Source organism: Herbidospora mongoliensis (assembly GCF_001570545.1).
Classification (GTDB): Bacteria; Actinomycetota; Actinomycetes; order Streptosporangiales; family Streptosporangiaceae; genus Herbidospora; species Herbidospora mongoliensis.
In genome coordinates this window covers 288356-346026 of the sequence record NZ_BBXD01000011.1, presented here as the reverse complement: position 1 = coordinate 346026, position 57671 = coordinate 288356, and the positions used below count along the sequence as shown (strand labels likewise).

Genomic DNA, 57671 nt, shown 5'->3' with positions numbered 1-57671 from the left:
GCGACCAACAACTACACGCCGGAGCAGGCCAGCGACCTCTACATCACCGACGGGTCGATCGACGACTGGATGTGGGGCGCGTACAAGATCTTCTCCTACACCTTCGAGATGTACCCGGTGGCCTCCAACCCCGGCTTCTACCCGCCCGACGAGGCGATCGTGCCGCAGACCACCCGCAACCGCGAGGCGACGCTGCTGCTGCTGGAGAACGCCGACTGCGTCTACAAGGTCATCGGCAAGCAGTCGCAGTACTGCGGCGGCCCGCCGGCCACCACCGTCTACAGCGACACCTTCGAGACCGCCACAGGCTGGACCGCCAACCCGCTGGGCACCGACACCGCGACCATCGGCCAGTTCACCCGGGCCAACCCCGACGCGACCACCTCCAGCGGCGCCAAGCAGCTCGGCACCACCGTCAGCGGCTCGTTCGACCTCGTCACCGGTCCGCTCGCGGGCTCGGCGGCGGGCGACTACGACCTCGACGGCGGCGTCACCTCGATCCGCTCCCCGCAGATCACCCTGCCGAGCACCGGCACCCTGAGCCTGTCGTTCTCCTGGTACCTGGCGCACGGGTCGAACTCCTCCAACACCGACTACCTGCGCGTCTCGGTGAACGGCACCCAGGTCTTCCAGCAGCTCGGCGCGGCCTCCAACCGCAACGGCGCCTGGGCCTCGGCCTCGGTCAACCTGGCCGCCTTCGCGGGCCAGACCGTGCAGATCACGGTCAGCGCCGCCGACGCCGGCACCGCCTCACTCGTCGAGGCCGCCGTGGATGACGTGAAGATCACCCAGCAGTGATGGACTACCAACCCTTACCGGTGTAAACGTGGCATGTGTGATTAACGACCGGTCGCGGGGCCCTGAACGGGAGCTCGCCGTCCTGCTCCGCACCGGGCCGTTCGAACGCGCGCTCCGGGCCGCCATCGCGGCCCGGGGCCTGTCCCTGGAACGCCTCCACGCGCGGCTCGCCGAGCGCGGGGCCCATGTCAGCCTGGCCAGCCTGAGCAACTGGCAGCGCGGCCGCTCCCGTCCGGAGCGGTCGCGGTCGCTGGCCGCGGTGCGGGAGCTGGAGTCGATCCTCGGTCTGCCCGCCGACTCCCTCGTCACGCTGCTGGGGCCGCGGCGGCCCCGGGGCCGCTGGCTGGGGCACGATCCCGGCGCGATCCGTCAGCAACTCCGTGAGCTGGTGGACGCTCTGGACGACGACGAACTGCCGACTGTACTAGCAGTCGTCCGCGCCCTCAGGGCATCAGACCGGAAATGATATACCGCCGGATTTAGCCGGAAATTTCCTGGAAGCTCAGGGCAGGCGGGTGACTCCGCCCTATCTGACCTGGCGTTTCGTCATGCCCATTTTCTGGGCCTTTCGTATACGTGCGCCATCCAGGAAAGGACCCCCGATGCACCGAATCCCCCGAGTCGCGGCGCTGCTCGCTGCCACCGCGCTCGCGGGCGCGTCGCTGGCCGTGCCTGCTCAGGCCCGCCCGGCCACCGTCATGGGGACCGACAGCCCCGACGCGATCCCCGGCAGTTACATCGTCGTGCTGAAGCAGACGACCGACGTCCGCGCCCAGTCCCGCGACCTCGCCGCCGAGAACGGCGGCCAGGTGACGAACGTCTACAACCGGGCCATCAAGGGCTTCTCCGTCGAGGCCACCGCCAAGGAGGCGCGCGCCTACGCCGCCGACCCCGACGTCGCCTACGTCGAGCAGGACGCCGTGGTGACGATCGACGCCGAGCAGGCCAACCCGCCGTCGTGGGGCCTGGACCGCATCGACCAGCGCGCCCTTCCGCTGAACGCCCGCTACACCTACGCCGGGACGGGGGCGGGCGTGACGGCGTACATCATCGACACCGGCATCCTGTCCACCCACCAGGACTTCGGCGGCCGGGCCTCGTCCGGCAAGGACTTCGTCCAGAACGACAACGACGCGTCCGACTGCAACGGCCACGGCACCCACGTCGCGGGCACCGTCGGCGGCACCACTTACGGCGTGGCGAAGGAAGTGAAGCTGGTCGCGGTGCGGGTGCTCGACTGCGCCGGCCGGGGCAGCAACTCCGGCGTCATCGCCGGCATCGACTGGGTGACCGCCAACGCGGCCAAGCCCGCCGTCGCCAACATGTCGCTCGGCGGCTCGGCCTCCACCGCCGTCGACACGGCGGTCAAGAACTCGATCAAGTCAGGCGTGACCTACGGCCTGGCCGCCGGCAACGAGAGCGCCAACGCCTGCTCCTCGTCGCCCTCCCGCGTGCCGGAAGGCATCACGGTCGGCGCGACCGCCAAGAACGACGCACGGGCGTCGTACTCCAACTACGGCACCTGCCTCGACATCTTCGCGCCCGGCACCGACATCACCTCGGCCTGGTACAACTCGTCGACCGCCAAGAGCACCATCAGCGGAACGAGCATGGCGACCCCCCATGTCGTGGGGGCGGCCGCCCTCCTCCTCTCCGGTACGCCCACCGCGACCCCCGCGCAGATCAGGGACACCCTGGTCCGCAACGGCGTGACGGGCGCCGTGACGAGCCCCGGCAGCGGCTCCCCGAACGTCCTGCTGAACACGTCCGGCGGCGGCTCGTCGCCTTCGCCTTCCCCGACCGCTTCGCCGAGCCCGAGCCCGAGCCCGAGCGTGACGCCGAGCCCGACCGTCTCGCCGCGTCCGAGCGTGACTCCGACTCCCACTGCCTCGCCCACCGTCTCGCCGACGGTTTCGCCCACCCCTCGCCCCTCGGCCTCCCCGACGCCGACCGCGCCCGTGAAGAAGTGCGTGACCGCGACGAACAACGCCCACGTCTCCGCAGGCAGGGCCTACGTGGAGTTCTTCTTCCTCGTGTACGCGGAGGGCTCCAACGACTACCTCGGCCTCACCGGCAGCACCCAGCGCAGCCTCCAGGAAACCCGTTCGGGCTACTGGGACCTGGTCTCCCGCTGCGCGTGACCACCTGATCTGAAAAGGTCCGGCTCCGGCGTGGGGGCCGGACCTTTTCATGTCGTTCGCTGTGCCTCAGTCGTTACGGCGGGAGCCGGGGGCGGCCGGTTGGCGCCGGATACGGCGTGGTGCGGGAGCGGGCGGCGGTGCCGGGGTAGGCGGAGCCGTAACGGAAGAAAAGGTTCTTAGATCCTGAATTCCAGGTCTGGGACGATCTCCGCCACATCCATCTGGGCCTTCTGCAAACGCCCCGAATAGTCCCAGTTCATCGCCTGCCAGCGGGTGAACTGGTCGAGCACCCACACGCCCGACTGGCGGCTGCCGTTGCCCGACTTCCCGTTGCCGCCGAACGGCAGGTGCGCCTCCGCGCCGGACGTCGAGTTGTTGACGCTGACCATCCCCGCCGACACCCCCGCCCGGAACCGGAACGCCGCCTGCGGGTCGCGGGTGTAGATCGACGACGAGAGGCCGTAGCCGGGCAGGTTGGCCAGTTCGATCGCCTCGTCGAGGGTCGAGAAGGTCGTCACGCCGACGATCGGGCCGAACGTCTCCTCCAGGAACAGCCGGTCGGTCGGCCGCACGCCGTCGACGATCACCGGGTGGTAGAAGAGTCCCTCGGTCGGATCGCCGCCGAGGAACTTGCCGCACGGGTTCGCCTCGGTGATCCGGCCGGTCGGGCCGTGGACCGTGTGGTGGTCGTCGATCCAGGTCAGGAACTCCTCGTAGCGGTCGGCGAACTTCTGGTCGAGGAGCGGGCCCATCACCACGTCGAGGTTGGGGTCGCCGATGTGGGCCGTCACGGCCGCGGCGGTGAAGCGCGCCAGGAAGTCGGTGTGGATGGACTCGTGCACGATCACCGTGCCGAGCGAGGTGCAGCGCTGGCCGGCGGTGCCGAACCCGGCGAACAGGGCGCCCTCGGTGGCGAGCGTCAGATCGGCGTCCGGCATGATCACCATCGGGTTCTTGCCGCCGAGTTCCAGGCACGGCGACTGCAGATGCCGCCCGCACAGCTCGCCGATCTTGCGCCCGACCTCCGAGGAGCCGGTGAACCCGACCTTGTGGACGGTGCCCTCGCCGAGGGCGGTCTCCAGCCCCGCGTAGGTCTGCTCGCCGTCGGCGAAGACGATGTTGAACATCCCGTCGGGCAGCCCGGCGGCCGAGAAGATCCGGTGCAGCGCGGCGGCCGACCCCGCCGCGTACTCAGCCGGCTTCCACACCACGGAGTTGCCGCACAGCAGCGCCGGCACCAGATACCAGGACGGCACCGCGACGGGGAAGTTCCCGGCCGTGATGATCGCCGCGACCCCGACCGGTGTGCGGAAGGTGAAGAGGTTCTTGTCCGGCATCTCCGACGGGACGGTCTGCCCATAGAGCCGCCGCCCCTCGCCGAGGAAGAAGTCGCAGGTGTCGACGATCTCCCGCACCTCACCCAGCGCCTCGGCATACGGCTTGCCGATCTCCTCGGTGACCAGCCGCGCCAGCGACTCGGCGTTGGCCTCCACGAGCCGCCCGATCGACGCGATCACCCGCCCCCGCACCGGCGCCGGCACCCGGGCCCACTCCTTCTGCGCCCCGGCCGCGCTCCGGCACGCCGCCGCGAACGTCGCCGCATCGGCCAGCGCCACCTCGGCGACGACCTGGGTGAGCCGGGCGGGGTTCTTGGACAGATAAGGCGTTCCGGACGCCTCGTCCTTGCCCCCGATGACGGAAACGATCTGCCGGGTCACAAGCGACCTCCTCGTCGTGCTGGTGCTGTTCACCCTATTCCGGGCGGCAGGATGGGCGGGTGTACGTCATCCCCGAGGTCGTCCCCGCCGGCACCATGCGCGACCAGCACCAGCCGACGCTGCGGACCGGAGACCTGCTGCTGCGCCCCTTCCGCGAGTCGGGCGACGAGCCCATAGTCATGGCGGCCTTCGCCGACCCCGACATCCGCCTCTGGAACCTGGAACACGAAGCCGACCACGCCAGAGCCGCCCACACGATCGCCAGATGGCGCGCCCGCTGGACGCTGGAGACCGGCGCGTCGTGGATCGTCGAACGCGAGGGCCTCGTCGTGGGCCGCGTCGCCCTCCGCGCCGTCGATCTCGAACTGGGCGTGGCCGAAACCGCCTACTGGACGCTGCCCGAAGGCCGAGGCAAGGGCGCGACCGTCGCGGCGGTGTCGGAGATGACCCGCTGGGCCCTCGACGACCTGGGCCTGCACCGCGTCGAACTCCGCCACGCCGTCGCCAACACGGCGTCGTGCCGCGTGGCCGAGCGAACGGGCTACGCCCTGGAGGGCACCCTCCGCAGCGCCACCCTGCACGCGGACGGCTGGCACGACATGCACATCCACGGGCAGGTCTCTACTCGTCCAGCCTGAAGTCCGCGAACTCGAACCCGGGTGAGACGACGCAGCTGACCAGCACGCCTTCGTCGCCCGCGGGCCGGGCCGCCTGCCAGACGCCCGGCGGGATCAGCACCTGCGGCTGCTGTCCCCGCTGGACGTCCGGCCCCAGGACGACGCTCTCCCCGGTCTCCGGGCGATCACCGTCGCCGCCGAACGTGAGGACCAGCGGCCCGCCCCGGTGCCAGAACCAGAGTTCGGCGGACGCGACGACGTGCCAGGCCGACTCCTCACCGGGTTCGAGGAGGAAGTAGATCGCGGTGGCACTGTGCCGCGGGCCGTCGTAGCCCTCCGGCGAGAACATCACCGGCGACCGCCAGGTCTCCTTGAACCAGCCCCCTTCGGGATGCGGCTCCAGCCCGAGTTCCTCGGCCAGCGGCGGCTTCTGCTGCATCACGGCTCCCCCCACCGGGCACTCTGCCCGGAGATCTCGATGGGCTCCTGCGGCCCCCGGCGAAGCCGGCGGAAGCCGATGGCACCCGGTTGGAGGGTATCGATCTTCCCAGTTGTGTCGGGCTGCCACAGCGCGCAGGTGGTCGTGGCGTTGGGAGGGTTGGCGGGAGCCGTAACGAAAAATGACACGAGCGGACCTCGGCCTTGGCGTGGGGAGCGCTCACGACGGTGGAACACAGGCTGATTGAGGCGCGTGCGTCGTCGTGTGGTTCAGTCGGCGGCGGTCACGCCTTCTTGGTGGGCGATGGCGGCGGCCTGGGTTCTGGTGGTCGCGCCCAGTTTGGCCAGGATGTTCGACACGTGGACGCTCGCCGTCTTCTGGCTGATGAAGAGGCGTTCGCCGATCTCGCGGTTGGATCGACCGGCCGCCACCTGGGCCAGAACCTCGCGTTCGCGGCCGGTGAGGGCGTCGAGGATGCTCGCCGGGACGGGCTCGGCCGGGTCGCGGAGGGTGAAGCGGGCCCGGCGGCCCAGCACGTCGAGGGCGTGGCGCAGCGGGGTGGCGCCCAACTGGTCGGCGACGGCGACGGCGGTCTCCCACTCCGTGCGGGCGCGGGCGCGGTCGCCCTGTTCCAGCAGGACCTCCGCGAGGCGCCGGCGGGTGCGGGCCTGCTCATAGGGGAAACCGCCCGCGAACGCGGCCAGCGCCTGCTCCCAGATCTCGGGGGTGGCGGTGCCGTTCAGGCGGTGCCACTCGGCCTCGGCGCGGGCCGCCCAGCCGCGGCCTTCGGGGCCGAGTCCGTTGCGGAGGCCGGTGGGGCCGTGGGTGGCGGCGTAGCGGGCGCGTTCGACGAACTCGGTGCCGCGCGCCCTGGCCGGGTCGCCGGGCGGCAGGTCGGCGAGGGCGGCCAGGCCGGTGGCGGAGATGCGGATCAGGCCGGAGTCGTTGGACTGCTGGACCGCCACGACCGCGTCGACGTGCGTCAGCGCGGTCGCCGGGTCGCCCTGCCAGAGGGCGAGTTCGGCGGCCATGCCCCGGGTCATGTAGGTCACCAGGTCGTCGGCGCCCCAGAACGGCTCCAGCCAGCGCAGCCGGTCGGCCGCCACCGGGTGGCCCCTGCCGACCTCGACGAACAGGGCGAACGACGACAGGATCGCCTCGGGCGGGGTGCCGACCCGGACGCCGAACATGGCGGCCTTCTTCTCGGCCATGTCCCAGTCGCCGTCGGCGAAGTAGATCAGGTAGCGCAGGAACCGCAGGTCGGTGCCGAACGTGCTCCACATCAGGCCGTTCTCGCGGGCGACCTGCAACCCCAGCTCGGCCGACTTCGCCGCCGCTTCGAGGTCGCCCCGCTCGTATTGCATCCGGCTGTGGGTGAAGCGGGCCCGCAGGTGGATCGACAGCGAGCCGGACGTCTTGCTCGCCGCCATGGACAGCAGTTCCTCGGCCCGGTCGAGGTCGCCGAGCGCCTCCGAGTGGATGCCCAGCGAGACCAGCGCCGCCGTCTCGGCGTCGATCGAGCCGGTGCGCCGGGCCACCGCGAGGGCGCGGGTGGCGGCCTCCTGGGCGTCGGCGATGCGGTCGACGATCCACAGGGTGCGGGCGTGGGTGGCCAGGGCGCGGGCCAGCACCGGCGTCTCGGGGCCGGTGTCGACGGCGGTCACCGCCGCCTGCGCCGCTTCGGCCATGCCGTGGAAGTCGTCGCCGTCGGCCTGGTACCAGGCCAGGCGTTCGTTGGTCTCGGCCACCAGCTGAGGTTCGGTGACGAGCTGGCGGAGCCGCCGCAGATGGGCGATGGCCCGGTGGTTGTCGCCGCTGTCGGCCGCCGCGGCGGCGCTGTCGAGGATGAGCCGGGTGCGGGTCGTGTCGGTGAGCGTGTCGGCGTCGGGGACCTGCTCCCACACCTCCAGCGCCCGGTCGAAATGACGGTGGGCCTCGGCGGGGGCGCCCATGCCGACCGCGCGGCGGCCCGCCTCCAGCGAGGTGATCAACGCGCCGCGCACGTCGTGGGCGGCCGAATAGTGGTGGGCCAGCTCGGCCGCCCGCCCGCCCGAGGCGGTCAGCAGCGCCGCGAACGTCATGTGCAGGCGGGTTCGCTCGCCCGGCAGCAGGTCGTCGTAGACGGCCTCCTGGAGGAGGGCGTGGCGGAAGTCGTAGCCGATGTGCTGATCGACGGTGAGCAGGCCGCGCGACACGATCTCGCGCAGTGCATCTTCCAGCGGGCCGTCGGCCAGCCCGGCCGCCGCGCGCAGCACGTCGTGATCGACCCGCCGCCCGGCCACCGCCGCCACCCGGAGCACCTGCTGGGCCGTGTCGGACAGCCCCTCCACCCGGGCCATCAGCAGGTCGGCGAGGGTCGCGGGCAGCCGGTCACCACTCGCGGCCGCCTCGAACAGTTCCTCGGCGAAGAACGGATTGCCGCCGGCCCGCCCGACCACGCCGCCGATCAGCCCGGCGTTCCCGCCGCCGAGAGTGCTCAGGTGGCTGGCCATCGCGTCGTCGTCGAGCGGCGGCAGTTCGACCGGCACGACCAGCGGCAGCCGCTGCAACTCCGCGAGCACCGGCCGCAGCGGATGGCGGCGGTGCAGATCGTCGGTTCGGTAGGTGCCCAGGAGGACCACCCGCTCCCGCTGCAACATGCGGGTCAGGAAGACCAGCAGGTCACGGGTCGAATGGTCGGCCCAGTGGAGATCTTCGAAGACCATCATGATCGGCGCCTGATCGGCCAGTTCGCCCAGCAGGCTCAACGTGGCCCCGAAGAGCCGCTGCTGCGCCAGCGCCCCGCTGAGCGCGTCGGGCCCGCCCGTGTCGACCCCGGGCAGCAGACGCCGCAGGACGGGACGCGATTCGAGGGCCGAGGCGACCTCCGGACTGCGGAGCGCGTCGGCGAGCGGCAGATAGGGCATCGCGTCGCCCAGTTCGGCGCACTGCCCGACGAGAACGGTGAACCCGCGCTCCCGCGCGATCGCCGACAGCTCGCGGACGATCCGGGTCTTCCCGATGCCCGCGTCGCCCCCGACGAGCGCCACCCCGGCCATCCGGCCGGTCGCGGCGTCGAGCACCCGGGACAGCCGATTGAGCTGGAGCGCCCGCCCAACCAGCCCGGTTTGTGTCTTTCGGCCCACCACGCTGCGAGTATGGCACGTCACCCCGACATAACCCGGAGGCTGCTTCTGTCAGGCGGATTCACGGCGCGCGTTTTGTCGCCCGGCTTGGCTAGGGTGCGGCGCGTGACCGAACGATGGAGTCGAGACCAGGTGCTGGCGCTCGCGCCCGACGCCGCCTCGCAGAAGGCGGCCAACGGGGTGAGCGCGCCCAGGAAGTGGTCTGCCATGGGGGTGTCCGGGTCGGCGCTGTGGGGAGAGTGCGCGGGATCCGGGTCGAAGCCCTACCAGGCGTGCGTCGACCTGTCCGAGCCCGCCTACCGCTGCAGCTGCCCCAGCCGGAAGTTCCCGTGCAAACACGCGCTGGGCCTGCTTCTCCTGTGGTCCGCCGACGGCGTGCCGCCCGCCGACGCGCCGGCCGCCTGGGCGGCCGAATGGCTCGACGCGCGGGCCGAGAAGGCCGCGAAGGCCGAGGAGAAGAAGGCGGAGAAGGCCGACAAGCCCGCCGAGAAGCCCTCGGAGAAGGACGAAGGCCGGGCCAGACAGCGCGAGGAGCGCGTCGCGGCCGGTCTTTCCGAGCTCGAACGCTGGCTGTCCGACCAGGTGGCGAGCGGCCTGTCCGACGCGCGTCAGACGGGCCTGGCCGAGTGGAGCGACCTGGCCAAACGCCTCGTCGACGCCCAAGCGCCCGGTCTGGCCGGCACCTTCACCGGCCTCACCCGCGTCTTCCGCGACGAGAGCTGGCCGGGCCGCCTGCTGGGCGAATACGCCATGGTCCACCTACTGGCCGTGGCCCACCGGAGGGCGGCCGAACTGCCCGGCGATCTCCGCGAGACGGTGCGCCAGCGGGTCGGCTACCAGGTGGCCAAGGAGACGGTGCTGGCTCTGCCGCCGATCCGCGACGAATGGCAGGTCATCGCCCTGCGCGACGAGGAGCGCGACCGGCTGCTGTCCCGCCGGGTCTGGCTGCACGGCAGGGCGACCGGCCGGGTGGCCCTCGTGCTGTCGTTCGCGCCGCCGGGCCAGGCGCTCGACGCGTCCCTGGTCCTGGGCACCCGGGTCGACGCCGACGTCTCCTACTACCCGGGCGCCGCGCCCCTGCGGGCCCTCATCGCCGACCGCTACGGCACCGCCGTCCCGGCGAAGACACCGGCCTCGGGGGTGAACGTCGAGGGCGTGCCGCAGATGATCGCCGACGTGCTGACCCGCGACCCGTGGACCGAATCGTGGCCTTTAGTCATCACCGGTGCCCGGGTCGGCCGCGACGGCAAGGAATGGTGCCTGCTGGGCGATTCCGGCCAGGGGTTGCGGCTGCATCCTTCGGCCGGGGATCCCTGGAAGTTGATCGCGGTCTCGGGCGGCCACCCGGTGACGGTCAGTGTGGAATGGACCCCTGACGGCCTGCGCCCTCTCACGACGTGGGACGAAAACGACGAGGTGGTGGTCCTGTGAGCTCGTCTGATCGGCTTGATCGGCGTCATGGGTGGAATGAGCTGGTCTCCACCGCTCTCGTCGGGACCGAGCGCCGGGGCACCGACTCGCCCTTCGACCTGCTGGAGCAGGCCGCCGCCCAGGTGGTCGCGCGGCGGGCGGGGGAGCAGCCCGGTGGTGGAAGTCCGCTCGCGGAGGCACCCGCCGACACCACCCCGCTGGCCCCGGGGCCGGCCGCCGACCGGCTGGCGAGGCTGCTGGGCGGGGAGTTCGTCCGGGTGCTGCCGGAATGGCTGGAGCTCGCGGCCCGGAAACCGCTGCGGGTTCCGGCGCGGTTGTTGCCGCAGCTGCTCGCCGCCGGGGCGCGGGACAAGTCCATCCGGGCCGATCTCGCCGCTGTGGCAGGGGCCCGGGGTCGCTGGCTCGCGGGGTTCAATCCCGAGTGGAGTTACCTGCTTCAGGAGAGTTCCGGCAAAGACGTGCTCGCTCCCGAGGGTCTCGACCACGGTCCCTGGGAGTTCGGCACCCGCGGCGACCGCCAGGCCTTCCTCGCCGCGCTGCGCCAGGCTTCCCCCGGCGACGCCCGTGAGCTCCTCAACGTCTCCTGGGCCAAGGAGACCCCCGACGACCGGGCCGCTTTCATCGGCGTGCTGGCCGAAGGGCTGACCATGGCCGACGAGCCCTTCCTGGAGCAGGCCCTCGACGACCGGCGCCGGGAGGTCCGGCAGGCCGCCGCCGACCTGCTCACCAAGCTGCCCGACTCACGACTCGGCAGGCGGATGGCCGGGCGGGCCGCCGGGCTGCTCACCCGCGACGGCTCCCGGCTCGCCGCGGTCGCGCCGGCGGCCTGTGACTCCGTCATGGAGCGCGACGGAGTCAGGTCCCGGCCGCCGGCGGGCACCGGGCCGCGAAGCTGGTGGCTGCAGCAGGTCATCGCGCACACACCGCTCCGGTTCTGGCCCGGCCACCTGGGCGCCGACCCCGCCGAACTCGTCCGGATGACGATCGGCGACTGGGCCAGGGAGATCCACATGGGCTGGATCCGGGCCGCCATCCTGCAGGACGACCCCGTCTGGGCCCGCGCCCTGTTCGACGCCGAACCGCTGACCGACCTGCTGGCCGTCCTGCCGCCCGACGAGCGGTCGTGGCGGGCGGCAGAGATCGTCCGGACCGGGAACGTCGACGGTCAGCTGATCATGATGCTCGGCGGGGTGCCCGGACCGTGGAGCGGGCCGCTGGCGGCCGCCGTCCTCCAGCGGGTCGCCGACATCGCCTCCAGCCAGCCGTGGAACGCCGGGGAGCTGGCCCGTCTCGCGGGCGAACGGCTCGACCCGACCGGCCACTACGACCTCGACCAACTGCCCGACATCGGCGAACTGCGGACCGCCACCGCCCTGCTCCGCTTCCGTTCCGACATGATCAAGGAGTTCTCGTGACGACCCCCACCGTGCTGCGGCCTCACGCGGAAGACCAGTACGCCGACGAGCTGGCCGTCCTGGCCAAGCACGACGAGCGGCCCCGCCCGCCCGGCTGGCGACTGTCGCCGTGGGCGGTGACCACCTACATCCTGGGCGACGCCGACCACCCCGGCGGGGTGATCACCCCGAAGTACATCGGCCCTCGCCGCATCGTCGAGGTCGCCGTCGCGACCCTGGCCACCGACCGGGCGCTGCTGCTGCTCGGCGTGCCCGGCACCGCCAAGACCTGGCTGTCGGAGCACCTCGCCGCCGCGATCTCGGGCGACTCGACCCTCCTGGTCCAGGGCACCGCCGGGACCGCGGAAGAGGCCGTCCGGTACGGCTGGAACTACGCCCGCCTGCTCGCCGAGGGCCCCTCACGGGAGGCGCTGACGCCCAGCCCTGTGATGCGGGCCATGGCAGAGGGCCGGTTGGCCCGGGTCGAGGAGCTGACCCGCATGCCCTCCGACGTCCAAGACGCCCTGATCACCGTCCTGTCCGAGAAGACACTGCCGATCCACGAGCTCAACGAGGAGACGCAGGCGGCCAAGGGCTTCAACGTGATCGCCACCGCCAACGACCGCGACCGGGGCGTCAACGAGCTGTCGAGCGCGCTGCGGCGACGGTTCAACACGGTGGTGCTGCCCGTCCCGGCCACGGCCGAGGAGGAGGTGGAGATCGTCTCCCGCCGGGTCGCCCAGCTCGGCCGGTCCCTGGAGTTGCCGGAGACCCCGGCGGGCATGGAGGAGATCCGCCGGGTCGTGACGGTCTTCCGCGAGCTGCGCTCCGGGGTGACCACCGACGGCCGCACCAAGGTCAAGTCGCCCAGCGGCACGTTGAGCACGGCCGAGGCGATCTCGGTTCTGACCAGCGGCATCGCCCTGGCGGCCCACTTCGGCGACGGGGTGCTGCGGCCCTCCGACGTGGCGGCCGGGATCCTCGGCGCGGTCGTGCAGGATCCGGTGTCCGACCGGGTGGTCTGGCAGGAATACCTGGAGACGGTCGTCCGGGAACGGGAGGAGTGGCGTGACTTCTACCGCGCCTGCCGCGACGCCGGCTGACCCGATGACGATCACCCTGCTGGGCGTCCGCCACCACGGCCCCGGTTCCGCCCGCGCCGTGGCGGCCGAACTCGCCCGCCTGAAGCCCGACATCGTGCTGATCGAAGGCCCGCCCGAGGCCGACGGCCTGGTCGCCCTGGCCGCCGACCCGACCATGGAACCGCCGGTGGCGCTGCTGGCCCATGTCCCGGGCGACCCGACCAAGGCGGCCTTCTGGCCGTTCGCGACCTTCTCCCCGGAATGGCAGGCCCTCCAGTACGCGGCGGAGGCCGGCATCCCGGCCCGCTTCTGCGACCTGCCGGCGGCCCATTCACTGGCGGAGAAGGACCCCGACACCGCCGAGGGTGACGACGTTCCGGAGACCAAAGCGGCGGGCAGGCGAGCCGGCGAGGTCCCCGCAGCGCCCAGTGGCGGCGCCGTCGTGGCCTCTGGCCATGACCCGATCGATGCCGGAAATATCGCCCATGACGGGGCCGCCCTTCCCGAGGGACGGGTGCGCTTCTCTGCTCACGCTTCGGTGGAAGCCGGAGATGTCGTCCAAGAGGCCGAGGGTCTGACCCCGGCGCAGGCTGTCCGGATCGATCCCATCGCCGCGCTCGCCACCGCCGCCGGTTACGACGACCCCGAGCGGTGGTGGGAGGACGCCGTCGAGCACCGGGGCGACACCCCCTTCGAGGTCATCGCCGAGGCCATGGCCGCCGTCCGGGAGGGATACACCCCCGACGAGCGGGAGGCGCGGCGCGAGGCGTACATGCGGCGGACCATCCGGGTCGCGATGAAAGAGGGGTTCACGAACATCGCGGTCGTGTGCGGCGCGTGGCATGTCCCGGCGCTGACCACGATCGGGCCGGCCGCCGCCGACGACCGCATCCTCAAGGGCCTGCCCAAGGTCAAGGCCGAGATGACCTGGGTCCCGTGGACCCACGGCAGGCTCGCCCACTGGAGCGGCTACGGGGCCGGGGTCACCTCCCCGGGCTGGTACTCCCACTTGTTCGCCACCCCCGACCGGCCGGTCGAGCGCTGGCTGACCGCCGCCGCCCAAGTGCTGCGCGACGAGGGGATTCCCGTCTCGTCCGCCCACGTCATCGAGTCGGTCAGGCTGGCCCAGAGCCTCGCGATCATCCGGAACCGGCCGCTGGCCGGGCTCGCCGAGGTCACCGAGGCCGCGCGGGCCGTGCTGTGCGAGGGCGACGAACTGCCCGTCGAGCTCATCCAGCGGCGGATGGTCGTGGGGGAGCGGCTCGGCCACGTCCCCGACTCGACGCCCATGGTGCCGCTGCAGCGGCACCTCCGCGAGGAGCAGCGGCGCCTCCGGCTCAAGCCCGAGGCGCTCGACCGCGAACTCGAACTCGACCTGCGTAAACCGCTCGACCTCGACCGCAGCCGCCTGCTGCACCGCCTCAGGCTCCTCGGCGTCCCGTGGGGCGAACCCCGGCACACGCGGGGGAAGGGCACGTTCAAGGAGGCCTGGGCGCTCCAGTGGCGGCCCGAGTTCGACATCTCGCTCATCGAGGCGGCGCCGCTCGGGGTGACCGTCCCGAGCGCCGCGGTCGCCAGGATCGGCGAGCTGGCCGCCAAGGAGGGGGCCGCGCTGGCCGACCTCACCGGGCTCGTCGAGCGGGCGCTGCTCGCCGACCTGCCGGGGTCGCTGCCGTCGGTGCTCGCCGCGATCAGTGACCGGGCCGCCGTCGACACCGATATCCGGCACCTCATGGCGGCGCTGCCCGCGCTGGTCCGCGCCCAGCGATACGGCGACGTCCGGGGCACCCCGGCCGAGGGCCTGGCCGTGATCGCCACGTCGCTGCTGGCCCGGGTCTGCGCCGGGCTGTCGGCCGCCGTATCGGGGCTCGATGATGAGAACGCGCGCGGCATGGCCGCCCACATCGACGCCGTGACCAGCGCGTCCGCCCTGCTCGACGAGGGGCGGGAGCGCTGGCTGGCCGCCCTGCGTACCCTCGCCGACCGCACCGGGCTGCCGGGCGTCGTCGAGGGCCGGGTCATCCGGATCCTGTTCGACGCCGACCGTCTCGGCGACGCCGACGCGCGCATGTCGCGGGCCGTGTCGATCGCCCATCCGCCCGCGCGGGCGGCCGCGTGGATCGAGGGGTTCCTGTCCGGCGGCGGCCTGCTGCTGATCCACGACCCGCGTCTGCTCGCCATGGTCGACGACTGGCTCATGGGCCTGCGCGGCGACGCATTCGTCGAGGTCCTGCCCCTGCTGCGGCGCACCTTCGGCTCCTTCGCGCCGCCGGAGCGCCGCTCGATCGCGAGCCGGATCCGCTCGGGCTCGGCCACCGAGAAGGACATCGTGTACGACGACGACCGCGCCGCCCCGGCCGTGCGCACCGTCATGGGAATCCTGGGGAGCAGCTGATGGACGTGAACGACGACGAGCGCGCCCGCCGCTGGCGGCTGGTCCTCGGCGGCGAGGCCGACAACGCCCCGGGCGGCGGACTCGGCGGCCTTTCGGGCAACGACGCAGGCATGGACGCCGCCCTGGCCGCCCTCTACGACCTCGACGGCAGCGGCGACTCCTCGCCCCGCTCGGCCGGGCTGGGCGGTTCGGCGCCCAAGGTGTCCCGCTGGCTGGGCGACATCCGCACCTATTTCCCCTCGACGGTCGTCCAGGTCATGCAGAAGGACGCCATCGACCGCCTCGACCTGAGCCGTCTCCTCCTGGAGCCGGAGATGCTCGAGGCGGTGGAGCCCGACGTCCACCTGGTCGGCACCCTGCTCTCGCTGAACCGGGTGATGCCCGAGAAGGCCAGGGAGTCGGCGCGGGTGGTGGTGCGCAAGGTCGTCCACGAACTGGAACGGAAGCTGCAGAACCGCACCAGGGCGGCGGTGACCGGCGCGCTGAACCGGGCCGCCCGGACCAACCGCCCGAGGCGTCCGGCCGACATCGACTGGAACCGGACCATCCGCGCGAACCTGAAGAACTACCTCCCCGACCGCAACACGGTCGTCCCGGCCCGGCTGATCGGCTACGCCCGCAAACAGCAGTCGGTGCAGCGCGAGGTCGTGCTGTGCATCGACCAGAGCGGCTCGATGGCCGCATCGGTGGTCTATTCGAGCGTGTTCGGGGCGGTTTTGGCGTCGATGCGGTCACTGAAGACGTCCCTGGTCGTCTTCGACACCGCCGTCGTCGACCTGACCGACCAGCTCCACGACCCGGTGGAACTCCTCTTCGGCACCCAGCTCGGCGGCGGCACCGACATCAACCGCGCCATCGCCTACTCCCAGGGCCTCATCACCCGCCCGGCCAACTCGATCTTCATCCTGATCAGCGACCTCTACGAGGGCGGCGTCCGGGCCGAGATGCTCAGACGCGTGGCCGCGATGACGGCGGCCGGCGTCCAGGTGATCGTCCTGCTGGCCCTGTCGGACGAGGGCGCCCCCTTCTACGACCACGAGAACGCGGCGGCCCTGGCCGCCATGGGCGTCCCCGCCTTCGCCTGCACCCCCGACGCCTTCCCCGACCTGATGGCGGCGGCCATCGAACGCCGCGACCTCACCGCCTGGGCCGAACGCAACCTCGGCGAGGGCAAAGGCGCCTGACCAAAGGTCATCGGTCCAAGGTCCCATGCCTTCTCGGGCCAGGGCCCGATCCCCGATACGCTTCCCCTTCGTAATGTCCGAAACATGGTTTCCCTCATGACATCCACATCGCCACCACCGGCGGTCTTCTCGGCCCGCTACCGGGCCCTGAGCATCGGCATCACCGCCCTCATCGTGCTGGTCGCGTTCGAGTACCTGGCGGTCGCGACCGCCATGCCCGAGATCGGCGAGGAGCTGCAGGGCTGGGGCCTCTACAGCCTCGCCTTCAGCGGTCCCGTCGCCGCGGCCCTCATCGGCACGGTCGCCGGTGGCCGCTGGGGCGACGTCTCCGGCCCCGACAAGCCGCTCTGGACGGGCCTGGCCACGTTCGTCGCCGGCCTGGTCGTCGCCGGTCTTGCCCCCACGATGGAGATCTTCATCGCCGGTCGCCTGATCCAGGGACTGGGCGGCGGGATGTTCAACGTGGCCATCTACGTGCTGGTCGCGCGGGTCTATCCGGGCGCCATGCACCCGAAGATCTTCTCGCTGCTGGCCGCCGCCTGGGTGCTCCCGTCGGTGGTCGGCCCGGCCATCACCGGCACGGTCACCGACGCGTGGACCTGGCGGGCCGTCTTCCTGGGCGTCGCGGTGCTGGCGATCCCGGCTTCGGTGATCTTCTGGCGCGGGCTGGCCTCCCGGGAGCCGTACCAGCAGGAGGAGGAGAAGCCGGAACCCGGTCCGTTCGCCGCGCGGCTCGCCTGGGGCGCCGGCGCGGCCGTGGGCGCGGCGGTGCTCCAGTACGGATCCGACGACCGCAGCTACCCGCTGATGGCGCTCGGCCTGGTCGTGCTGCTGGTCGCGCTGCCGATGCTGGTCCCACGCGGGACGCTGCGGGCGGCCCGCGGCCTGCCGACCGTCGTGGCGCTGCGCGGGCTGAGCATGGGCGCGTTCTTCGCCGCCGAGGTGCTCATCCCGCTCATGCTCCGCAACGAGCGGGGCCTGACCCTGACCGAGGCGGGTCTCGTGCTCACCGGCGGCGCGCTGGCCTGGTCCGCCGGGTCGTGGTTGCAGGGGAAGTACCCGGGCGGGCGCGTTCTGCGGCTCTGGGGCGGCCATCTGCTGGTCGCCGTGGGGATCTCGGCGACCGCGCTCGCCTTCCTGCCGGCCGTCCCGATCTGGGCGCCGTTCATCGGCTGGGTGGTGTCCGGGCTCGGCATCGGAATGATCTACCCGACGCTGTCCGTGCTGGTCCTCGAATTGTCCAAGCCCGGCGAGGAGGGCAAGAACAGCGGCTCACTGAGCGTCGGCGAGTCGGGGGTGACCGTGGCCGCGGTGGCCGTCACGGGCGCGGTTCTGACCGCGACCGGTGCGTACGCCGTCTGCTTCGCCCTCCTCGTGGTGATGGCACTGGCGGGGGCGCTGCTGTCCCGCCGTGTCACCATGGAGGTCTGAGAGCGAGACGCGGTCGGCCGAAGGCCGGCGTGGCTCGCGCAGGGAATGTGCCTCAAGAACAGGAGGGGGAACCATCTGTGCCGCGTGTCCGTGAGGTCGATGTGTTCCGGCTGGTCCTGCCCTATGGCAGGCGGCCGGAGAGCATCCTGGTCAAGCTCACCGATCACGGCGGGATGGCGGGGTGGGGAGAGGTCGTCAACCCCGAGCCCAAGGCCTGGAGCACGCTGGAGGAGAGCCTCGCGCAGCTCCTGATCGGGGTCGACTGGGAGACCCCCCACGACCTCCCCGACATCGGTTCCGCGGCCGACATGGCCTGCTGGGACCTGGCGACCAGGATGACCGGCGTCCCGCTGGCCCACGCGCTGGGCGGCACCCGCACCTCGCTCATGGCGACCGTCCGGCTGCCCGCCGTCAGGTCGCTGCAGTCGGCGGTCGACGGGGTCAACCGCTTCGTCGGAGCCGGATACGCCCACGTCACCGTCGAGATCCATCCGGGGTGGGACGTCGAGCCGCTCCGCGCGATCCGGGCCGCCTACCCGGTGCTCGCGATCACGGTCGACGCGCGGGGGGCGTACACAGATCTCGGGCAGCTGGAATCTTTGGCCGGATATGACCTGGTGGGCATCGAACGGCCCTGCGACGACCTCGACCTGAGCGCCGAGCTGCAGTCGCGGCTGACCATCCCGGTCGTCGTCGAGGCACGGTCGCTGGCCGAGCTCGACGAGGCGATCGCGGCGCGGGCCGGCCGGGCGCTCAGCCTCCGCCCGTCGCTGTTCGGGTCGCTGGCCAGAGTGAAGACCGCCCACGACCGGGCCCGCCGCGCCGGCTGGGACATCACCTGCGCCGACGGCCGGGGCGCCGGCCTCGCCCGCGCCGCGACCGTGGCCGTGGCCGCCCTCCCGGGCTGCACCCTGCCGAGCGACGTGACCGAACCGCCGAAGAACGTCCAGATCGTCGACCCGCCGGTCGGCGCTTCGGGGGGAGTCGTCGCCATCCCGCTGACCCAGCCGGGGCTGGGCCACACGGTCGACGAGGAGCGGGTTCGGCGCATGGCCCGCGACAGCTTCGCCTTGCGTTAACTTCTTTCCGTTACGGTCTAAAGCTTCTTTTCTCCGTTACGGCTCCGCCTACGACGGCACCGCCCGCCGCGCCCGGCCCTCGCCGCATCCGGCGCCAACCCCCGCTCCCGCCGCGCGGCCCGACGAGGGTGGTGCCACGATGCGGCGCCTCACGATCTCGGGCCATGCGCCAGGCAATCGGTCCACGCTGCCTGCTCGTGGTCGGTCCACGCCGCTTCCTCGCGGTCGGTCCGCGGTTGCCTCTTCGGCTGCCGGACCTGGGCGGAGACGCGCCGATCAGGGTTCGACCGGTGCGCAGCCCTCGGCGATCTTCGGGGGCCGGGCCGGGCCGTGCCCCCCGGTCCCTCCGGTGATGGCCCGTGCGGCGGTGGTGCGGATCAGCCCCCAGTCAGGGGTGGCGGTGCTGATCATCGGCGGGACGAACTGGATGCTCGTCACCCCCGACTTCTTCGCCTTCGCGGCCAGCGGCACCAGGTGCTCCAGCATCGGGTTCGGGATGTCGGTCTCCAGCAGCCCCTCGGTCGCCGTGGCGATCTCGGTGAAGCGGGTCAGCACCGTCGCGGGTTCGGCCTGGTCGAGGAGTGCCGCGAACACGCACTTCTGCCGCCGCATCCGCGCGTAGTCGTCGGAGAACGTGCGGGACCGGGCGAACCACAGCGCCTGCTCGCCGGTCAGCCGCCGGGTTCCAGCGGGGATGAGGCCCTCCTGGCGGCGGCCGTAGACGACGTTCTGGTCGACCGTCAGCTCCAGCCCGCCGATCGCGTCGATGATCTTGGCGAAGCCGCCGATGTTGACCAGGGTGTACCAGTCGATCCGCAGCCCCAGGATCTCGCCCACGGTCTCCTTCAGCGTCTGCGGCCCCATGCCGGTGCGCCCCCCGAAGACCTCCGGATGCTGGTCGGCGTACTCCCACACCGAGAACAGCAGGTCCTCGCGCGCCCCCTCGGGCCCGGACGGCAACCGGAACCCGAACGGGAAGTGGTTGTACATCGGGCTGCCCTGCGGGAACCGCACCCCTTCGAGGTTGCGCGGCAGCCCGAACATGACCGTGTGCCCCGTGTGCACGTCGACGCTGGCCACGTTGATGCTGTCGGTGCGCACCCCCACCCGGTTCCCGGCCAGGTCGCCGCCCAGCAGCAGGATGTTGACCCGTTCACGTCCGCCGAACGGCGCACCGGGGGCCGGCACCTCGCCCGAGCTCTTGAACAGTCCGTCGATCGTCCGCTGCGACACGGCCGCGTAGTGGGCGGTCAGCCCGAACGGCAGCGCCGCCCCGACCGCCAGCACCCCGGTCAGCGCCCCCGAGACGACCTGCGCCCGCACCGACAGGCGGCCCGGCCGCAGCACCACATAGGAGTGCACCACCAGCACGAACCAGGCCACGCCGAGCGTGCCCGACATGACCGCCACCAACCCGAGACGGCCGATCAGCCGCCCGGCAAGATCGGCCCCCGAGACCACGGCCACCGTGATGACCACCGCAACGCCCGACAGATAGATCGCCAGCACCGAGGCTCCGGTACGCCGCCAGCCCGCCCGCAGATGTGCCACCCCCGGGAACAGCACCGACAACGCGACCCATCCGACCACCTGACCTGGTTTCCGCACGCCCATCCCCGAAGAGCTCGATTTAGTGGTCACGGACCGTGTCGCCACGATTACATTGAACCGTCCAGGAGGGCCGAACGCCTTTACCTTCCAGACACCGGCGAGTTCGCAGGCGATTCATCCGGTTCGCGTACCCTGTCGCCCATGTCGGAGGACATCCTTGGCGCGGACTATGACGTCATCACCATCTCCCTGCCGCCCGACGAGGAGGGCGAGGTCGTCGCGGCGCTGGTCCGCCGGGTCGTGCCGGGAGCCCGCCGCGCGGTCCTGTATCTGCACGGCTTCACCGACTACTTCTTCCAGGCCCACCTGGCCGATCACTACGTGAGCCAGGGCGTCTCGTTCTTCGCGCTCGACCTGCGCAAATACGGGCGGTCGCTGCTGCCGTACCAGACGAGGGGCTTCGTCCGGAGCGTCACCGAGTACTTCCCTGAGATCGACGCCGCCGTCGAGATCATCCGTAAGGACCACGACGAGCTCACGATCAACGGCCACTCGACCGGCGGCCTGGTCGCCGCCCTGTGGGCCGACCGGGTGCGCGGCAAGGGCCTCGTGCAGGCGCTCATGCTGAACAGCCCGTTCCTCGACCTGAACGTCCCGGTGCTGGTCAAGGGGTTCGCCGACGCGCTGAAGGGCGTCTTCGCGCGGCTGCCCGCGAGCGCGGTGCTCCCGCTGGGCGTCTCGACGATCTACGGCGACAGCATCCACCTGTCGCGCGACGGCGAATGGGACTACGACCTGGAGTGGAAGCCGCTGGGCGGGTTCCCCGTGCACGCCGCCTGGCTGGCCGCGATCCGCCGGGCCCACCATCGGCTGCAGGGCGGGCTCAGGGTCGACGCGCCGGTGCTGGTGCTCTGCTCCGACCAGAGCCTGCGAGTGAAGGACTTCGCGCCGGAGGTGCACAACACCGACGTCGTGCTCGACGTGGAGCACATCACCCGTTATGCCACCCGGATCGGGCCCCGGGTGACGGTGGTGCGGGTGGCGGGCGGTGTGCACGACCTGGTCCTGTCGGCCGAGCCGGTGCGCAAGCAGGTGTTCGACGAGATGGACCGCTGGCTGGCGTACGCCCTACCAGGGAATGCCGAATAGCCCGTAGTAGGCGGCGGTGATCAGCATGAGGGCGGTGCCGCCCAGCACCCCGCTGAGCGCGACCCGCTGCCACCGGGTGGTCTGCCAGCCGTCGCGCAGCGCCACGAGGACCTCGCCCGTGCAGCCCACCACCTGCGCCAGGATCACCACGGCCAGCACGCGCACCACCAGCCAGCCCGACTGCACCGCCGGCCAGGCGCCGGCCTGGTTCACCGAGAACAGCACGATCAGCATGATGAACGCGAGCACCGAGGCCAGTAGCGCCAGGTTCGCCCAGATCATGCGCCGCAGCCGTCGCCGGATCGGCGGCCAGACGCGGGCGTTGGTCTGGTGCGGGAAGTCACGGCCGCGCAGCCGGACGAACATCTCGGTCACCGGCGCCGCGACGTAGCCGAACGCCGCCAGGGTCAGGGTCAGGCCGAGGAAGGTGCTGCCGCCGTACCAGGGCGCGGCGGGCACGTCGCTGGCCTCGAAGCGCTGCACCGGTTTGGCCCCGGCGATCTTGACCGGCGACTGGGTTGGCAGGCCGGTGATCCAGTTGGCCAGGGTCGGCAGGTAGTCGGGCACGAACGGCCCGCCGTGCCGGCGCATCGCGTGGTCGGCCCCGGCGAAGAACCGGATCGTGTAATTGTTCGAGGGCTTGGCGTCGATCAGGGTCTGGGTGCTCTCCACGAACGGGATCGACGGGTCGCCCGTGCCGTAGAGGGCGAGCGTGGGCTGCCGCATGCCGTGGAGGGCGGGGGCGCTGTCGTAGCGCAGGAAGTTGAAACCGACGCCGCCCATGGCCCGGGTCAGCAGGTCGCGCACGCCGTTGGGCGCGTGGAGGCGCAGGAGCTGCTCGTTCAGCGCCCACGCGACCTGGCGCATCGGCGAGACGTTGGGGGAGGAGACCAGCACCGTGTAGGCGATGTCGGGGGTCATGGACGCCGCGATCGGCGCCACCCAGCCGCCCTCGCTGACGCCCCACAGACCGGTGCGCAGCGGGTCGACGCCGGGACGCTGGCGCAGCAGCTTGATCATGGTCACCGCGTCGTCGGCGAGCAGCGAGAAGTCGCGGCTGCGGAAGGAGTAGCCGTTGACGCGCTTGTCGTAGGCGACGGTCACGATGCCGTGCTGGGCCAGCCACTCGGCCTGGGAGGTGAACTCGCCCCGGTCGCCGGAGCCCGACCCCTGCACGAACACCATCGCCGGGAACGGACCGGGGCCCTGGGGGGTGCGGATCGTCGTGATCAGATTGTCACCCCGCACCGGCACGGTGATCGTCTCGGTCTGGACCGGATAGGTGGCGGCCGGGGGGCGCGTCTCACCGACCGGCTGGGCGGGCAGATCGCGGAAGGCGGCCGGCGGTTCCAGCGGTGGCGGATCGAACGTGGGCGGCGGAAGGAGATAGCCGATCACGGCCAGTAGCGCGACCAGGGCACCGGCGAGAATCGTCAGCGTGCCCCGCCCAACGGTCATCAGGCCGCTCCTCGACGGATCATCCATATTCCGAGTCGTGCCTTCCTCCTTACGATGCCCCCCGGTCGCCAGGTTAAGTCATTACGTGATGACCTTGTTCCGGGGGAGGCCCAATTTGTCGGTGAGACCTGTTAGCTTCGTGCGCCATGCGGCTGCTGCACACGTCCGACTGGCATCTGGGCCGATCATTTCACCGCGAAAGCCTACTTTCGGCCCAGGCGGCGTTCGCCGACCACCTGGTCGAGACGGCGCGGTCCGAACGGGTCGACGCCGTACTGGTGGCCGGTGACGTCTACGACCGGGCGCTCCCGCCCGTAGACGCGGTGGCCCTGTTCGACGACACGCTGCGGCGGTTACGCGGCTTGGGCGTGCACACCGTGATCATCAGCGGCAACCACGACTCACCGGTCCGGCTCGGCTTCGGCGCCGGCCTGATGGACCGCATCCACCTGCGCACCGACCCCCACCAGGCCTGGTCACCCGTTGTCGTGAACGACGTCGCCTTCTACGGGATTCCCTACCTGGAGCCCGAGCTCGTCCGCACTCCGTGGAACCTTCCCGAGCGCACCCACACGGCCGCCATGACCCACGTCATGGATCGCGTACGTCTCGACGCCGCCCCCTCGAAGGTGGTGCTGGCCCACGCGTTCGTCCTGGGAGGGGCGGCCAGTGACAGCGAGCGCGACATCACCGTCGGCGGGGTGTCCCACGTGCCGCTGCGCGTCTTCGACGGCATGTCCTACGTGGCTCTGGGCCACCTCCACGGCCGCCAGACCATGAGCGAGCACGTCCGCTATTCGGGCTCTCCGATCGCCTACTCCTTCTCCGAGGCCGATCACGTGAAGGGGTCGTGGCTGGTCGAACTGGGCGGCTCGGCGGAGTTCGTGCCCGCGCCGGTGCCCCGCCCGCTCACCCGGATGCGAGGGCACATCGACGACCTGCTCGCCCTGCCGACGTCGGAAGACTGGATCCAGGCGACCCTGACCGACCCCGTCCGCCCGAAGGCCGCGATGGAGCGGTTACGGGCCCGCTTCCCCCACACGGTCGACCTCCAGTTCGCCCCCGACGACGTGCCCGAGGCGGCGCCCGCGCGCGCCCGGCTGGCCGGGCGGCCCGAGATCGACGTGGCGCTCGACTTCGTCCGCGAGGTGCGCGGCGAATCCGCCGATCCCGACGAGAGGCGAATCCTCGAAGAAGCCGCGATGGCCTGCCGGATCAAGGAGACGATGGCCTGATGCGTCTCCACCGGCTGACGATCTCGGCCTTCGGCTCCTTCCCCGGCACGGAAGAGGTCGACTTCGACCGGCTCGGCGAGGCCGGGCTGTTCCTGATCCACGGGCCGACCGGGGCGGGCAAGACGACCATCCTCGACGCCGTCTGCTGCGCCCTGTTCGGCGTCGTGCCCGGTCAGCGCAACGACGCGAGATCGCTGCGGTGCGACCACGCGCCGCCGGGCACCGGCCCGCATGTCGTGCTGGAGACGACCATCCGGGGGCGGCTCCTGCGCGTCACCCGGTCGCCCGCCTGGGCCCGGCCCAAGCTCCGGGGGCAGGGCACCATCCAGGAGCAGGCGAAGGTGATCGTCCAGGAGTTCAAGGCCGGCGACTGGGTGTCGGTGACGGCCCGCAACGACGAGGCCGGCGACTTCATCGGCCAGCTCCTCGGCATGAACGCCGCCCAGTTCGGCCAGGTGGCGATGCTGCCGCAGGGCGACTTCGCGAAGTTCCTGAAGGCGTCCGGCGACGACCGCCGCAAGCTGCTCGAACGCCTGTTCACCGTGCGGGTCTTCACCGACATGGAGAAGTGGCTCGCCGACCACCGCCGCGAAACAGGCCGGATCGCCGACCAGATGGCCGATGAGGTCCGCGCCCGCGCCGACCGCATGCGCGGCGCCGCGGGACCCGACCTGTTGTCCCAGGTCGCCGACTCCGACGACCCGCTGGAGTGGTCGTCCGCCCTGCTCGCCGCCGCCACGGCCGCCGTCACCTCGGCCGAGGCCGCCGTCTCCGACGAGGCCCTGCGGCTGGCCCGCGAACGCCTGACCGAGGCCCGCGACCTGGCCGACCGCCGTCGCCGCCACACGGCGGCCCGTGTCCGCCGCGACGAACTGGAGGCCCGCGCCGAGGAGCGCTCCGACCTGGAGACGATCCTCGACGAGGCGCGCTCGGCGGCCCAGGTGGTCCCGCTGCTCGACCAGCTGTCCTCCCGCGAGCAGACCGCCGCCACCGCGTCGTCGGCCTTCGAGGCGGCCACGAGGGGTCTGGCCGAGACCGACTACCGCCTGGCCGAACGCACCCGCCACGACGAGCTGATCCGCCTGGAAGAGGCGCTCGGCGACGAGGCCCGCCTGCAGGCGGTGGTCCGGGAACAGACCCACCTCAACGACGAGATCGCGACCCTGGAGAAGCGCCTCCAGAGCATGTCCGACCGCTTGGAGGCCGCCACCGCCGAACTCTCCGAGGCCGAGGAACAGCGCGCCGCCGCCACGGTCGCCGAAGCCGCCCTCCCCGGCGCCGAGGCCTTCCGCGACCGCGCCACCGGCCTGCTCGAAGCGGTGCGCCACCGCGACACGATCACCGCCGACCTGGCCGAGGCCGTCGCCGCCCGCACCGCTGCCGGCCATCCGGGCTTGGACGAATCCGAGCTCACCGCCCTCGAACGCGACCGACGTGACGAACTCGCCCGCCTCCACGCCCTCGACGCAGAAGAGTCCCGCCTGACCGTCCTGCGCGCCGACCGCGAGGCGGCCGACACCGAGACCGCGCGCCTGGCCGGAGTCGAGGCCCAGCTCGCCGACCGCCTGACCACCCTGCCCGGCCTCCTGGCCGAGGCGGCGGCCAAGCTGGCGACCTGCCGCGAACAGGCCGCGGCCCTGCCGGCGGCCCGCTCCCGCCTGCTCGCGGCCGAAGAACGCCTGGGCGCGGTGATCCGCCGCGACGAACTCGCCGCCGACCTGGCCGAGGCCGAAGACGTCCGCCGGATGGCCGTCGACGCCGCGCAGGCCGCCGTCGACCGCCTCCACGAGATCCGCCAGGCCAGAATCGACGGCATGGCCGCCGAACTGGCGGGCCGCCTGTCCGAGGGCGACCCGTGCGCGGTCTGCGGTTCCCCCGACCATCCGGCCCCCGCCGAGCCGCTGTCCGGCATGGCCACGGCCGACAACGAGGAAGAGGCCCAGGCCGAGGCCGACACCGCCCAGTCGGCCCGCGAAGAGGCCGAATCGGCGGTCATCCACCTGTCCAACCAGCACGAACGCGCGTCTGACGCGTCCGACGGTCTGTCCCCTTCCGAGGCCGAAGAAGCTCGCCACGCGGCCCAGGCCGACCTGACCGAACTGGAGACGGCGGCCTCCCACCAGGGGGAACACCACGACGAGGTCACCCGCCTGGAAGCGGCCCTCGACGTGGCTCGGGAGAGGGAGGCCGAGACCGCCCTGGCGCTGCGCGGACTCCAGACGAAGGAAGAGACCTCACGAGCCGAGGAGGAGCGGATCCTGGTCCGCCTGTCCGCCGCCTTGGACCCGGGCGAGACGGTCGCCTCCCGCCGAACCCGGCTGACCGGCGAGGCCGCTGCGATCAGCGCGGCCCTGGCGGCGGCAACCGAGGCGACAGCTCTGTCCGATCGTCTGGCCGAGGCCAGACGCCAAGTCGCAACGGCGACGCGGGGCACCGCCCTGGAATCGGGCCATCGCGCCGCCGCTTCAGTTGGGCCTCTCGAGCTCGGAGAGCCAGGTGCCGGCGAAGCAGGTTCGCCGGGCGTGAGTTCTTTTGGCGAAGGTCCAGCGGGGAGCGGTCAGGTTGGCGTGGACTCGTCTGCTGAAGGTCAAACGGGGACCACCGGGGATCCTGCGGTCTGGCCTGACGTCCCCGCAGCTCAAGACCTGTTGGCCAAGGCCGAGCAGGTCGTCGGGGACCTGACAGCCACCATCGGTCGCCTCTTGGCCACTCAGCGGACCTCCGGGCGCTTGAACGAAGAGGTCAGGAACCTCCGGTCCCGGGAGACCGACGACACCAAGCTCCTCGTGGAGACTCAGGCCGCCCGAGGCCGGTTCGCCCAAGAGGAACAGCAGCTGAAAGTCCGTCTCGACCGCCTGCGCGGCGACGACGCCTCCATCCACGACCGCGTCACCCGCCTGCGGGCCGAAACCGGCGCCTACCGCCACGCCGCCGAGGTCTCCGAAGCTCTCGCCGAGGCCAGAAGAGAACTCGCCGCCGCCAGGAACACCGCCCTGTCCGCCGCCGTGGACGCCGGCTTCACCGGCCTCGACGACGTGGCCGCCGCCCGCCGCAACCCGGCGGAGATCGACGAGATGGGCCGCCGCCTGCGCGAACTGGGCGACGAACTGGCCGCCGTGGTCCGCACCCTCGCCGACCCCGAGCTGATGGCGGCCGCCGCTCTCCCCGAGCCGGATATCGCCGCTCTGCAACAGGCCCACGACGAGGCCGACGCGGCGCGGTCGGCCCAGGTCTCGACCCGCGACCGCGCCGCCGCCCGGCTCACCCAGCTCAGGGCCCTGGCCGGCGAACTCACCCGGGCCCAGGAACGCCGCGCCCCTGCCGACCGCAGCCACCGGCTGGCCCGCCGCATGGCCGAACTCGCCAACGGCACCTCATCCGACAACCAGTGGGACATGCCCCTGTCGTCCTATGTCCTGGGCGAGCGCCTCCGCCAGGTCGCCGACGCCGCCAACGAACGCCTCACCCACATGTCAGACGGCCGCTACCTGCTCCAATACGACGTCAGGAAGACGGCTGGCCACCGAGGCAGATCGGGCGGCGGCCTGGGCCTTCGCGTCCTCGACGCCTGGACCGGCATCGACCGCGACCCGGCCACCCTGTCGGGCGGCGAGAGCTTCATCACCTCCCTGGCCCTGGCCTTGGGGCTCGCCGACGTCGTCGCGGCTGAGGCGGGCGGCGCGGAACTCGGCACCCTCTTCGTCGACGAGGGCTTCGGCACCCTCGACGAGGAGACCCTCGACGACGTCCTCGACATCCTCGACTCACTGCGCGAGGGCGGCCGAGCGGTCGGCGTGGTCAGCCACGTGGCCGAACTCCGGGTCCGCATCCCCACCCAGCTCCGGGTTCGCAAAGGTCGGGCCGGTTCGACTTTGAAGTGACGACGGACCGGGCTCACCTGCCTGGAACTAAGGACCTGGCTGCGCTGATCTTGCGTCGCTGGTTCGCGCCTGGCCGCCCAAGGGAAGCCGTTGGAAGGCCGCCGCTCGGTAGCAACGCCCGCTACCGATAGCGGTGGTTTCCAATGTTCGGGCGCGCTAAGAAAGCAATTTGTGCGCTGCCTGTTCGATTTCCTGTTCGCTCAGCAGCACATGGTCGGCCGCCGCGCCCAGCGGCACGAAGCTGTCCTGGGAGGTCACCCGGGCTATCCGGCCGGTGAATCCGTTGTCGATCAACGCCGTCACGATGGCTTCCGACACGCCGCCCGTTCGCCGGGTCTCGTCCGCTATCAGCACGTTCCCGGTCAGTTCGGCCGAGCGCATCAGGTCGTCGATCGGCAGAGGCGAGAGCCAGCGCAGGTCCAGGACCCGGCACTTCTTCTCCTCCTGAGTCAGCCGGACCGCGGCGCGCAGGCTCATCCGGAGGCCGTTGCCGAAGGTCACGATCGTCAGGTCCGTCCCGTCGCCGTAGGAGCGCGCCCGTCCCACCGGCACGTGCGTCTCGGCCCATCGCGAAGGCGCGGCGTAGGGCGCGGCCCAGCCGTTGTCGCCCTCGTCGAACAGGTCGCGCGTGTGGTAGAGCGCGATCGGTTCGACGAACACGCACACCGTGCCGTGGGCGCGGGCCGTGGCGAGGCAGGTCCGGAGCATCGCGGCGGCGTCGTCGGGGCGGGCGGGGGCCGCGACCACCAGGCCGGGGATGTCCCGCAGCGCCGCCAGGGAGTTGTCGTTGTGGAAGTGCCCGCCGAACCCCTTCTGGTAGGCGAGGCCGGGGACTCGTACGACCAGAGGGTTCTGGTAGGCGCCCTGGGAGAAGAAGCTCAGCGACGACGCCTCGCCGCGGATCTGGTCGAGGGCGTTGTGCAGGTAGGCCAGATATTGGATCTCGGGGACCGGGGTCAGGCCCGAGACGCCGGAGCCGAGGGCCAGGCCCAGGATGGCCTGTTCGTCGAGCAGGGTGTCGAAGACGCGGTCGGTGCCGAACTGGCGCACGAGGTTGCGGGTCACGCCGTAGACGCCGCCCTTGCGGGCCACGTCCTCGCCGAAGACGATCATGCCGGGGTCGTGGATCATCTGGTCGGCCAGGGTCCGGTTGATCGCCTGGGCCAGGGTGAGGCGGCCCTCGTCCTCCGGGAGCGTCCGGAAGCTTCCCTCGCGTTCCGGTGACGACCGGGCCGAGTCCGTCGCGACCACGACCGGGTCGCGTGGGGAGAGGGGGGCCATGATGTCGCGGGCGCTGGTCAGCTTCGGGCGGCGGGACGCCTCCTCGGCCATGCTGAGCACCTGGTCGCGCTCGGCCTCGTACCGCGAAAGGAGACCCTCCGGCGTCTCCAGGCCGGCCTCGACGAGGAGGCGGGCGGTCGCCACGAGCGGGTCGTGATCGAGGTCGGCGGCGATCTCGCGGCGGGTGCGGTAGCCGATCTCGACGTCGGAGCCCGCGTGGCCCATCAGGCGGACCGTCTTCAGGTGCAGGTAGGCGGGCGCCCGGTTCTCGCGGGCGTGGGCCACCGCGCGGAGGGCGGCCTCGTAGGTCTCGGCGACGTCGGAGCCGTCGGCGGTGAAGTATTCGATCAGGCCCTGCCGCGACGCCTCGACCCAGCCGGGCGGGGTGCGGACGCTGATGCCGATGCCGTTGTCCTCGCACACGAACAGGATCGGCAGCGGCAGGCCACGATAGGTGCCGTAGGCCGCGGTGTTGAACCCCGACAGGGCGCTCGCGTGGTTGACCGAGGCGTCGCCGAAGCTGCAGACGGCGATCGCGTCGGTGGGCCACGTGCCGGGCGCCCCCAGCAGGCGGCCGCGTTCGATCGCGAACGCCACGCCGACCGCGCGGGGCAGGTGGCTGGCGATCGTGGAGGTCTGCGGGATGACGGCCAGGTCGGGGTGGCCGAAGACCTTGTGACGTCCACCGGAGATCGGTTCCTCGGCCGAGGCGGTCAGGCCGAGCAGGACGTCGCGCACGCCCTCGTTGGCCACCCGCCCCGCCTGCGCCGACCGGGCCAGGTAGAAGGCCCCGGATCGGTAGTGGAGCAGGGCAGGATCGGTCTCCCTGAGGGCCAGGGCGACGGTGGCGTTGCCCTCGTGACCGGCCGAGCCGATCGTGTAGTAGCCCAGGTCGGTCTCGCGCAGGCGGCGCGCGGCCACATCGCAGAGGCGGCTGGCGAGCTGGGCGTCATACACCCTTCTGGCCTGTGTCCCGGTCAGTGGTGAGCCTGGTCTGACCGGAAGCTCCGGGTCACCCTTCTCTGCCGGGGGGCGTAGCGCCCCGACGACCTCGGCGAAATGCGTCTCAACAGTGTCCCGCGCCACATGCCCGATTATGTCGGCACCTCGCGGGTGCCGTCCTGCCCCTTGCGCATACGCGCCACATTTGACACGTTTTCATGACAACGTGTCAGGCGATCAAACCATTTGGCCACAAAAGCCGTCTACTAGTTAGGAAAAGCGCGGCACCCTCATGTCGCGCGTTCAACACTCTGGGGGAAGGAAACCACCCGCATGTTGAAACGCATCAGCGCCGTGATTCTCGCGGCGGCTGTGGCATCGGTGGGATTAGCCACCGGTTCCGCGGCGAACGCCACTACGGTGGACAAGCCGACCGTCACCGATCTCACGATCAGCCCGAGTCCCGTGGTCGTGACCGGTCGTGACAAGGTCACCGCGACGTTCACCTTCGTGGTGGGCAAGGCGGCCAAGAACGTCGAAGCGACGATCGCGCCCCGGCGCGGCAAGGCCGAGGCCCTCACCCTGACCAAGCCCGAGGGCACTCCGGACGGCAAGTACTCCGGAACGTTCCCGTTCGGCCGCGGTCAGTCGGCCGGTGAGTGGAAGCTGGTCGTCAAGGCGACCAACGATGGCGGCGTCACCGAGGCCACCAAGGAATTCAAGGTGGTCCAGGTCTGGTCCACCGACATCGTCAGGTTCGGTGTCAACCCTGAGCCGGCGAAGTTCGGCTCCGTCCTGACCGCGTCGGGGCGCCTGGTCATCAACGGTTCCAAGGGCCACGACGGCCTGAAGAACCAGAAGGTGACCATCCTGTTCAAGGAGAAGGGCTCCTTCCGCTGGAAGCGCGTCGCCTGGGACCGCACCAACTGGCGCGGTGACTTCTCCGTCCGCGTCAAGGCCTTCAAGTCCGGCTGGTGGAAGGCCGAGTACGAAGGCGTCCGCGGCTTCACCCACGGCTCGAGCAGCGACAGCGACCAGGTCACCGTGTTCAGGCCGCGCCCGCCGAAGCCCGATGCGGCCAGCCGTGTCGTCGACTTCAACGCCTCCCCCGAACCGGTGAAGAAGGGCAAGAAGCTCTCCCTCATCGGCGAGCTGCAGACCTGGGACCACGGTCGCTGGGACGGCTACAAGGGCAAGGTCGCCGTCTGGTTCAAGGCGAAGTCGGGCAAGTGGACCTACGTGAAGACCGCGTGGACCGACGGCTCGGGCGAGTTCGCGACCACGGCCACGGCCACGAAGTCGGGTGACTGGAAGGTCCTCTTCGAGGGCGACAAGGACACCAAGCCCAGCAACAGCAAGTCTGACTGGGTGCCCGTCAAGTAACACCCGTACATGAGAGTGCCCGGGACACCCCACGCGTCCCGGGCATTTTCTTATTCGGTACGTCTGAAGCGCGCCACCGCGAGCTGGAACAGCGCCAGCCCGATCAGCGCCACCAGGACCAGCTCGAACCAGATCGGCAGCCGCCAGTCGAACCAGGTGATCCCCGGGTTCAGCACGGCCGCGACGTGCGGTTCCACGGTCAGGTGGCCGAAGACCGCCTGCCGCATGGGGTCGACCGCGTAGGTCAGCGGGTTGATCACGGTCAGGATGTGCAGCCAGGCCGGCAGGTTGGACAGCGGGTACATCGCGCCGGACAGGAAGATCATCGGCATGATCGCCATCTGCATGATGCCGAAGAACGTCTGCATGTTCTTCATCCCGGCGGCCAGCAGCGTGCCGAACGCGGTGATCGTGAACGCCGCCAGCAGCATCTCGGCCAGCAGCGTGATGATCAGCACGGGGTCGTACGGCACCCCGACCAACCCCGCCATGGCCAGGATGATCACGCCCTGCCCGGTGGCCACGAGGGCCCCGCCCAGGCACTTGCCGAGCACGATCGCGCCCCTGCTGACCGGCGCGACCAGCATCTCGCGCAGGAACCCGAACTCGCGGTCCCACACGATCGAGGCGGCCGAGAACATCGCCGTGGTGATCACCGTCATGGCGAGCACCCCGGGGTAGATGAAGGTCCGGTAGTCGACGCCGGGGATCGCGTTGCCGACGATCGAGCCCAGACCCGTACCGAGGACGAAGAGGAAGAGAATCGGCTGGGCCAGCGAGGACACCAGCCGCGTGTGGTCGTTGACGAACCGCAGCATCTCGCGCCGCAACACGACCTTCACCGCGCGCACGTCGTGGGCCAGGCCGCCCGTGGGCAGCCGGACCTCGGCGATGTCCGTCGTCGTCATCGGCGCAGCCTCGCTCTCATCATCTGGTTCATCCCCCCGGAGGACTCCTCTTCGGCGTCCCGGATCGTCGAGCCGGTGTAGTTCATGAACACGTCGTCGAGCGTCGGCCGGTGCACGCTGACCCCGGTGATCGGCAGCCCGAGTCCGGCGAACAGTTTCGGCACGAACTCCTCTCCTGAGGCCACCGCGAAGGTCACCGCGCCGTCGTGGACGCCCGCGTCGAGGTCGAACCGCTCTTTCAGCGCCGCGATGGCGGCCTGGTCGTCGGACGTGTGGATCTGCACCCTGTCCTTGCCGATGCTGGCCTTCAGCGCTTCGGGGGAGTCGATGACGACGATCTCACCGTGGTCGATGATCGCGATGCGGTCGCAGTATTCGGCCTCGTCCATGTAGTGGGTGGTCATGAAGATCGTGATGTCCTCGGTGCGGCGGAGCTTGTTGATGTAGCCCCAGATCGCCGAACGGGTCTGCGGGTCGAGCCCGACCGTCGGTTCGTCGAGGAACAGCACGCGGGGGGAGTGCAGCAGGCCCCGGGCGATCTCCAGGCGGCGCTTCATGCCGCCCGAGAAGGTGCTGACCTTGCTGTCGCGGCGGTCCCACAGGGCCACCATCTCCATGACCTGCTTGAGCCGGTCGCCCACGGCCGATTTGGGGACGCCGTAGAGCTCGGCGTGAAAGCGGAGGTTCTGCTCGGCGGTGAGGTAGGAGTCCAGGGTGGGGTCCTGGAAGACCAGGCCGATGTTGCGCCGGACCTCGTCGCGTTCGCCGACCACGTCGTGGCCGGCGACGCGGGCGCGTCCGCCGGTGGGGTTGATCAGGGTGCAGAGCATGCTGATCGTGGTGGACTTGCCGGCCCCGTTCGGGCCGAGGAAGCCGAACACCTCTCCGTGCGCGACATCGAAGCTGACGCCCCTGACCGCCTCGACCTTGCCGTAGGACTTCTTCAGGTCGGTGACCTCGACGGCGTTCATCGATCTCCTTCCTCGTCGTCGTCACCGGCGAGGATGCGGAACATCTCCCGGCGGGTGTTCTTCAGCAGTTTCTTGGTCTGGGCCACCTGTTCGTCGGTGGCGACCTGGGTGAGATGGATGAACGCCTCGGCGAGCTGACCCCAGAGCAGCCGCATCTCGTGGCGGTCTTCGGTCAGGCTCTGGGCCACTTCGGTCCAGGGATCGGGTCCTGTACGGCTAGTCGCCGCCGCCTGGCCGTCGTCGGTCAGCCGGTAGACGCGGGTGCCCGCCGACTCCGCGGCGACGACCAGGCCCTCGTCCTCCAGCTGCTGGAGCGACGGGTAGACCGAGCCGGGGGAGGGCCGCCAGACGCCGCCGCTGCGGCGGGAGATCTCCTCGATCATCTGGTGACCGTTGCGGGGTTCCTCGGCCAGCAGCGCGAGCAGCGCGGCCCGGACGTTACCCCGTCTGACCTGGAGGAGGGATGGTATGGGGGGAACAGGCATGACGAAGCCTCCAACTATCGAGATATTCTCAAAGATATATCTCGATAGTTGAAGATGTCGATGTGATTTACAACCAGTCGCGCGCCTTGAACACCAGGTAGAGCGTGACGCAGACACATCCCATGAGGAACACCGCGAACGGGTAGCCGAGGGCCCAGTGCAGCTCGGGCATGTGGTCGAAGTTCATCCCGTAGATCGTGCCGACCAGCGTGGGCGCGAACAGGATGGCCGCCCACGCGGAGATCTTCTTGACCTCGTCGCCCTGCGCGATGCTGGCGCTGGTGAGTCTGGTCATCTCCTCGTTCTGGGCCTGGCCGACCAGGGTGGAGTTGACGATGAGGATGTCCTGGAGCATCTGCCGGAACCCGGCCACCCGCTCGGTGACGGTGATCGCGTGGTCGGACACGTCGCGCAGGTAGCTCTGCAACTCCGGGTCGACGCCGAACTTGGGGGCGTGCTGGATGAACCCCTCCAGCATCTGGGCGAGCGGCACGGTGGCCCGCTGGAACTCGATGACCTCGCGGGACAGTTCGTAGATGCGCCGGGGGGCCGCCGGGTCGCCGCCGAAGACCTGCACCTCGATCTCGTCGATGTCGTTCTGCAGGCCGGCCACGACCGGGGCGTAGGCGTCGACGACGGCGTCCATGATCGCGTACAGAACGGCTTGGGGACCCTGCCGGAGCAGGTCGGGGTCGTTCTCCATGCGCTTGCGGACCAGCGAGAGGTCGGGGGCCTCGCTGTGGCGGACGGTGATGACGAAGTCGGGGCCGAGGAAGACGTGCAGCTCGCCGAACTCGACCTCCTCCTCGGCGTCGAGGTAGTTGGCCGCCCGCAGCACCATGAACAGGGTCTCGCCGTAGCGGTCGGCCTTGGGCCGCTGGTGGGCCACGATGGCGTCTTCGATGGCGAGGTCGTGCAGCCCGAACTCCTCGGCGACCTTGAGGAGCTCGCTGTCCTCGGGGCGATAGAGACCTATCCACGCCATCGAGCCCGGGTTGGCGCGCAGTGAGGCGAACGCGCCCGCGAGGGACAGGGGTGAGTCGACCCGGTGTCCGTTCAGGTAGATGGCGTTGTCGATGACACTCTGTTTGACCAGGATGTCTTCGGGCTTTCTGGGGTCCATCGAGGCCTCGGGGGAGGCGTCACGTCTCATCCACGTCCGCATTCGAAGCTTTGCCACACGGTGACGGTATCCCCCCATACTCGGATCAATCCTCTGAGGTGCCAAAGCCCCTAGGCTTCTCCCTGGACGAGACGCTCACGGCCGTAGGCCGCTGTGGTTCGCGCTGTGAATCTGCCTCAGAAGGTGGCCCCCCTGAAAGCCCTCTGGAACCAGCTCATCGACACCCACCCGGCGCCCGCGCTGTGGGTGATCGCGGTCGCGGGAGTCGTGGCCTTCGGCATCGTGGCATACCCGCAGACGTGGCACCTGTCACGGGGTCTGATCACGATCGCCCACGAGGGCGGCCATGCCTTGGTGGCCGTGCTGACGCGCCGCAAACTGCGCGGCATCCGGCTCCACTCCGACACCTCCGGGGTGACGCTGACACGCGGCCGCCCGACCGGTCCCGGCATGGTGCTGACGGCCGCGGCCGGATACATCGCCCCCTCGCTCGTCGGCCTGGGCGCGGCCTGGCTGACCGACGCCGGGCACGTGACGCTGCTGCTCTGGCTGGTGCTCGGCCTGCTCACGTGCATGCTACTGCTGATCAGGAACGTGTTCGGGGTGGTCTCGCTGCTGGCCGTCGGCGGCGCGGTGTTCTGCGTGTCGTGGCTGGCGCCGCCCGACGTCCAGGGCGTGGTGGCCTACGGCGCGGCGTGGTTCCTCATGCTGGGCGGCGTGCGCCCCATCCTCGAACTCCAGCGCAAGCGGCGGCGCGGCCGGGCCCCCGATTCCGACGCCGACCAGCTCGCCCGGCTGACCCGGGTCCCCGGCGCATTCTGGGTGTTTCTGTTTTTCGTGGTGTCCCTGGTGGCATTGGGATACGGCGGCTATTTGCTGGTGATGTGAAGAAAAGTCGTGATTTCGGCGGCTTCACGATCGAGTGGAATTGTGGCGCTCGTCACTACTTTGTTTCGCTCGATCGACCACGTGCCGATGATCGTTCCGTCCTTGACAATGGCCGGCCGGATGATTCCCCCACCGGGGGCGATCGTGGCCGGTGGAACGGTCATCGGGGCACGTTCCTTCCAGCCGAGCAGAAACTCATCGAATGCGGGCAGTAGCCGTATCCCTTCCCACGGCTCCTTTTCCGGTACGACCTGATAGGCACTCTGCGCGTCTTTCAGGCTGAGCCCCGACCAGTAGGCGAGGTCCTCGGGCGTGGCCGGGGCATGGCACCGCGCGTAGCGCAGGCCGAGCTCCCTGAGCGCGCGGTCGCGGTCGGGCTCGAAGGCGATCGGCGCGCCGAGCCAATCTGCGGTGTGGACATAGGTGGCCTTGCCGTTCCGGTCGGGACCGAGCACCAGCCTGCCCTGCTCGGCCGCGACAGCGGCCAGATGGACGATCGCCTGGCCTTCCGCTTTGAGTCTTTGACCGAGTTCGGCCTTGGTGAGGGGCCCTTGCCCGAAAGTGGCCTTCTCGACGCGTTCCGCCAGGTCGTCGCCAGTGACGCCGAGCTGGGCGAGCCGTCTGGCGATCGTCGCTGTCGAGGACCGAGTGAGGGAGAGCAGCCAGGGCAGGTCATCGGTCCTGATCAGGTGCAGTGTGCCCCGCGGACCCCAGGCCCGGACGATCTCTCGCCTTTCGATGGCTTCCTGCACATCGTGCCTGGTGAACCCGGCGCCCCGGGCGCGCAGCGCGAGCGCCGCCGCCCTCGAATCCTGAGCCTGTACGGCCAGGAGCTCTCTGACGAGCTCGGGCACGCCCGTCCTCGGGCGGTCGAGGAGTTGTGCGGCGGCCCGCCTCGGCCATGGATCGTTCACGGGTCGATCTTAGGAACACGGAATGTCGGAGGGGTGCCCTACGGTGGGGCGCGTGCTTCCCGAGACACTCGACTCGGCGCTGTCCGACGAGGCGGTGCTGGTCACCTACCGCAGGATGTTCGCCGCGCTGGCCCGCGACAGCGGCGCCGTCATCGACGACCCCGCCTTGGTCGACATCGCCGAGACCCTGTTCGCGGCGTTCGCCGAAGCGGGCGAAGAGTGGCTCACCCACGAACAGATGCGCCACGCGTGCCGGGCCCACCCCGTCGAGCAGTTCGAGAACCGGCTCCGGGTCCTGCGCGGCCTGGGCGCGATCCGTGAGGTGTTCCCCAAACCCAACCAGCTCCGCTATCGGGCGTCGTTCACCTCGGTCGTCGGCCTGATGTTCATCCGCCGCATGATGGACGACGGCGGCCAGAGCGAGATGCACCGCCTGCTGGCGCTGGAAGACCTGACCGTCGCGGGCCCCCGCACGACGATGGACCAGGCCCGCCGATCGGCCGACATGCTGTCCCGCGCCTTCCGCCTGTGGGCCCTGGAACTCGTGACCCTGACCACGGGCACGATCGAGGAACTCCGCGAACAGGCCCCCAAGCTGTGGGGCACGGAGGAGATCGCCCGCCGCGCCCAGAGCCTGCACACCACGATCCTCACCCGCTGGCCCGACCTCGACCGTGTCTGCACCGACCTGCGCTCGGCCATCTACGCCTACAGCGACGCCTCCCGCCGCGCGGCCGGCCGCCTGGCCGACTCGGCCGGCACGACCCGGAACCTGACGCTGCTGCCGGCGGAGACCTGGCGAACCTTCGCCCAGACGGCGTCGAGGGAACGGCTCGCCGACGTGCTGGAAGGTTTCGTCTTCGACGCCGCCGCACCGTGGCACGACCCCGGCGCGATCGTCCGGGCCGTCGACGAGGCACCCCGCCCGGTGCCCGTGCGTCCCGCACCACCTCGCTCGGCTCTCCCCGACGACGGGGCTTCGTCATCGCTCACGGCGGCCGCCCCCGGGCGGTTCGCGGAGGTGGCCGAGTCGCTACTGGGGGATCGGCAGGCCGTGGCCCTGGAAGAGGTGCTGATAGGAGACTGGTCCACGATCCGCCGGGTGCTCGCCGACCTGGCCTCCGCGGACCTGCATCCGGAGGCGCCTTACCGGCTGGCCTGGTCCGACACGCTCACGGCCGATCCCGCGGGGCGGCCGAGCTGGCTGTCGCACGGCCGTCTGGAGCGAACCGATGGGTGAGGGCCGGATTCATGGGTGAGCTTCATGCTGAGGCGCGATCGTCTGGCCTGGTGGCGCTGACCGGGTCCGTGCCGCCCGGGTTCGTCCGGGTAGGGGCAGTCGGGGTGCCCGTGTGGCCCGACGGGGCGTCGCCCTCGTTGCTGGAGGAATACCAGATCGCGTCCTCGCCCGTGGAGCGGGCGGGGGAGACGCGGCGGGTGCTGGCGTGCTGTCTGCGCATGTGCTGGGCCGATCTCGACGCCGAGCCGTGGCCCGGCGTGGTGGCGGCGGTCGACGACGTGCTCGCCTGCTATCGCACGATGGTCGGCCGGACCGACGACTCCGTGCGGAGCTGGGCCGTCGGGGCGCTGCGGCGGCTCCACGACACCGGCTGGATCGTGCTGGCCGGAGACGGGACTCTGCGGCTCGGGCCGCGCTGTGTGCTCTGGACCGCCGACGGCCATGCTCAGTTGCGGGAGCTGATGCGGCGCATCGCCGCGCCCGCGCCTTCAGGTGAGGTGACCCCGGTCGTGGAGTCGCGCGACGAGGGGCCGGAGGAGTTCGGCGACCTGCTCGGGGCGTTCGACGAGCGGCGCAGGGCCGAGCTCGTGGCGGCGTTCGTCGCGGTCGAGACGGCGGCCGAGCCGGTGCACGAGGCGCGGTTCGCGGCGTTGCGCGATCCGGCGCTGCGGCGGGCGCTGATGGAGATGCTGGCCCGGCGCGGGCGGGTGCTGCTCCAGCGGAAGGACTCGTGGATCTCCGGCTACGCCGACGCCTACCGGGTGACCTCGCTGCCGGAGGCCGAGCGGGCGGTGCTGGCGCTCGTGCTGGTCCACACGGTGGCGATCCCCCGGGCGGAAGGGCTGCTGGGGGAGGACACCTGGTTGTCGCCCCATCCGGTCGCGACCGAGGAACTGCGGCGGCGCACCCTGCTGCCCATCGGTGAGCTGGAGGCGGCGCTGCGGTCGCTCCGCCAGGCGGGCCTGATCGCCCAGCAGAAGACGAGCGAGGAAGGCGCGGGCGGCTACGTGCCGGGGCCGCAGTTCCACCGGCTGACCCGGGCGGCCCGCGCGCGGCTGCAGGAGGAACTCATCCTCGCGGCCGGTCCGCAGACGCCGCTGGCGGTCGCCATCAGGGGCAAGCGACGCCGCCACGAGCCGCAGGGTTCGGACGAGGTGGCGTGATGGATGTTCGGTTCGGTTCGGAAAGGGGGCGGGGATGACTGAGGTCGTCGATCTGAGTGGGGACAAGCCGGGGGAGCCCGGGGCCTCCGGGTTGTTCCAGGTCGTCGTGCCGATCGATGACGTGCGGCCGGTGCGGGTGCCGCAGGACAACATCGTCGGCGATCGGGTGCTGGTGGCGTTTCAGCCGGTCAACATCTCGCGGTTGTCGACCCATACCGTCCCGATCGTGCCGGGCACGCTCGTCGTCGTCGCGGGGGCCGGGCCGAAAGACTCCAACGGGGCCGGGAAGTCGTCGTTCATCGCCGCGATCACAGCGCTGCTGGGCGACGAGCAGTGGCGATTCGCCTCCGGGGCGAAGGCCGTCTCCGAGCTTCTCTTCAACGCCGAGCTGGCCGCCCACGGCGACCAGCAGTGGGCCAGCGCCGACCACGGCTACATCGTCGGGGTCTTCGACGTGCCGTCGGCCGGGGTGCCGGTGACCGTGTGGGTGCGGGTCAACCAGGAGGCGCCGCATCTGGAGGTGCGGTGGGCCGAGGGCGTCCACCTGGCGAGTGCCGCCTCGGAGGCCGAGCGGGTCACCCACGCCGACGTCATCTGGTCGGGGCTGCCCAAGAGCGCCGGGCGGCGCGACGTCGTCGCCCGCGACCTGACCAAGGTCCTCTACGGCGACCGCGTCAGGTGCGTGTCGTTCCTGTCGACCTCGGTACGCAGCAAGGTCGCCACCAACCTCCTCTCCCAGCCCCTGAACGAGATCTCGCCCGACCGCATCTTCGAGGCCATCGCCGCGCTGACCGGCCTCGACGCCGAGCTCGACCAGGAACGCGAGGCCCGCCGCGACGAACACGCCAAGCGGGTCCGCGCCGACGACGCCCGCCGGCGCCTGGCCGACTTCGAAGACGAGTCCCGCCACCTGCTGGCCGCCTTCGACCGCCGCGACCGGTCCCGCGAACGCCTGGCCGACGCCCTGAAGCACTGGCGCGGCAGGCTGGCCCGCCGGGCCGCTGACGCCGCCGGGTCCGAGGCCGTCCTGACGGCGCAACGGGCCGAGTTCGACGCCGCCACCGACACAGCCGAGACCGCGATCGCCGAGGTCAGAGCCGAGATCGCGGCGCTGCGAGACGACTCGCTCGACCGCGCGCTGTCGGCCGCCCGAAGGGAACTGGCCGCCGCCCAGGCCAGCGCCGCCCGCGTCGAGGCCGAACGCGCGGTCGCCCAGAACACCGCCGACCAGCTCCGCGCCCAGATCCCCGCCCTGGAGGAACAGCGCCGCCGCGCCGACGGCCGTGACCCGGAGCAGGCTCGCGCCGAACTCACCGAGGCCAGGAAGGTACACGCCGAGGCGCTCAAGGCCCTGGGCGTCGCCGACCGCGAACACGAGACCGCCCAGGCGGCCCTCCGCGACGCCGAGAACGGCCCGGCCGCCGTCCAGCTCACCGCGCTGGGCCTGGCCGGAATCCCGGCGGCCGGCCTCCTCGACGCCCTGGACGTCGCCGAACAGACCCGCGACGCCGGCGCCCGGCACGCGAACGGGGCAGGCGCCCGTGACGCCTCCGCGCGCGACGCGGTCGTGGTCGACTCCGCCGACATGGCCGCCGCCGCGAAGGCCCTGGCCGCGCTGCCCGGGTCTGTCGTGGTCTCGTCGTCGGGCGTGACCGTCGTCGGCCAGGCCGAGTCGCAGGTCACCGGTCGAGAGGCCCGCATCAAAGCCGTCGCCAACCGCGTCGAGCGGGCCGTCGCGGCGCAGGAGAGTGCCGCCGCCGCCGTGAAGAAGGCGGAAGACGGTGTCACCGGCGCCGAACGCCGGGTCGAGGGCGCTGAGGCCGCCGACCGGCTGGCGGAGCTCGCCACCCGCCTGACCGCCCAGCGTGACCGGCTCACCGAGCTGACCACCGCCGCCGCCGAGCTCACCCCCGTCCTCGACGCCGCCGAGGAGCAGGTCGCCGCGCTCGACTTCCGGGCCCGCACCCGCGACGTCGAGGCCGACCGCCTGGAGGGCCGCCGTCACGCCCTGGCCGCCCGCCGCGACGAGGCCCGCGCGGGCGCCGCCCGCATCGAGGCACAGCGGGTCGCCCTCGGGCTCGACACCCTGGTCAGAGACTGGGGCGGCACGATCGAGGGGGCGGTCGAATGGCTCGCCGACAACGAGCTGAGCGCCGACGAGTGGTGGCGCGCCGCCGAACGCCATCTCGACGCCGCCCTGCGCGGCGCCTTCGACGACGGCGAGGAGCTGCCCGACGAGCTCGCCTACCTCATCGCGGCCCGCAAGGACGGCCGCGCCGCCGAGGAGCTGGCCACCTTCCAGGCGGTGTGCAACGCGCTGGGTTCCTACCTGCGGGCCCAGGAGGAGTTCGAGCGCCACCAGCGCCGCCAGATCGAAACCCAGATCACGACCCGCCACCGCGACCTCGCCGCCGCCACGAGAGGCGCAGAGGAGGCCGCCCAGTCGACCGCCGTCCACCGTGCGACCCTGACGGAGGCCATCCGCGCGCGCCTGGCCCGAGTGTCCGAGGAGTTCGACCGCCTCGACACCGGCTACGGCGGCTACGGCGCGTCCCTCGACTTCCCCGTCCCTGCCGCCCCCGCCGACCCGGAACAGCGCTGGTCGTGGCGGGTGATCCCGAAGTGGAAGCGCGGCGAGGGTCAGGGCTACGTGCCGTACAACCGGCGGGCCAACACCGCGCTGATGGACGAGAAGGCGGTCAAGCTGGTCTGTGCGGCGGCGATCGCGTCCAGCGGAGGCAAGCACCTGACGCTGGTCCTCGACGAACTCGGCCGCAACCTCGGCAAGGAACACCGCCGGGAGGCCGTCGCCCTGTTCCGCCGCATCGGCGAGACCTACGGCATCACCGTGATCGGCGCGCTCCAGGACGACATGGAGCCTTACGCCATCGACGCCTGCGGACAGTACGTAAAGCTCCGCAGGTCATCCGACGCGATGGCCTACAACGAGCCGCCCATCATCATCGCCCACGACAAGCACGCCGACCGTGTGCGGATGCTCACGGACTATGTGACCCGCACCTGACCGGGTAGGTGCAGGCGGGCCGACCGCACACCCGGGATGGGTCTCGATCCACCGCCGGGCCGCGCCGTCGTCGCCCTCCCCGCACGTCCGATCCAGGAGGTGCGCCCCTGATGGAGCGCCGGGGCGAGCCTTCAAGGCCGGGTCTTCGGCCTGCCTTCGCGCAAAGCGACCGAAAGGGGAGCGGCCGGCGTCGTGCCATCGAGCAGGAAATCTACTTTGTAAAGGCGTCGGCTCGGCGCATGTTAATCGCGGCTAACAGCTACCCGCAACGACGCCCGAGCCATGACCTCCAGCACTGAGGCCATCTCCTCCCGGCCCAGCTCGCCGACGCTCCGAGGCGTCGAGTTGAGCAACCCGAACACGGCGTGCACCGCTGCTCGTACACGCGAGACCGCGCACCCCGGATGCAGGTCACGCACGACCCCGACCCACTCCTCGACGTAGAGACGCTGCAGCCGGCGGATCGCCCGCTGGTCGGCCTCAGGCACGTTGTGCAGCTCGCGCTCGTGCACCCGGATCAGCTCGGGGTGGCTCAGGGCGAACTCGATATGGCCTCTGAGCAGCACGTCCAAGGCGTCAGAGGGGTCGAGGGCAGCCGCCGACTCGCCGGCCGCCGACAGCCGGGCCGAGATGTCGAGCAGGATCTCGGTCAGCAGGGCCTCCTTGCCGCGGAAGTGCCGGTACAGAGCGGGCCCGGACACCCCGACCGCCGCGCCGATCTCCTCGATGGACACCCCGTGGAAGCCGCGTTCGGCGAACAGGCCGGCCGCCGCGTCCAGGATCTCGGTCCGTCGATTCCGGGTAGGTGTGGTCACAAGCCCCCATAGTAGACGCCCATGTTAATGGCGACTAACGTGAGCGCCGTAACCCAAGGAGGAGGTGGCTGACGTGTGGCCGGTTCTGTCCAGTTCGGGTGACCCGGGCGGGGCGCCGTACAAGAAGAACGCCGAGGTCAATGAGCGGCTCGTCGCCGAGCTGCGGGAACGGCTCGACACCGCCGCGAAGGGTGGGCCCGAGCGGTCGCGCGTTCGCCACGTCGAGCGCGGCAAGTTGCTCCCGCGAGACCGTGTCGACTCGATGCTCGACCCCGGCGCCCGCTTCCTGGAGCTCTCCCCATTGGCCGCGACGGGGCTCTACAACGACGACGCCCCGGCGGCCGGGATCATCACCGGCATCGGCCGAGTCAGTGGGCGTGAGGTCGTGGTCGTCGCCAACGACGCGACCGTCAAGGGCGGCACCTATTACCCGATGACGGTCAAGAAGCACCTCCGCGCCCAGGAGGTCGCCCTCGACAACCATCTCCCGTGCGTCTACCTGGTCGACTCGGGGGGCGCGTTCCTTCCCAAGCAGGACGAGGTCTTCCCCGACCGTGAGCACTTCGGGCGCATCTTCTACAACCAGGCGACCATGTCCGCGAAGGGCATCCCGCAGATCGCGGCGGTGATGGGCTCCTGCACCGCCGGTGGCGCGTATGTGCCGGCGATGAGCGACGAGGCGGTGATCGTCCGGAACCAGGGCACGATCTTCCTCGGCGGGCCGCCGCTCGTGAAGGCCGCCACCGGCGAGGAGGTCACCGCCGAGGAGCTGGGCGGTGGCGACGTCCACTCGCGGATCAGTGGTGTCACCGACCACCTGGCCGACGACGACGCGCACGCCCTGCGGATCGTCCGGGACATCGTGGCCACCTTCGCTCCCAAAAAGGCGGCGTGGGAGCGTACCGAAACAGAAGTCCCCAAACACGACCCCCGCGAGCTCTACGGCATCGTGCCCCCGGACACGCGCACCCCTTATGACGTGCGGGAGGTCATCGCGCGGATCGCCGACGGCAGCCGGTTCCTGGAGTTCAAGCAGGAGTACGGCCCGACCCTCGTCACCGGGTTCGCCCGCATCCACGGCCACCCCGTCGGGATCATCGCCAACAACGGGATCCTGTTCGCCGAGTCGGCTATGAAGGGCGCCCACTTCGTCGAGCTGTGCGACCGTCGCGAGATTCCGCTCGTTTTCCTGCAGAACATCAGCGGGTTCATGGTCGGCAAGGCCTACGAGCACGGCGGCATCGCCAAGCACGGCGCGAAGATGGTCACCGCCGTCGCCTGCGCGCGGGTGCCTAAGCTGACCGTGGTCATCGGTGGGTCGTTCGGGGCGGGCAACTACGCCATGGCAGGGCGGGCCTACTCGCCGCGGTTCCTGTGGATGTGGCCGAACGCCCGCATCTCGGTCATGGGCGGTGAGCAGGCCGCGACCGTGCTGTCGATGGTGGGCGACGCCGATCCGGAGGCGATCAGGGCCCAGTACGAATCCCAGGGCAACCCCTATTACTCGACCGCCCGCCTGTGGGACGACGGCGTCATCGACCCGGCCGACACCCGGACCGTCCTCGGTCTGGCCCTCGGCGCCTGCGCGAACGCACCGCTGGGGCCGGTCGGCTACGGCGTCTTCAGGATGTGAGAGCCATGTTCGACACCGTTCTGGTCGCCAACCGGGGCGAGATCGCCCTCCGCGTCATCAGGACGCTCCGCCGCCTGGGCATCAGGTCGGTGGCCGTCTACACCGAGGGCGACAGCACACATGCCGATAAAGCCGATATATCGGTAAAAATCGCCAGCTACCTCAGCATTTCCGAAGTCCTCGAAGCGGCCCGGAAGACAGGCGCCCAGGCCGTTCACCCCGGCTACGGCTTCCTGTCGGAGAACACGGCCTTCTCCCAGGCCTGCCACGACCACGGCATCGCGTTCGTCGGGCCGCCCGCCGGGGCGATCGAGGCGATGGGCGACAAGATCCGCGCCAAGGAGACCGTCGCCGCCGCCGGGGTCCCGGTCGTTCCCGGCGCGTCGACCGGCCTTGAGGACTTCAGGGACTTCCCCGCGCTGATCAAGCCGTCCGCCGGTGGGGGAGGCAAGGGCATGGTGCTGGTCCGCTCGGCGGAAGAGCTGCCCGACGCCCTCGCCTCGGCCGCGCGGACCGCGCTCGCCGCCTTCGGTGACGGCACCCTCCTCATCGAGCGGTACGTCGAGAGCCCCCGCCACATCGAGATCCAGGTCCTGGCCGACAGCCACGGCAACGTGATTCACCTGGGCGAACGCGAGTGCAGCCTGCAGCGCCGGCACCAGAAGATCGTCGAAGAGGCGCCCTCGCCCCTCCTCGACGAGGCCACCAGGGCCAAGATGGGCGCCGCCGCCGTGGAGGCCGCCCGCAGCGTCGGCTACGTCAACGCGGGCACCATCGAGTTCATCGTCCACGGTGCGACCGGCGAGTTCTTCTTCATGGAGATGAACACCCGCCTCCAGGTCGAACACCCCGTAACCGAACTCGTCACCGGCCTCGACCTGGTGGAACTCCAGCTCAAAGTGGCGGCGGGCGAGAAACTGCCCCTCACCCAGGACGACGTGAAGCTCGACGGCCACGCCGTCGAGGCCCGCGTCTACGCGGAAGACCCGGCGAGGGGGTTCCTGCCGAGCACCGGCCGCGTCCTCAAGCTCAAAGAGCCTGAGGTCCGCTTCGACTCGGGCATCGTCGAGGGCAGCGTGATCGGCACGGGGTACGACCCCATGCTCGCCAAGGTCATCGCCTGGGCCCCCGCGCGAGAAGAGGCGCTGGCCAAGCTCGACAAGGCGCTACGGGAGACGGTCATCCTCGGCGTGACCACGAACCTGGCCTTCCTCCAGAGACTCCTGCGGAACGACCAGGTCCAGAAAGGCCATCTCGACACCGGTCTGGTCGAACGCGAACTCGACCCGACCGAACCGCCGACACCCGGATATGTCCTGACAGAGGCGGCCCGTGTCTTCACGCCGGAACCAGCCTCCGACGACCCCTGGGACATCCCCGACGGCTGGCGGCTGGGCCGGCACCGCCCGCTGACCCACCTCCTGGAAGTCCGCGGCGAGATCGTCGAGGCTCCGGAACCAGACGGTCTGACCAGGCGTTTCACCACAGCCCGTGACGGCGGGACCTTGTGGCTGCATGCCGAAGGCCAGACGTACAAGATCACCAGACACGAACCCATCGAGGAGAAGTCGGCCGCCGCCCAAGCGGGTGACGGCGCGGTCCGCAGTCCCATGCCCGGGACGGTCCTGGTCGTGAAGGCGGCCCAGGGTGACGAGGTGACGGCGGGCCAGCCGCTGCTGATCGTGGAGGCGATGAAGATGGAGCACACCATCACCGCGCCCATCGACGGCACGCTCACCACGTTCGGCGTCCGCGCCGGTCAGCAGGTCGCCCTCGACGAAGTGCTCGCGATCGTGGAGGCAGGGGAATGACGTACAGGATCGAGGGTCTGCCCGAAGCGGTCACGATCTACGAGGTCGGCGCCCGCGACGGCCTGCAGAACGAGAAGACGATCATCCCCGTCGAGGTCAAGGCGGAGTTCGTCGAACGGCTCGCGACGGCGGGCCTGAAGGTCATCGAGGCGACCAGCTTCGTCCACCCGAAGTGGGTCCCGCAGCTGGCCGACGCCGAAGACCTGCTGAAAAGCATCAAAAGACACGATCGCGTCCGATATCCGGTCCTGGTCCCGAACGAGCGCGGGCTCGACCGCGCGCTCGAACTCGGCTGCACCGAGATCGCGATCTTCGGCAGCGCCACCGAGACGTTCGCCCAGCGCAACCTGAACCGGTCGCTGAAGACCCAGTTCGACATGTTCGCCCCGGTGGTGGAAAGAGCCCGGCAGAACGGTCTCACGGTCCGGGCCTACGTCTCGATGTGCTTCGGCGACCCGTGGGAGGGCCCCGTCCCGATCAGTCAGGTCGTGGACGTCGGCAGCAGGCTCCTCGACCTCGGCTGCGCCGAACTGTCGCTGGGCGACACCATCGGCGTCGCGACCGCGGGGCACGTCGGCGCGCTGCTCGACGCGTTCCCCCGGGAGAGGCCGCTCGCGGTCCACTTCCACGACACCTACGGCCAGGCCCTCGCCAACGTCGTCGAGGCCCTGCGCCACGGCATCACCGTCATCGACGCCAGCGCGGGCGGCATCGGCGGCTGCCCCTACGCCAAGTCGGCCACCGGCAACCTCGCCACCGAGGACCTGATCTGGCTGCTCGACGGCCTCGGCATCCGCCACGGCGTCGACCTCCGCGCCCTCGCCGCCACCAGCCACTGGCTCGCCGGGAAGCTCGGCCGGCCCAGCCCCAGCGCGGTGGTCCGCGCGCTCACCCAGGAGTCCTGAATGCTCACCGAAGACCACGAAGACCTGCGCGAAACCGTCGAGGCGTTCGCCCGGGACGAGGTCGCCCCGGTCATCGGCGATCTTTACGAGAAGGGCGAGTTCCCCTACGAGATCGTCCGCAAGATGGGCGCGATGGGCCTGTTCGGCCTGCCCATCCCCGAGGAGAACGGCGGCATGGGCGGCGACTACTTCGCCCTCTGCCTCGCGCTGGAGGAACTCGCGCGGGTCGACTCCAGCGTCGCCATCACCCTGGAGGCCGCCGTCTCCCTGGGCGCGATGCCGCTGCACCGCTTCGGCACCGCCGCGCAGAAGGACGAGTGGCTGCCCAGGCTGGCGGCCGGTGAGCTGCTCGGCGCGTTCGGCCTGACCGAGCCCGGCGGCGGCTCCGACGTGCCCGGCGGCATGCGGACCACGGCCGTCCTCGACGGGCACGAATGGGTGATCAACGGTTCGAAGGCGTTCATCACCAACTCCGGCACCTCCATCACCGGCTTCATCGGGGTCGCCGCGATCACCGGGCGGCGGCCCGACGGCAGGCCCGAGATCTCCACGATCATCGTCCCGGCCGGCACCCCCGGCCTGGGAGTCTCGGAGAAGTACTCGAAGGTCGGCTGGTCCTCCAGCGACACCCGCGAGCTGTCCTTCACCGACTGCCGGGTCCCGGCCGACAACCTCCTCGGCGAGCGCGGCCGGGGCTACGCCCAGTTCCTCCAGACGCTGGACGAGGGCCGGATCGCCATCGCCGCCCTCTCGGTCGGCCTGGCCCAGGGCTGCGTCGACGAGTCGGTCCGGTACGTCGCCGAGCGCCACGCCTTCGGCCACCCGATCGGCCACTACCAGGCCATGCAGTTCAAGGTCGCCGACATGGAGGTCCGCGCCCACACCGCCCGCCTGGCCTACTACCACGCCGCCGAGCGGATGCTCCGGGGGCTGCCGTTCAAGAAGGAGGCCGCCATCGCCAAACTGGTCGCCTCCAACGCGGCGATGGACAACGCCCGCGACGCCACCCAGGTCTTCGGCGGCTACGGCTTCATGAACGAATACCCCGTCGGCCGCTTCTACCGGGACGCCAAGATTCTGGAGATCGGTGAGGGCACGAGCGAGATCCAGCGCCTCCTCATCGCCCGTGAACTGGGCCTCGGAGGCCTCTGACCACGATTAATTAATCCTTAGAAAGCTGATCAAGCGTTCGGGTCCGCTCCCGGCTGCTGGTTGTCTGTGTATGACATCCAGCAACCCACATGAAGGGCATCAAAGTGGACTTGAACCTCACTCGTCGCCGCGCCATCGGCACCGCCGCGCTGGCCGGGGTCGGCGTCGCGGTCGCGGCGTGTTCGGGAGAGCAGCCCACGGCCGCCGAGCCGGCCCCCGCCGACACCTCCGCGGCGGCTCCGGCGGAGAGCGCCCCCGCGGCCGGTGGCGCCGCCATCGCCGCGACGGCCGATGTTCCGGTCGGCGGTGGCGTGATCACCGAGCAGGCCGTGATCACCCAGCCGGAGGCCGGCACCTACAAGGCCTTCAGCCCGATCTGCACCCACCAGGGCTGCAAGGTGAAGACCATCGAGGCCGACAAGATCGTCTGCCCGTGCCACAACTCGCAGTTCTCGATCGCCGACGGTTCGGTCCAGGGCGGGCCCGCTCCCACGCCGCTCCCGGAGGTCCCGATCAAGGTCGAGGGCGACTCCATCCTGCTTGGATAAGTGCGAAAGTTTGGCACCATTACCACCAGTGGTACGTGGCCGGACGTACCACTTCCCACCTGCTTAAACTTCCGTTAAGGCGGGCGTTTCGGGTGGGCTGAGTAGCCGGGTGACCGCATCCCGGTGATGGACGTGCAGGTCGGGCGGATCCTAGAGTCGCCTCATGACGTCCGGTGATCTCCAGCTTCGCAGAGCAGAGAAGACCGATGCGGAGCAGATCTTCGCATTGGCCCGGGAGTTCGCCGTGTCATTCCGGCCCGAAAGGGCCTCCTTCGACGCCGCGTTCCCGGAGCTCCTGGAGAACGAGGAGGCGCGTCTCCTCGTGGCCACCGTCGACGGCACGGTCCGGGGCTATCTCCTGGGGTTCACCCACCTGACGCTGTTCGCCAACGGGCGGGTCGCGTGGGTGGAGGAGGCCATCATCGAAAGCGGGTTCCGCCGCCTCGGTCTGGGCCGCCACCTGCTGCGGGAGTTCGAACTCTGGGCGCGTAGCCGCGACGCCGGATACGTCTCGCTGGCCACGCGCCGGGCGGCCGAGTTCTACAAGGCGACCGGCTACGAGGTGTCGGCCACCTACTACCGCAAACTGCTCCGTCCTAAGACGTGAGCTGCGCGTCCAGCCGGTAACCGTCGACCGTCACGTAGACCGAGTCGCCCGGCCGCGCGTTCAACCGCATCAGCACCGGCTGCAGCGAGTCGAAGACCGGCTGCCGGTCGCGCCACACGAGCACAACGGCGTTGTCGCCGGGGCCGGTCACCGACAGCAGCGTGCCGGGCCGCATGCCCAGCTGCGCCGCGTAGTTCTCCGGCACCGCCACCGGCTCACCGCGCAGGTGCCCGCTGGTCACGTCGATGCGCTGCCAGCGGCGCGGGTCGGACGCCGGGCTCGGCGTGCTGCGCGGGCTGGGCACCAGGTGCGGGCGCGGCGCGCCGCCGGTGAGGGCGTTGAGCGCGGCCAGCGCGGTCTGCGGGTCGGGTCCGCTGTGCGCCATCTTCGGTATGGGAACGCCCGCCGGACGGGCCGGGTGGCCGTTGGCGCCGGGGGTCCGGCGAGGCAGCGGGGCGTCGCCGACGGGGGCTCCGCCGTTGGCGGAGGACGGGTTCGTGAGGCTCTTCGGCAGGGCTTCCATCCAAGCTTTGGCGGAGTGGGAACGGATGCCGAGCTGACCGAGCAGCTCGATGACGTCGGCATCGGCCGCGTGGGCCGACAGCAGCTGGCGGGTGCGGTCGCGCAGGCCGCCCAGGTCGCCCACGACGAGCCAGCCGTCCTGCAGGCGGCGGTCGGGCATGAGGGTCACCAAAACGCGCCACAGGGGCGTACGCAGCGCCGGGACCTCGATCGGGTGGGAGGCGTCGGCGGCGATCAGCTGTTCCTGGGTGGCGGCGGTGCCGAGCCACTCGGTGAGGCCGAACAGGTGGCCCGTCAGGGCGGCGGAGTCGGGGGAGCGCAGCCACATCAGCACCCGCTCCTCGGCGGTGCGCTGGGCCTGCGACAGCAGCTCACGGTCGACGCCCAGCTCGTGGGCGAGGGTGCGGAGGCTGATCGGCTCGGCGGCGAACAGGCGCTGCGCGGCGACCGCGCGCTCCAGCTGGTTCCACTCGCGGAACAGGTGCTCGACCAGGCCGACCATCGGGTGCTCGGCCGTGTTGAGCGGCGCGGGCTCGGGTTCCTTCGCCTTCGGCGGGCCCGACACGAGGGGCGTGCCGTTGAGGGGCGGTTTCACGCCGTTGACCCGGCCGCGCGCCGGGATCGCGGCCATCATGCCGGTCTCCTCGACGGCCGGCACGGGCGCCGACAGCGGCTGGGCCGGGGCCTTCTGCTGCACGGGCTGCTGCACCGGCTGCTGCTTGGGGGCCTGCTGCTGTACTGGCTGCGGGGCGGGGGCCTGCGCGGCGGCGTCGGCGGGGATCTCGATGCGGATGTGCGCGAAGATCTCCTGGAACACCGCCGTGAGCACCGTCTCGGGCGAGGCCGCGGACGACGGCGCCGCCAGGTCGCCGGCGGTGAGACGGCGCAGGCGCTGCCAGCCGCCCAGGCCGATGATCACCGAGCGGACGGGGTCGGGCCAGCCGGGCAGCTGCCGGTCGACGGTGTGCACCTGCAGGGCCGGCATGAAGTCGGTCAGCGGCAGGTGATCGAGATGGGTCACGGCGAGCCGGGCGAGCCGCTCGCAGACCCAGTCAACTCCGGTCGTGCCGAGGGCACGGCCCAGCGCGACGGAGCCCCACCAGCCGCCGGGGAGGCGTGGATCGGCCAGTATTTCGGCCACCTGCTGGGGGCGGCTCCAGCGCAGGGCGGGAACCAGATCGCTCAGGCAGATCGTTGACTCGGCGTCCATCGGTTGACCGCACCCTCCCGAGAGTGACGCTTGTTGCTAATGGTGCAGCTTACGCCGCAAGCTATCAATTGGTGTCAATAGGGTAAAGCTCAGATGCGTTCTTGACGGCCGGGGGACGGCCGCCGACGAGGCCAACGGCCCGCCTGCCTGCGCGGCAGCCCGCTTCGAGACATTCGGAACCGGTGGAACCCGCGAGTCGCGCCGTGAGGAACCCGGCCGCGAACGCGTCTCCCGCGCCGGTGGAGTCAACGACGCGGTCACCCGGCCCCGCCGCGACGGCACCGGCCCGAGCAACGATACGCCCGTCTTGGGCGAGAAGCGCGCCCGCCGGGCCGAGCTTCACAACCGCTGTGCCATAGATGCCGCCGAGGAGTTCGGCCGCTTGCTCGGGTTCGGTGGCTCCGGTCAGCACGAGTGCCTCGTCCCGGTTGGGGATGATCACATCTGCTGCCCGTGTCTCGGCCACGAAACGTTCGGCGCCGAACTCGTGCAGGAACCTGGTCGACGCCGGATCGACGCTGACGGTGATGTCCTTGGCGGCCCGCATCGCGACGCGGGCCAGCTCCAGCCCCTCCGGCGTCCACATCAGGTAGCCGGACAGGTGGAGGCAGCTCACGCCGTCGAGCAGCGCGTCGGTCCAGTCGCCTGGGCCCAGATGCCGCGCCGCGCCCCGGTTCGTCAGGAACGACCGCTCGCCGGCGTCGTCGACCATGGCGATCACGACGGCGGTGGGGCGGGCGGGGTCGACGGTCACATGGGTTCTGACGCCGCTCAGCGCGTTCAGGTGCCATGCCGCCGTGTCGGCCCCGACGCGGGCCAGCAGCCGCGCGTCGGCGCCCAGATGGGCCGCCCACGCCGCGGTGTTGGCGCCCGAGCCGCCCGGCCGCAACGTGATGTCGGCCTCGGTGTCGGTGCCCGTGGCCACCGGCTCACGATGGAGGGCGACGACATCGGTCACGACATCGCCGATCACCAAAAGGCCTCCCATGTCCCTCAGATCTCCGGCGTCCAGGATGACGCGATTTCCGCCGCGAGGCGGGTGTTTCCGCGTACTGCCGCGAGGTTGGCGGTAAGTGAGGCGCCTTGGGTGGCCTCGACCAGGTATTCCAGCAAGTAGGGGGTGATCGCCTGACCTGTCACCCCGCTGGTCTCGGCGGCGCGCAGGGCGTCGGCGAGCACGCGGTCGTGCAGGGCCGGGTCGAGCTGCTCGTCCTCCGGTACGGGGTTCGCGACGATCAGCGCGGTCTCCGGGCCCCCGAAGGCGTCCTGGGCGCGCATGATGCCGGCGGCCTCCTCGGCGCTCTCGATGCGCCAGTCGACCGGCTCGCCGGAGGTGTGCAGGTAGAAGCCGGGGAACTCGTCGGTGCGGAACCCGACCACGGTGACCTGCCGGGTCTCCAGGCGCTGGAGCGTGGCGGGCACGTCCAGGATCGACTTCACGCCGGCGCAGACGACCGTGATGCGAGTGCGGCTCAGCGTGTCGATGTCGGCCGACTCGTCCTGCACCGAGGTGTAGCCCCGGTGCACCCCGCCCAGGCCGCCCGTGGCGAAGACCCGGACGCCGGCCCGCGCGGCCAGGAACGAGGTCGCCGAGACCGTGGTCGCGCCGCTCAGCTTGAGCGCGGCGCACGGCGGCAGGTCGCGGAAGCCGAGCTTGCGCAGGCCCGGCTCGGTGGCGATCCGGACCAGGTCCTCGTCGGTCAGCCCGACGCGCGCGACCCCGTCGAGCACCGCGATCGTGGCCGGCACCGCTCCACCCGCGCGCACCAGATTCTCCAGCTCACGCGCCACTTCGAGGTTCCTGGGCTGCGGCAGCCCGTGGGAGATGATGGTCGACTCCAGTGCCACCACGGGGCGGCCCTCCGCGAGCGCCGTCGCCACTTCCTCGGAACGCTTGATCATTTGAAATTTCCCCATACGTCGCAGGTGGTACCAGAGCACTCACAAATGTAGGGTGCGGGCATGGTGTCCCAGCCGCAGCCCCACTGGCAGACCGGTCTCTAGCCCCGCTCCGTTTTCGTCCAGCCACGAAACGAGGGGATTCACCATGTTCGACGTCGTCATCGCCGGTGCCGGTCACAACGGCCTGGTCGCCGCCGCCTATCTCGCCCGAGCCGGCAAGAGCGTGCTCCTGCTGGAGCGGTTCGGCCATGTGGGCGGCCTGGCCGTCTCGGCCCAGGCCTTCCCGGGCGTCGAGGCCCGGGTGTCGCGCTACTCCTACCTCGTCAGCCTGCTGCCCTCCAAGGTCGTGAAAGACCTCGGGCTGCCGCTCGATCTGCGGCGGCGGCGCTTCTCGTCGTACACCCCGGTGGGAACCGGTGGTCTTCTGGTGGACGGCGGCGACGAGGACCGCACCGCCGCCTCGTTCGCGAACATCACCGGGGGCGGCCACGAGATCGTCGCCTGGCGTCGTTTCTACGCCATGACGGCCGCCGCCGCGACCGCGATCGCGCCCACCCTGATCGAGCCGCTGCTCCCGCGCGAGCGCCTCAAGGAGCTGGTCGGGGCGCCCTGGACCGATCTGTTCGAACGCCCCATCGGCCAGGTGGTGAACGAGCTGTTCGCCAACGACGTGGTGCGCGGGGTGGTGCTGACCGACGCGCTCATCGGCACCTTCGCCGACCCCGACGTCGACTTGCTGGCGAACCGGTGCTTCCTCTACCACGTCATCGGTGACGGCACGGGCGACTGGAACGTCCCCGTGGGCGGCATGGGCGCCGTCACGGGCGGGCTCGCCGCCATCGCCACGAAGGCGGGCGCGGAGATCCGCGTGAACGCCGAGGTGGTCGCGATCGACCCGGCGACGGGCGAGGTGACGTACCGAGACGAGACGGGCGAGCACACCGTGACCGGCGGGAAGGTCCTCGCGAACCTGCCCCCCTTCACGCTCGCGCGACTGCTGGGGGAGGAGCCCTCCGAGCGGCCGGAAGGCGCCCAGCTCAAGATCAATATGGTGCTGAAGCGGCTGCCGGAGCTGAAGGACCGCTCGGTCGACCCGCGCGAGGCCTTCAGCGGCACCTTCCACATCAACGAGAGCCGCGACCAGCTCGCGCTCGCCTTCCGGCAGGCGTCGGCGGGGGAGATCCCCACGTTGCCGCCCGCCGAGGTCTACTGCCACTCGCTGACCGACCCCTCGATCCTCGGCGCCGACCTGCGCAGATCCGGCGCTCAGACGATGACGCTGTTCGGCCTGCACATGCCCGCCCGGCTGTTCGACCGGCCGGGGGCCAAGGAGGAGGCGGTTCGCCGCACCCTCGTCTCGATGGATTCGGTCCTGGCCGAACCGATCGAGGACGTGCTGCTGACCGGTCCGGAAGGGGTGTGCCTGGAGGCGAAGACCCCGGTCGATCTCGAACACGACGCCGGGCTTCCGGGTGGCCACATCTTCCACCAGGACCTGTCCTGGCCCTACGCCGAAGAGGGCCGCTGGGGCGTGGAGACCGTCCACGAACGCCTGCTGCTGTGCGGTGCGGGCGCCCGGCGCGGCGGCGGGGTGAGCGGGATCCCCGGTCACAACGCGGCGATGGCCGTTCTGGGACGTTAAGGGTCTTCTCAGAGGCGGTCGTTACGGTATGAACGTGACGGACGAAACACCCCGGCTCCTGGTAGTGGACGACGAACCCGCCCTGCGCGACGCGCTGCGGCGCAGCCTGGAATTCGAGGGATACCGGGTCGGCCTGGCCTCCGACGGGCTGGCGGCGCTGGCCGAACTCCAGCGTGAGTCCTACGACGCCGTGCTGCTCGACGTCATGATGCCGCGCCTCGACGGCCTGACCACGTGCCGTCGGCTGCGCGCGGCCGGCGACCACGTGCCGATCCTGATGCTGACCGCCCGCGACGCCGTCGGCGACCGGGTCTCCGGCCTGGACGCCGGCGCCGACGACTACCTGGTCAAACCCTTCGAACTCGACGAACTGCTGGCCCGGGTGCGGGCCCTGCTGCGGCGCAGCGCGCTGGTGGCGCCCGTCTCCGACGAACTGGCCTTCGAGGGACTGCGGATGAACCCGGCGACCCGGGAGGTCCGGCGCGGCAGGCGGCCCCTTGATTTGACCCGGACCGAATTCCTGCTGCTGGAGCTGTTCCTGGCGCATCCCCGGCAGGTGCTCAGCCGGGAGCAGATCCTCAGCGCGGTCTGGGGGTTCGACTTCGAACCGTCGTCCAACTCCCTGGACGTCTATGTCATGTACCTGCGCCGCAAGACCGAGGCCGACGCGGAACCCCGCCTGATCCACACGGTCCGCGGAGTCGGCTACGTGCTGAAGGCGGCGGCGTGAGCCTGCGGCGGCGCGTGACGATCGTGATCGCGGTGGCGGTGGCCGTCGCCATCGCCGTCTGCGCCGGGGCGAGCTGGCTGATCGTCCGTGACCAGATGCGCGACCAGCTCATCGAATCGCTGGAGCAGTTCCCGGTGCGCGACGACCAGGTCGCCCAGGCGCTCGCCCGCTGCGGCCAGGAGGACCGTGACCAGCCGTGGGACCCGTCCGGGCGCGGCTGGCAGCTCGTCCGTTCCGACGGGTCGATCTGCCAGGGCGGATCGTCGGCGCTCGACCCGCTTCCTGAGGAGCGGGCGCTGTGCTCCTCGGCCGGCCCTCCGGTGGTGCGTGACGGCATCCTGCGTGGCCACTACCAGACGCCCGTCATCGCGCAGACCAGGGCGTTCGAGCCCGGGACCGCGCTGACGGTGTTCCGATCGACCCGCGAGATGGACACCTCGCTGCGCGTGCTCGGCCTGGTGCTCGCCGGGGTCTGCGCCGCCGGGGTGCTCGGGGCCGCGCTGACCGGCCGATCGCTGGCTCGTACGGCCCTGCGCCCGGTGGCCTCCCTGACGGGCACGGTCGAACACGTGGCCAGAACCGAGGACCTCGAGATCCGCATCCCCGTCGACGGCAAAGACGAGATCGCCCGCCTGGGCGCCGCCTTCAACACGATGACCTCGGCGCTGGCCGCATCGAGGGACCGCCAACGCCAGCTCGTCTCCGACGCCGGCCACGAGCTGCGCACCCCGCTGACCTCGCTGCGTACCAACATCGACCTGCTGCTCCGCAGCGAGAACACCGGCCGTCCGCTGGAGGCGGAGGCGAAACGCCGGCTCCTGGTCAGCGTGAAGGAACAGTTCGAGGAGATGTCGTCCCTCATCGCCGATCTGCTGGAACTCTCCCGGAACGCGGAGACCGCCGGCGCTTCCACCGAGGTGGAGTTCCAGGACGTGGTGTCCGCCGCCGTCGACCGCGCCCGGCGGCGCGGCCCCGGGCTGGTGTTCGACGTGGAGTTGTCCCCGTGGCGGGTGTGCGGGGACGTGCGCGGGCTGCAGCGCGCGGCGGTTAACATTCTGGACAATGCGGTCAAGTTCAGCCCAGAAGGGGGCACGGTGACCGTTCGCTTGCGGGACGGCGAGCTGACCGTCCGTGACGAGGGCCCAGGCATCGCCGACGAGGAACTGCCCCATGTCTTCGAGCGCTTCTGGCGCTCACCCGCCGCGCGCAGCCTGCCCGGATCGGGTCTGGGCCTGGCGATCGTGGCGCAGGGGGTGCGGGCGGCCGACGGGCGGGTGTCGCTGGCGAGCGGCCCGGACGGCGGGACGACGGTGACGGTGGTACTCCCCGGATCCGCCGCGTGATCGAGATCGTGCTGCCCGTCTACAACGAGGAACGGGTGCTGGCGTCGAGCGTCTCGACACTGCTCGACCATCTCAAGCGGGAATGTCCCTTTCCTGTTCAGGTGACCGTGGCCGACAACGGCTCCACGGACGCGACCTGGTCGGTCGCCAGATCCTTGGACAATGTTCGGACAATCCGGCTGGAGGCCAAAGGACGCGGTCGGGCCCTGCGTGAGGCCTGGTCGTGGAGCGAGGCCGACGTGGTCGCGTACATGGACATCGATCTGTCCACCGACCTGGACGCCTTCGTGCCGCTCGTCACGCTGTTGCTGTCGGGGGAAGCTGACATCGCGGTCGGAACGCGCCTCGCGCCCGGCTCCTCGGTCATCCGCGGCCGGCGGCGCGACCTGATCTCCCGCACCTACAACCGGCTGCTGCGCT

44 protein-coding genes (2 of these 44 running past the window's edge) are annotated in these 57671 nt (G+C 70.9%); 29 read left to right on the top strand and 15 right to left on the bottom strand.

Annotated features, from left to right (window positions below; all coding sequences use genetic code 11):
- From AW272_RS13105 to AW272_RS13095, 3 genes are all read left to right on the top strand, one after another.
- On the top strand, positions 1-798 hold the end of the coding sequence (locus tag AW272_RS13105) for a M14 family metallopeptidase (protein ID WP_066364121.1). It extends 1017 nt beyond the left edge of the window; the window shows 798 of its 1815 coding nt (coding positions 1018-1815); its start codon lies off the left edge, out of view; it ends in the stop codon at positions 796-798.
- Positions 799-826: 28 nt separating this feature from the next.
- Positions 827-1264 carry a hypothetical protein gene (locus AW272_RS13100; protein ID WP_218010879.1) on the top strand — a complete coding sequence of 146 codons (438 nt, stop codon included), beginning with the start codon at positions 827-829 and terminating at the stop codon, positions 1262-1264.
- Positions 1265-1400: 136 nt separating this feature from the next.
- Positions 1401-2939 carry a S8 family peptidase gene (locus AW272_RS13095; RefSeq protein WP_066364118.1) on the top strand — a complete coding sequence of 513 codons (1539 nt, stop codon included), beginning with the start codon at positions 1401-1403 and terminating at the stop codon, positions 2937-2939.
- A 176-nt stretch (positions 2940-3115) separates the two neighbouring features.
- Here the strand turns inward: AW272_RS13095 and AW272_RS13090 are convergent, their stop codons facing one another.
- Positions 3116-4657 carry an aldehyde dehydrogenase family protein gene (locus AW272_RS13090; protein ID WP_066364117.1) on the bottom strand — a complete coding sequence of 514 codons (1542 nt, stop codon included), beginning with the start codon at positions 4655-4657 and terminating at the stop codon, positions 3116-3118.
- Between the two features lie 59 nt (positions 4658-4716).
- Between AW272_RS13090 and AW272_RS13085 the strand changes: the two genes are divergently transcribed.
- Entirely contained in the window at positions 4717-5295 is a 579-nt protein-coding gene (locus AW272_RS13085) for a GNAT family N-acetyltransferase (RefSeq protein ID WP_218010878.1), read from the top strand.
- On the opposite strand, the gene AW272_RS13080 is transcribed toward AW272_RS13085, so the two are convergent.
- Together AW272_RS13080 and AW272_RS13075 are read right to left on the bottom strand one after the other, a co-directional pair.
- Entirely contained in the window at positions 5279-5713 is a 435-nt protein-coding gene (locus AW272_RS13080) for a cupin domain-containing protein (RefSeq protein WP_066364115.1), read from the bottom strand. The two genes, AW272_RS13085 and AW272_RS13080, sit on opposite strands and share 17 nt — an antisense overlap.
- Positions 5714-5982: 269 nt before the next feature.
- Positions 5983-8841, bottom strand: a complete 2859-nt coding sequence (locus AW272_RS13075) for a helix-turn-helix transcriptional regulator (RefSeq protein WP_066364114.1) — start codon at positions 8839-8841, stop codon at positions 5983-5985.
- 102 nt (positions 8842-8943) lie between these two features.
- Here AW272_RS13075 and AW272_RS13070 point away from each other — a divergent pair, with 102 nt between their 5' ends.
- The 7 genes from AW272_RS13070 to AW272_RS13040 all read left to right on the top strand — a co-directional run bounded on the left by AW272_RS13070 (position 8944) and on the right by AW272_RS13040 (position 18834).
- Positions 8944-10269, top strand: coding sequence for an SWIM zinc finger family protein (locus AW272_RS13070; protein WP_066364707.1), 1326 nt, complete (start codon positions 8944-8946; stop codon positions 10267-10269).
- A complete protein-coding gene (locus tag AW272_RS13065; RefSeq protein ID WP_157518522.1) occupies positions 10266-11684 on the top strand; it encodes a DUF5691 domain-containing protein in 1419 nt (472 codons plus the stop codon). Before AW272_RS13070 ends, AW272_RS13065 begins: the two co-directional genes overlap by 4 nt.
- Positions 11681-12766: an ATP-binding protein gene (locus AW272_RS13060; protein WP_066364109.1), complete on the top strand. Its 1086-nt coding sequence runs from the start codon at positions 11681-11683 to the stop codon at positions 12764-12766. Before AW272_RS13065 ends, AW272_RS13060 begins: the two co-directional genes overlap by 4 nt.
- Positions 12767-12770: 4 nt before the next feature.
- Positions 12771-15140 (top strand): DUF5682 family protein, encoded by a 2370-nt coding sequence (locus AW272_RS13055; RefSeq protein WP_066364108.1) that lies wholly within the window; start codon positions 12771-12773, stop codon positions 15138-15140.
- Positions 15140-16324 carry a VWA domain-containing protein gene (locus tag AW272_RS13050; RefSeq protein WP_174551813.1) on the top strand — a complete coding sequence of 395 codons (1185 nt, stop codon included), beginning with the start codon at positions 15140-15142 and terminating at the stop codon, positions 16322-16324. The genes AW272_RS13055 and AW272_RS13050 overlap by 1 nt, the downstream gene beginning before the upstream one ends.
- A 96-nt stretch (positions 16325-16420) precedes the next feature.
- On the top strand, positions 16421-17755 hold the full coding sequence (locus AW272_RS13045) for an MFS transporter (protein WP_245657497.1): 1335 nt from the start codon (positions 16421-16423) through the stop codon (positions 17753-17755).
- A 77-nt stretch (positions 17756-17832) separates the two neighbouring features.
- Entirely contained in the window at positions 17833-18834 is a 1002-nt protein-coding gene (locus tag AW272_RS13040; RefSeq protein WP_066364104.1) for an enolase C-terminal domain-like protein, read from the top strand.
- 276 nt (positions 18835-19110) lie between these two features.
- On the opposite strand, the gene AW272_RS13035 is transcribed toward AW272_RS13040, so the two are convergent.
- On the bottom strand, positions 19111-20442 hold the full coding sequence (locus AW272_RS13035) for an LCP family protein (RefSeq protein WP_245657495.1): 1332 nt from the start codon (positions 20440-20442) through the stop codon (positions 19111-19113).
- Between the two features lie 144 nt (positions 20443-20586).
- Between AW272_RS13035 and AW272_RS13030 the strand changes: the two genes are divergently transcribed.
- Positions 20587-21534, top strand: a complete 948-nt coding sequence (locus AW272_RS13030; protein ID WP_066364101.1) for an alpha/beta hydrolase — start codon at positions 20587-20589, stop codon at positions 21532-21534.
- On the opposite strand, the gene AW272_RS13025 is transcribed toward AW272_RS13030, so the two are convergent.
- Positions 21514-22992 (bottom strand): alpha/beta hydrolase family protein, encoded by a 1479-nt coding sequence (locus tag AW272_RS13025; RefSeq protein ID WP_066364100.1) that lies wholly within the window; start codon positions 22990-22992, stop codon positions 21514-21516. The two genes, AW272_RS13030 and AW272_RS13025, sit on opposite strands and share 21 nt — an antisense overlap.
- Positions 22993-23138: 146 nt before the next feature.
- Here AW272_RS13025 and AW272_RS13020 point away from each other — a divergent pair, with 146 nt between their 5' ends.
- The gene (locus tag AW272_RS13020) at positions 23139-24227 is read left to right on the top strand and encodes an exonuclease SbcCD subunit D (RefSeq protein WP_066364098.1); all 1089 of its coding nucleotides are present in this window, start codon (positions 23139-23141) and stop codon (positions 24225-24227) included.
- A complete protein-coding gene (locus AW272_RS13015; protein WP_066364096.1) occupies positions 24227-28108 on the top strand; it encodes an AAA family ATPase in 3882 nt (1293 codons plus the stop codon). Before AW272_RS13020 ends, AW272_RS13015 begins: the two co-directional genes overlap by 1 nt.
- Before the next feature lie 156 nt (positions 28109-28264).
- On the opposite strand, the gene AW272_RS13010 is transcribed toward AW272_RS13015, so the two are convergent.
- On the bottom strand, positions 28265-30475 hold the full coding sequence (locus tag AW272_RS13010; protein ID WP_066364094.1) for a thiamine pyrophosphate-dependent enzyme: 2211 nt from the start codon (positions 30473-30475) through the stop codon (positions 28265-28267).
- Between the two features lie 189 nt (positions 30476-30664).
- Here AW272_RS13010 and AW272_RS13005 point away from each other — a divergent pair, with 189 nt between their 5' ends.
- The gene (locus AW272_RS13005) at positions 30665-31714 is read left to right on the top strand and encodes a hypothetical protein (RefSeq protein WP_066364093.1); all 1050 of its coding nucleotides are present in this window, start codon (positions 30665-30667) and stop codon (positions 31712-31714) included.
- A gap of 50 nt (positions 31715-31764) precedes the next feature.
- On the opposite strand, the gene AW272_RS13000 is transcribed toward AW272_RS13005, so the two are convergent.
- The 4 genes from AW272_RS13000 to AW272_RS12985 form a co-directional block, all read right to left on the bottom strand.
- On the bottom strand, positions 31765-32622 hold the full coding sequence (locus tag AW272_RS13000; RefSeq protein ID WP_066364092.1) for an ABC transporter permease: 858 nt from the start codon (positions 32620-32622) through the stop codon (positions 31765-31767).
- Positions 32619-33593 (bottom strand): ATP-binding cassette domain-containing protein, encoded by a 975-nt coding sequence (locus AW272_RS12995; RefSeq protein ID WP_066364091.1) that lies wholly within the window; start codon positions 33591-33593, stop codon positions 32619-32621. Before AW272_RS12995 ends, AW272_RS13000 begins: the two co-directional genes overlap by 4 nt.
- On the bottom strand, positions 33590-34078 hold the full coding sequence (locus AW272_RS12990; RefSeq protein WP_066364089.1) for a PadR family transcriptional regulator: 489 nt from the start codon (positions 34076-34078) through the stop codon (positions 33590-33592). The genes AW272_RS12995 and AW272_RS12990 overlap by 4 nt, the downstream gene beginning before the upstream one ends.
- A gap of 67 nt (positions 34079-34145) precedes the next feature.
- Positions 34146-35231 (bottom strand): magnesium and cobalt transport protein CorA, encoded by a 1086-nt coding sequence (locus tag AW272_RS12985; protein ID WP_245657493.1) that lies wholly within the window; start codon positions 35229-35231, stop codon positions 34146-34148.
- A gap of 141 nt (positions 35232-35372) precedes the next feature.
- On the opposite strand from AW272_RS12985, the gene AW272_RS12980 reads away from it, so the two are divergent.
- Positions 35373-36089, top strand: coding sequence for a M50 family metallopeptidase (locus AW272_RS12980; protein ID WP_066364697.1), 717 nt, complete (start codon positions 35373-35375; stop codon positions 36087-36089).
- Here the strand turns inward: AW272_RS12980 and AW272_RS12975 are convergent.
- Entirely contained in the window at positions 36071-37003 is a 933-nt protein-coding gene (locus tag AW272_RS12975; protein WP_083958262.1) for a winged helix DNA-binding domain-containing protein, read from the bottom strand. The two genes, AW272_RS12980 and AW272_RS12975, sit on opposite strands and share 19 nt — an antisense overlap.
- Positions 37004-37055: 52 nt before the next feature.
- On the opposite strand from AW272_RS12975, the gene AW272_RS12970 reads away from it, so the two are divergent.
- Genes AW272_RS12970 through AW272_RS12960 form a run of 3 tightly spaced genes read left to right on the top strand, consistent with a single transcriptional unit; the run spans position 37056 to position 42431 of the window.
- Positions 37056-38243 carry a hypothetical protein gene (locus AW272_RS12970; RefSeq protein ID WP_245657488.1) on the top strand — a complete coding sequence of 396 codons (1188 nt, stop codon included), beginning with the start codon at positions 37056-37058 and terminating at the stop codon, positions 38241-38243.
- A gap of 11 nt (positions 38244-38254) precedes the next feature.
- Positions 38255-39406 carry a hypothetical protein gene (locus AW272_RS44990; protein WP_245657486.1) on the top strand — a complete coding sequence of 384 codons (1152 nt, stop codon included), beginning with the start codon at positions 38255-38257 and terminating at the stop codon, positions 39404-39406.
- A gap of 34 nt (positions 39407-39440) precedes the next feature.
- The gene (locus AW272_RS12960) at positions 39441-42431 is read left to right on the top strand and encodes a coiled-coil domain-containing protein (protein ID WP_157518521.1); all 2991 of its coding nucleotides are present in this window, start codon (positions 39441-39443) and stop codon (positions 42429-42431) included.
- 242 nt (positions 42432-42673) lie between these two features.
- On the opposite strand, the gene AW272_RS12955 is transcribed toward AW272_RS12960, so the two are convergent.
- Positions 42674-43246, bottom strand: a complete 573-nt coding sequence (locus AW272_RS12955) for a TetR/AcrR family transcriptional regulator (protein ID WP_066364084.1) — start codon at positions 43244-43246, stop codon at positions 42674-42676.
- Positions 43247-43310: 64 nt separating this feature from the next.
- Between AW272_RS12955 and AW272_RS12950 the strand changes: the two genes are divergently transcribed.
- From AW272_RS12950 to AW272_RS12925, 6 genes are all read left to right on the top strand, one after another.
- Positions 43311-44879, top strand: coding sequence for a carboxyl transferase domain-containing protein (locus AW272_RS12950; RefSeq protein ID WP_174551812.1), 1569 nt, complete (start codon positions 43311-43313; stop codon positions 44877-44879).
- 5 nt (positions 44880-44884) lie between these two features.
- Positions 44885-46690 carry an acetyl/propionyl/methylcrotonyl-CoA carboxylase subunit alpha gene (locus AW272_RS12945; protein ID WP_066364082.1) on the top strand — a complete coding sequence of 602 codons (1806 nt, stop codon included), beginning with the start codon at positions 44885-44887 and terminating at the stop codon, positions 46688-46690.
- Positions 46687-47595: a hydroxymethylglutaryl-CoA lyase gene (locus AW272_RS12940; RefSeq protein ID WP_066364080.1), complete on the top strand. Its 909-nt coding sequence runs from the start codon at positions 46687-46689 to the stop codon at positions 47593-47595. The genes AW272_RS12945 and AW272_RS12940 overlap by 4 nt, the downstream gene beginning before the upstream one ends.
- A complete protein-coding gene (locus tag AW272_RS12935) occupies positions 47596-48747 on the top strand; it encodes an acyl-CoA dehydrogenase family protein (RefSeq protein ID WP_066364079.1) in 1152 nt (383 codons plus the stop codon). It abuts the gene before it with no gap.
- A gap of 104 nt (positions 48748-48851) precedes the next feature.
- Positions 48852-49295, top strand: coding sequence for a Rieske (2Fe-2S) protein (locus AW272_RS12930; protein WP_245657484.1), 444 nt, complete (start codon positions 48852-48854; stop codon positions 49293-49295).
- Positions 49296-49458: 163 nt separating this feature from the next.
- On the top strand, positions 49459-49902 hold the full coding sequence (locus tag AW272_RS12925; protein ID WP_066364076.1) for a GNAT family N-acetyltransferase: 444 nt from the start codon (positions 49459-49461) through the stop codon (positions 49900-49902).
- On the opposite strand, the gene AW272_RS12920 is transcribed toward AW272_RS12925, so the two are convergent.
- The 3 genes from AW272_RS12920 to AW272_RS12910 all read right to left on the bottom strand — a co-directional run bounded on the left by AW272_RS12920 (position 49892) and on the right by AW272_RS12910 (position 53536).
- Entirely contained in the window at positions 49892-51634 is a 1743-nt protein-coding gene (locus tag AW272_RS12920) for a hypothetical protein (RefSeq protein ID WP_066364075.1), read from the bottom strand. The genes AW272_RS12925 and AW272_RS12920 overlap by 11 nt on opposite strands.
- Before the next feature lie 64 nt (positions 51635-51698).
- Positions 51699-52607: a carbohydrate kinase family protein gene (locus tag AW272_RS12915; protein WP_245657482.1), complete on the bottom strand. Its 909-nt coding sequence runs from the start codon at positions 52605-52607 to the stop codon at positions 51699-51701.
- A 20-nt stretch (positions 52608-52627) separates the two neighbouring features.
- Positions 52628-53536: a pseudouridine-5'-phosphate glycosidase gene (locus AW272_RS12910; RefSeq protein ID WP_066364072.1), complete on the bottom strand. Its 909-nt coding sequence runs from the start codon at positions 53534-53536 to the stop codon at positions 52628-52630.
- Positions 53537-53681: 145 nt separating this feature from the next.
- Between AW272_RS12910 and AW272_RS12905 the strand changes: the two genes are divergently transcribed.
- The 4 genes in view from AW272_RS12905 to AW272_RS12890 are tightly spaced (at most 34 nt apart) and all read left to right on the top strand, a layout consistent with a single transcriptional unit that may run on beyond the window.
- Positions 53682-55178 carry a phytoene desaturase family protein gene (locus AW272_RS12905; protein WP_066364070.1) on the top strand — a complete coding sequence of 499 codons (1497 nt, stop codon included), beginning with the start codon at positions 53682-53684 and terminating at the stop codon, positions 55176-55178.
- Between the two features lie 34 nt (positions 55179-55212).
- Entirely contained in the window at positions 55213-55908 is a 696-nt protein-coding gene (locus tag AW272_RS12900) for a response regulator transcription factor (protein ID WP_245657480.1), read from the top strand.
- The gene (locus AW272_RS12895) at positions 55905-57251 is read left to right on the top strand and encodes a sensor histidine kinase (RefSeq protein WP_066364068.1); all 1347 of its coding nucleotides are present in this window, start codon (positions 55905-55907) and stop codon (positions 57249-57251) included. Before AW272_RS12900 ends, AW272_RS12895 begins: the two co-directional genes overlap by 4 nt.
- A protein-coding gene (locus AW272_RS12890) for a glycosyltransferase (protein ID WP_066364067.1) crosses the window boundary here: on the top strand, positions 57248-57671 show its 5' portion. 308 nt of this gene lie beyond the right edge of the window; the window shows 424 of its 732 coding nt (coding positions 1-424); it begins with the start codon at positions 57248-57250; its stop codon lies beyond the right edge, outside the window. Before AW272_RS12895 ends, AW272_RS12890 begins: the two co-directional genes overlap by 4 nt.

What these genes read in the sequence shown, in the direction of transcription:
- AW272_RS13095 (WP_066364118.1), top strand. Translation starts at nt 1,401, where the DNA reads ATGCACCGAATCCCCCGAGTCGCGGCGCTGCTCGCTGCCACCGCGCTC.
- AW272_RS13080 (WP_066364115.1), bottom strand. Translation starts at nt 5,713, where the DNA reads ATGCAGCAGAAGCCGCCGCTGGCCGAGGAACTCGGGCTGGAGCCGCAT.
- AW272_RS13055 (WP_066364108.1), top strand. Translation starts at nt 12,771, where the DNA reads ATGACGATCACCCTGCTGGGCGTCCGCCACCACGGCCCCGGTTCCGCC.
- AW272_RS13050 (WP_174551813.1), top strand. Translation starts at nt 15,140, where the DNA reads ATGGACGTGAACGACGACGAGCGCGCCCGCCGCTGGCGGCTGGTCCTC.
- AW272_RS13045 (WP_245657497.1), top strand. Translation starts at nt 16,421, where the DNA reads ATGACATCCACATCGCCACCACCGGCGGTCTTCTCGGCCCGCTACCGG.
- AW272_RS13030 (WP_066364101.1), top strand. Translation starts at nt 20,587, where the DNA reads ATGTCGGAGGACATCCTTGGCGCGGACTATGACGTCATCACCATCTCC.
- AW272_RS13025 (WP_066364100.1), bottom strand. Translation starts at nt 22,992, where the DNA reads ATGACCGTTGGGCGGGGCACGCTGACGATTCTCGCCGGTGCCCTGGTC.
- AW272_RS13020 (WP_066364098.1), top strand. Translation starts at nt 23,139, where the DNA reads ATGCGGCTGCTGCACACGTCCGACTGGCATCTGGGCCGATCATTTCAC.
- AW272_RS13015 (WP_066364096.1), top strand. Translation starts at nt 24,227, where the DNA reads ATGCGTCTCCACCGGCTGACGATCTCGGCCTTCGGCTCCTTCCCCGGC.
- AW272_RS13005 (WP_066364093.1), top strand. Translation starts at nt 30,665, where the DNA reads ATGTTGAAACGCATCAGCGCCGTGATTCTCGCGGCGGCTGTGGCATCG.
- AW272_RS13000 (WP_066364092.1), bottom strand. Translation starts at nt 32,622, where the DNA reads ATGACGACGACGGACATCGCCGAGGTCCGGCTGCCCACGGGCGGCCTG.
- AW272_RS12995 (WP_066364091.1), bottom strand. Translation starts at nt 33,593, where the DNA reads ATGAACGCCGTCGAGGTCACCGACCTGAAGAAGTCCTACGGCAAGGTC.
- AW272_RS12990 (WP_066364089.1), bottom strand. Translation starts at nt 34,078, where the DNA reads ATGCCTGTTCCCCCCATACCATCCCTCCTCCAGGTCAGACGGGGTAAC.
- AW272_RS12985 (WP_245657493.1), bottom strand. Translation starts at nt 35,231, where the DNA reads ATGAGACGTGACGCCTCCCCCGAGGCCTCGATGGACCCCAGAAAGCCC.
- AW272_RS44990 (WP_245657486.1), top strand. Translation starts at nt 38,255, where the DNA reads ATGGGTGAGCTTCATGCTGAGGCGCGATCGTCTGGCCTGGTGGCGCTG.
- AW272_RS12960 (WP_157518521.1), top strand. Translation starts at nt 39,441, where the DNA reads ATGACTGAGGTCGTCGATCTGAGTGGGGACAAGCCGGGGGAGCCCGGG.
- AW272_RS12945 (WP_066364082.1), top strand. Translation starts at nt 44,885, where the DNA reads ATGTTCGACACCGTTCTGGTCGCCAACCGGGGCGAGATCGCCCTCCGC.
- AW272_RS12940 (WP_066364080.1), top strand. Translation starts at nt 46,687, where the DNA reads ATGACGTACAGGATCGAGGGTCTGCCCGAAGCGGTCACGATCTACGAG.
- AW272_RS12935 (WP_066364079.1), top strand. Translation starts at nt 47,596, where the DNA reads ATGCTCACCGAAGACCACGAAGACCTGCGCGAAACCGTCGAGGCGTTC.
- AW272_RS12925 (WP_066364076.1), top strand. Translation starts at nt 49,459, where the DNA reads ATGACGTCCGGTGATCTCCAGCTTCGCAGAGCAGAGAAGACCGATGCG.
- AW272_RS12920 (WP_066364075.1), bottom strand. Translation starts at nt 51,634, where the DNA reads ATGGACGCCGAGTCAACGATCTGCCTGAGCGATCTGGTTCCCGCCCTG.
- AW272_RS12910 (WP_066364072.1), bottom strand. Translation starts at nt 53,536, where the DNA reads ATGATCAAGCGTTCCGAGGAAGTGGCGACGGCGCTCGCGGAGGGCCGC.
- AW272_RS12905 (WP_066364070.1), top strand. Translation starts at nt 53,682, where the DNA reads ATGTTCGACGTCGTCATCGCCGGTGCCGGTCACAACGGCCTGGTCGCC.